At 65.6% G+C, this 57,671-nt stretch carries 49 protein-coding genes and 6 pseudogenes (1 of these 55 only partly in view); 36 read left to right on the forward strand and 19 right to left on the reverse strand.

All coding sequences use genetic code 11. The annotated features are described in order from the left end of the window. The 20 genes from KPL60_RS21270 to KPL60_RS21365 form a co-directional block, all read left to right on the forward strand. A protein-coding gene (locus KPL60_RS21270; RefSeq protein WP_226367075.1) for a DegT/DnrJ/EryC1/StrS aminotransferase family protein crosses the window boundary here: on the forward strand, nt 1-373 show its end. Its footprint begins 752 nt before the window's first position; the window shows 373 of its 1,125 coding nt (coding positions 753-1,125); the start codon falls outside the window, past its left edge; its stop codon occupies nt 371-373. Then, nucleotides 373-1,734, forward strand: coding sequence for an NDP-hexose 2,3-dehydratase family protein (locus KPL60_RS35170; protein ID WP_226367076.1), 1,362 nt, complete (start codon nt 373-375; stop codon nt 1,732-1,734). The genes KPL60_RS21270 and KPL60_RS35170 overlap by 1 nt, the downstream gene beginning before the upstream one ends. Further along, nucleotides 1,731-2,717, forward strand: a complete 987-nt coding sequence (locus tag KPL60_RS21280) for a Gfo/Idh/MocA family protein (RefSeq protein ID WP_226366955.1) — start codon at nt 1,731-1,733, stop codon at nt 2,715-2,717. Before KPL60_RS35170 ends, KPL60_RS21280 begins: the two co-directional genes overlap by 4 nt. 40 nt (nt 2,718-2,757) lie before the next feature. Further along, a complete protein-coding gene (locus KPL60_RS21285; protein WP_226366956.1) occupies nt 2,758-3,537 on the forward strand; it encodes a sugar phosphate nucleotidyltransferase in 780 nt (259 codons plus the stop codon). Between the two features lie 27 nt (nt 3,538-3,564). After that, nucleotides 3,565-5,013, forward strand: coding sequence for a GNAT family N-acetyltransferase (locus KPL60_RS21290; protein WP_226366957.1), 1,449 nt, complete (start codon nt 3,565-3,567; stop codon nt 5,011-5,013). Next, the gene (locus tag KPL60_RS21295; protein ID WP_226366958.1) at nt 5,010-6,497 is read left to right on the forward strand and encodes a glycosyltransferase family 4 protein; all 1,488 of its coding nucleotides are present in this window, start codon (nt 5,010-5,012) and stop codon (nt 6,495-6,497) included. The genes KPL60_RS21290 and KPL60_RS21295 overlap by 4 nt, the downstream gene beginning before the upstream one ends. A 40-nt stretch (nt 6,498-6,537) precedes the next feature. Beyond that, nucleotides 6,538-7,254 carry a bifunctional 2-polyprenyl-6-hydroxyphenol methylase/3-demethylubiquinol 3-O-methyltransferase UbiG gene (locus tag KPL60_RS21300; protein WP_226366959.1) on the forward strand — a complete coding sequence of 239 codons (717 nt, stop codon included), beginning with the start codon at nt 6,538-6,540 and terminating at the stop codon, nt 7,252-7,254. Next, nucleotides 7,251-7,799 (forward strand): nucleoside 2-deoxyribosyltransferase, encoded by a 549-nt coding sequence (locus tag KPL60_RS21305; RefSeq protein ID WP_226366960.1) that lies wholly within the window; start codon nt 7,251-7,253, stop codon nt 7,797-7,799. The genes KPL60_RS21300 and KPL60_RS21305 overlap by 4 nt, the downstream gene beginning before the upstream one ends. After that, complete coding sequence (locus KPL60_RS21310; RefSeq protein ID WP_226366961.1) at nt 7,796-9,007, forward strand: hypothetical protein; 1,212 nt, start codon at nt 7,796-7,798, stop codon at nt 9,005-9,007. The genes KPL60_RS21305 and KPL60_RS21310 overlap by 4 nt, the downstream gene beginning before the upstream one ends. Nucleotides 9,008-9,016: 9 nt before the next feature. Then, nucleotides 9,017-9,997 carry an NAD(P)-dependent oxidoreductase gene (locus KPL60_RS21315; protein ID WP_226366962.1) on the forward strand — a complete coding sequence of 327 codons (981 nt, stop codon included), beginning with the start codon at nt 9,017-9,019 and terminating at the stop codon, nt 9,995-9,997. A gap of 27 nt (nt 9,998-10,024) precedes the next feature. After that, nucleotides 10,025-11,530, forward strand: coding sequence for a class I adenylate-forming enzyme family protein (locus KPL60_RS21320; RefSeq protein WP_226366963.1), 1,506 nt, complete (start codon nt 10,025-10,027; stop codon nt 11,528-11,530). Continuing rightward, the gene (gene pabB, locus KPL60_RS21325; RefSeq protein ID WP_226366964.1) at nt 11,527-13,560 is read left to right on the forward strand and encodes an aminodeoxychorismate synthase component I; all 2,034 of its coding nucleotides are present in this window, start codon (nt 11,527-11,529) and stop codon (nt 13,558-13,560) included. The genes KPL60_RS21320 and pabB overlap by 4 nt, the downstream gene beginning before the upstream one ends. A 43-nt stretch (nt 13,561-13,603) precedes the next feature. Continuing rightward, on the forward strand, nt 13,604-14,923 hold the full coding sequence (rfbH, locus tag KPL60_RS21330; RefSeq protein ID WP_226366965.1) for a lipopolysaccharide biosynthesis protein RfbH: 1,320 nt from the start codon (nt 13,604-13,606) through the stop codon (nt 14,921-14,923). 44 nt (nt 14,924-14,967) lie between these two features. Beyond that, nucleotides 14,968-16,638, forward strand: coding sequence for an ATP-binding cassette domain-containing protein (locus tag KPL60_RS21335; RefSeq protein ID WP_226366966.1), 1,671 nt, complete (start codon nt 14,968-14,970; stop codon nt 16,636-16,638). A 191-nt stretch (nt 16,639-16,829) separates the two neighbouring features. Beyond that, the gene (locus tag KPL60_RS21340; RefSeq protein ID WP_226366967.1) at nt 16,830-17,447 is read left to right on the forward strand and encodes a TetR/AcrR family transcriptional regulator; all 618 of its coding nucleotides are present in this window, start codon (nt 16,830-16,832) and stop codon (nt 17,445-17,447) included. A gap of 45 nt (nt 17,448-17,492) precedes the next feature. Next, nucleotides 17,493-18,686 (forward strand): MFS transporter, encoded by a 1,194-nt coding sequence (locus KPL60_RS21345; RefSeq protein ID WP_226366968.1) that lies wholly within the window; start codon nt 17,493-17,495, stop codon nt 18,684-18,686. 81 nt (nt 18,687-18,767) lie between these two features. Then, nucleotides 18,768-19,625, forward strand: a complete 858-nt coding sequence (locus tag KPL60_RS21350; RefSeq protein WP_226366969.1) for a hypothetical protein — start codon at nt 18,768-18,770, stop codon at nt 19,623-19,625. 119 nt (nt 19,626-19,744) lie between these two features. Then, a complete protein-coding gene (gene glyA / locus KPL60_RS21355; protein ID WP_226367077.1) occupies nt 19,745-21,040 on the forward strand; it encodes a serine hydroxymethyltransferase in 1,296 nt (431 codons plus the stop codon). A 29-nt stretch (nt 21,041-21,069) separates the two neighbouring features. Next, on the forward strand, nt 21,070-23,523 hold the full coding sequence (locus KPL60_RS21360; RefSeq protein WP_226366970.1) for an amino acid adenylation domain-containing protein: 2,454 nt from the start codon (nt 21,070-21,072) through the stop codon (nt 23,521-23,523). Nucleotides 23,524-23,567: 44 nt separating this feature from the next. Then, a complete protein-coding gene (locus tag KPL60_RS21365) occupies nt 23,568-24,638 on the forward strand; it encodes a dTDP-glucose 4,6-dehydratase (RefSeq protein WP_226366971.1) in 1,071 nt (356 codons plus the stop codon). 505 nt (nt 24,639-25,143) lie between these two features. Here the strand turns inward: KPL60_RS21365 and KPL60_RS21370 are convergent. From KPL60_RS21370 to KPL60_RS21390, 5 genes are all read right to left on the reverse strand, one after another. Then, nucleotides 25,144-25,437 (reverse strand): hypothetical protein, encoded by a 294-nt coding sequence (locus tag KPL60_RS21370; protein WP_226366972.1) that lies wholly within the window; start codon nt 25,435-25,437, stop codon nt 25,144-25,146. Nucleotides 25,438-25,793: 356 nt separating this feature from the next. Next, nucleotides 25,794-26,003 (reverse strand): hypothetical protein, encoded by a 210-nt coding sequence (locus KPL60_RS21375; RefSeq protein WP_226366973.1) that lies wholly within the window; start codon nt 26,001-26,003, stop codon nt 25,794-25,796. A 229-nt stretch (nt 26,004-26,232) separates the two neighbouring features. Beyond that, nucleotides 26,233-26,643: a type II toxin-antitoxin system VapC family toxin gene (locus KPL60_RS21380; protein WP_226366974.1), complete on the reverse strand. Its 411-nt coding sequence runs from the start codon at nt 26,641-26,643 to the stop codon at nt 26,233-26,235. After that, nucleotides 26,640-26,924: an AbrB/MazE/SpoVT family DNA-binding domain-containing protein gene (locus tag KPL60_RS21385; protein ID WP_226366975.1), complete on the reverse strand. Its 285-nt coding sequence runs from the start codon at nt 26,922-26,924 to the stop codon at nt 26,640-26,642. The genes KPL60_RS21380 and KPL60_RS21385 overlap by 4 nt, the downstream gene beginning before the upstream one ends. Nucleotides 26,925-27,296: 372 nt before the next feature. Continuing rightward, entirely contained in the window at nt 27,297-27,785 is a 489-nt protein-coding gene (locus KPL60_RS21390) for a hypothetical protein (RefSeq protein WP_226366976.1), read from the reverse strand. A 135-nt stretch (nt 27,786-27,920) separates the two neighbouring features. Between KPL60_RS21390 and KPL60_RS21395 the strand changes: the two genes are divergently transcribed. Next, nucleotides 27,921-28,205 (forward strand): hypothetical protein, encoded by a 285-nt coding sequence (locus KPL60_RS21395; RefSeq protein ID WP_226366977.1) that lies wholly within the window; start codon nt 27,921-27,923, stop codon nt 28,203-28,205. 181 nt (nt 28,206-28,386) lie between these two features. Beyond that, the gene (locus KPL60_RS34790; protein ID WP_226366978.1) at nt 28,387-29,196 is read left to right on the forward strand and encodes an abortive infection family protein; all 810 of its coding nucleotides are present in this window, start codon (nt 28,387-28,389) and stop codon (nt 29,194-29,196) included. 318 nt (nt 29,197-29,514) lie between these two features. Here KPL60_RS34790 and KPL60_RS21405 read toward each other — a convergent pair whose 3' ends face one another. Further along, nucleotides 29,515-30,873: a tetratricopeptide repeat protein gene (locus KPL60_RS21405; RefSeq protein WP_226366979.1), complete on the reverse strand. Its 1,359-nt coding sequence runs from the start codon at nt 30,871-30,873 to the stop codon at nt 29,515-29,517. Between the two features lie 134 nt (nt 30,874-31,007). Between KPL60_RS21405 and KPL60_RS21410 the strand changes: the two genes are divergently transcribed. Then, complete coding sequence (locus tag KPL60_RS21410) at nt 31,008-31,955, forward strand: hypothetical protein (RefSeq protein ID WP_226366980.1); 948 nt, start codon at nt 31,008-31,010, stop codon at nt 31,953-31,955. A gap of 131 nt (nt 31,956-32,086) precedes the next feature. Then, nucleotides 32,087-32,311, forward strand: coding sequence for a hypothetical protein (locus KPL60_RS21415; protein WP_226366981.1), 225 nt, complete (start codon nt 32,087-32,089; stop codon nt 32,309-32,311). 203 nt (nt 32,312-32,514) lie between these two features. Here KPL60_RS21415 and KPL60_RS21420 read toward each other — a convergent pair whose 3' ends face one another. Beyond that, nucleotides 32,515-33,651, reverse strand: coding sequence for a hypothetical protein (locus tag KPL60_RS21420; protein ID WP_226366982.1), 1,137 nt, complete (start codon nt 33,649-33,651; stop codon nt 32,515-32,517). Nucleotides 33,652-33,972: 321 nt separating this feature from the next. Beyond that, nucleotides 33,973-34,635 carry a haloacid dehalogenase type II gene (locus tag KPL60_RS21425; protein ID WP_226366983.1) on the reverse strand — a complete coding sequence of 221 codons (663 nt, stop codon included), beginning with the start codon at nt 34,633-34,635 and terminating at the stop codon, nt 33,973-33,975. A gap of 277 nt (nt 34,636-34,912) precedes the next feature. Here KPL60_RS21425 and KPL60_RS21430 point away from each other — a divergent pair, with 277 nt between their 5' ends. From KPL60_RS21430 to KPL60_RS21440, 3 genes are all read left to right on the forward strand, one after another. Beyond that, nucleotides 34,913-35,683, forward strand: coding sequence for a hypothetical protein (locus KPL60_RS21430; protein ID WP_226366984.1), 771 nt, complete (start codon nt 34,913-34,915; stop codon nt 35,681-35,683). A gap of 131 nt (nt 35,684-35,814) precedes the next feature. Beyond that, complete coding sequence (locus KPL60_RS21435; RefSeq protein ID WP_226366985.1) at nt 35,815-36,882, forward strand: ImmA/IrrE family metallo-endopeptidase; 1,068 nt, start codon at nt 35,815-35,817, stop codon at nt 36,880-36,882. A gap of 22 nt (nt 36,883-36,904) precedes the next feature. Next, complete coding sequence (locus tag KPL60_RS21440; RefSeq protein WP_226366986.1) at nt 36,905-38,680, forward strand: hypothetical protein; 1,776 nt, start codon at nt 36,905-36,907, stop codon at nt 38,678-38,680. A gap of 43 nt (nt 38,681-38,723) precedes the next feature. Here KPL60_RS21440 and KPL60_RS21445 read toward each other — a convergent pair whose 3' ends face one another. Beyond that, nucleotides 38,724-39,059: a hypothetical protein gene (locus KPL60_RS21445; protein ID WP_226366987.1), complete on the reverse strand. Its 336-nt coding sequence runs from the start codon at nt 39,057-39,059 to the stop codon at nt 38,724-38,726. A 232-nt stretch (nt 39,060-39,291) separates the two neighbouring features. Here KPL60_RS21445 and KPL60_RS21450 point away from each other — a divergent pair, with 232 nt between their 5' ends. Then, nucleotides 39,292-39,942 (forward strand): hypothetical protein, encoded by a 651-nt coding sequence (locus KPL60_RS21450; protein ID WP_226366988.1) that lies wholly within the window; start codon nt 39,292-39,294, stop codon nt 39,940-39,942. Nucleotides 39,943-40,275: 333 nt separating this feature from the next. Beyond that, nucleotides 40,276-40,881, forward strand: coding sequence for a cytochrome P450 (locus KPL60_RS21455; protein WP_308016809.1), 606 nt, complete (start codon nt 40,276-40,278; stop codon nt 40,879-40,881). Here the strand turns inward: KPL60_RS21455 and KPL60_RS21460 are convergent. Beyond that, nucleotides 40,835-41,425 carry a TetR/AcrR family transcriptional regulator gene (locus KPL60_RS21460; RefSeq protein ID WP_226366989.1) on the reverse strand — a complete coding sequence of 197 codons (591 nt, stop codon included), beginning with the start codon at nt 41,423-41,425 and terminating at the stop codon, nt 40,835-40,837. The genes KPL60_RS21455 and KPL60_RS21460 overlap by 47 nt on opposite strands. 87 nt (nt 41,426-41,512) lie before the next feature. Here KPL60_RS21460 and KPL60_RS21465 point away from each other — a divergent pair, with 87 nt between their 5' ends. Further along, entirely contained in the window at nt 41,513-42,535 is a 1,023-nt protein-coding gene (locus tag KPL60_RS21465) for a DMT family transporter (RefSeq protein WP_226366990.1), read from the forward strand. A 224-nt stretch (nt 42,536-42,759) separates the two neighbouring features. Next, entirely contained in the window at nt 42,760-43,770 is a 1,011-nt protein-coding gene (locus KPL60_RS21470; RefSeq protein WP_226365102.1) for an IS481 family transposase, read from the forward strand. 76 nt (nt 43,771-43,846) lie between these two features. Here KPL60_RS21470 and KPL60_RS21475 read toward each other — a convergent pair whose 3' ends face one another. Both KPL60_RS21475 and KPL60_RS35175 read right to left on the reverse strand, forming a co-directional pair. Continuing rightward, entirely contained in the window at nt 43,847-44,566 is a 720-nt protein-coding gene (locus tag KPL60_RS21475; protein ID WP_226366991.1) for an MgtC/SapB family protein, read from the reverse strand. 1,813 nt (nt 44,567-46,379) lie between these two features. Further along, nucleotides 46,380-47,325, reverse strand: a pseudogene (locus KPL60_RS35175) (IS5 family transposase). A gap of 112 nt (nt 47,326-47,437) precedes the next feature. On the opposite strand from KPL60_RS35175, the gene rfbB reads away from it, so the two are divergent. Both rfbB and KPL60_RS35180 read left to right on the forward strand, forming a co-directional pair. Further along, nucleotides 47,438-48,418 (forward strand): dTDP-glucose 4,6-dehydratase, encoded by a 981-nt coding sequence (rfbB, locus tag KPL60_RS21495; RefSeq protein WP_226366995.1) that lies wholly within the window; start codon nt 47,438-47,440, stop codon nt 48,416-48,418. Nucleotides 48,419-48,529: 111 nt separating this feature from the next. Then, nucleotides 48,530-48,880: pseudogene (locus KPL60_RS35180) on the forward strand (VOC family protein); the annotation flags it as partial. Nucleotides 48,881-48,961: 81 nt separating this feature from the next. Here the strand turns inward: KPL60_RS35180 and KPL60_RS35185 are convergent. Next, nucleotides 48,962-49,333 (reverse strand): annotated as a pseudogene (locus KPL60_RS35185) (thioesterase II family protein); the annotation flags it as partial. Nucleotides 49,334-49,655: 322 nt separating this feature from the next. On the opposite strand from KPL60_RS35185, the gene whiA reads away from it, so the two are divergent. Beyond that, the gene (gene whiA, locus KPL60_RS35190; RefSeq protein WP_226366996.1) at nt 49,656-50,579 is read left to right on the forward strand and encodes a DNA-binding protein WhiA; all 924 of its coding nucleotides are present in this window, start codon (nt 49,656-49,658) and stop codon (nt 50,577-50,579) included. 261 nt (nt 50,580-50,840) lie between these two features. Then, nucleotides 50,841-51,257 carry an Lsr2 family protein gene (locus tag KPL60_RS21515; RefSeq protein WP_305080713.1) on the forward strand — a complete coding sequence of 139 codons (417 nt, stop codon included), beginning with the start codon at nt 50,841-50,843 and terminating at the stop codon, nt 51,255-51,257. A 669-nt stretch (nt 51,258-51,926) separates the two neighbouring features. Here the strand turns inward: KPL60_RS21515 and KPL60_RS21520 are convergent. After that, on the reverse strand, nt 51,927-52,160 hold the full coding sequence (locus tag KPL60_RS21520) for a hypothetical protein (RefSeq protein WP_226367086.1): 234 nt from the start codon (nt 52,158-52,160) through the stop codon (nt 51,927-51,929). Here KPL60_RS21520 and KPL60_RS35195 point away from each other — a divergent pair. After that, a complete protein-coding gene (locus tag KPL60_RS35195) occupies nt 52,080-52,262 on the forward strand; it encodes a hypothetical protein (protein ID WP_374228735.1) in 183 nt (60 codons plus the stop codon). The genes KPL60_RS21520 and KPL60_RS35195 overlap by 81 nt on opposite strands. Here the strand turns inward: KPL60_RS35195 and KPL60_RS21530 are convergent. The 5 genes and pseudogenes from KPL60_RS21530 to KPL60_RS21550 all read right to left on the reverse strand — a co-directional run bounded on the left by KPL60_RS21530 (nt 52,211) and on the right by KPL60_RS21550 (nt 57,215). After that, nucleotides 52,211-53,444: pseudogene (locus KPL60_RS21530) on the reverse strand (IS110 family transposase). The gene KPL60_RS35195 and the pseudogene KPL60_RS21530 sit on opposite strands and share 52 nt — an antisense overlap. Before the next feature lie 183 nt (nt 53,445-53,627). After that, a pseudogene (locus KPL60_RS21535) lies at nt 53,628-53,918 on the reverse strand (integrase core domain-containing protein); the annotation flags it as partial. A 7-nt stretch (nt 53,919-53,925) separates the two neighbouring features. Further along, nucleotides 53,926-55,227 (reverse strand): IS30 family transposase, encoded by a 1,302-nt coding sequence (locus KPL60_RS21540; protein ID WP_226367080.1) that lies wholly within the window; start codon nt 55,225-55,227, stop codon nt 53,926-53,928. Between the two features lie 139 nt (nt 55,228-55,366). After that, nucleotides 55,367-56,357: pseudogene (locus KPL60_RS21545) on the reverse strand (IS3 family transposase); the annotation flags it as partial. Between the two features lie 60 nt (nt 56,358-56,417). After that, nucleotides 56,418-57,215 (reverse strand): transposase, encoded by a 798-nt coding sequence (locus tag KPL60_RS21550; protein WP_226366997.1) that lies wholly within the window; start codon nt 57,213-57,215, stop codon nt 56,418-56,420. Nucleotides 57,216-57,671 lie beyond the last annotated feature (456 nt).

Here is a 57,671-nt window from a genome sequence, read left to right on the forward strand (position 1 = left end):
TGGTCAGCTGGCGAGCCTGCCGGACAATTTGCACAAGCGCTGGTCGATCGTGCAGCGGTACCGTGAGCGACTGGCAGGGACTCCGGTGGAGCTCGTTCGGGAGGCCGGGGGATGTGACCGGACTGGGGGTTTTGCCGTCCCTGTCCTTGTGAAAGACCGGGAACGGGTCCGGAAAGATCTCGACGCCGCCGGAGTTGAGTCTGAGATATATTTCCGGCCGCTTGGCGAGTTTCCCTTGCGCGCTTCACGCGCGACTCCCGTAGCGGAATTATTCTCGCGTGATGTAATCTGCCTCCCTATCCACCCCCTCATTCGCCTTGACGAGGTCGATTACGTTTGCGATCGGCTAAGCGACTCAGTGATGTGTGCATGATGGCGACGAATGCAACGCGAGGCTTTAGAAAGCCCCGTGTGCAGATAATCGACAGCGTGCAAGAATTGCGCTCGGAGTGCCTGCTCCGGAGGAGTGCGCTCGCCGCGTACGTTCGCCCTGTCCCGCTGGACAGACTGCGCTCATGGTCGATGACGGATGACGGTGCCTTCGCGCATCGGACAGGCCGCTTCTTCCGGGTCATAGGTGCACGAGGCCTGTCTGACTCCGATGGACTGCATGAGCAGCCTCTTATCGAACAGGCCGAAGTCGGCATGCTATGTCTATTCGTCACACTCATCGATGGGGAACTGCATGGGCTGGTCACGTTTAAGTTCGAGCCTGGCACTCCGGATGGTATCGAGGTCGCCCCCACGGTCCAAGCGACCCGAAGCAATTATGAAGCGGCGCACGGCGGTACCCGAGTTCCCGCTGTGGAGATATCTCTCTCTGAGGAGGTCTGCACGCTCGCTGACGCAGTGCAGCGAGAGCAAGAATCCTGGTTCCTAGGAAAGGTCAACCGAAATCGCATCATCTTGATCGATGCGAAGATGGCCGATGAGATAAGTTTGACAGTGGCGCAAAGCGCCTGGGTCCCAATGCCTATTCTATTAGAATCGGTCCTGGAGAGTCGGCTTATCAACATGGATCTGCGATCGGTTCTATCGATGTGGCCAGTGGAGGCCATCGCGTCACCTGAATGTCTCAGTCCCCTACCGAGTGGCCCCAAAAACGGCTGGCAGGTCCCTTTGTCAACCGTGAAACGTCTCCCACTGAGGCGATTGTCGCAATGGCAAGTTGGCGATGGTATTGAGCATCGACAGCGCCGCTTCTTCTCCGTGGTGGGATATCGCATCGAAGGTCAGGGTCGCGAGGTCGCCTCATGGGACCAGCCGTTGTTAGCCCCGGTCGGCATGGGACAGGTCACCCTGCTAGTCCGAGAAGACGTCGATGGCCTTCGCCTTTGGGTCGCCGACCGCGGTCGCATCGGTTCCATCCGCGGGCCCAGCGTTGAGGCAAGCTTCCAGCGCGGTGACATCAGCGACTACACGACGGAGTCACGACGGCGGTCGATGGCCGCGGAGTCGGCGGCGCTTACGCGCTGTCGAGAGATTCACTCTGCGATCCACACCGAGGAGGGCGGCCGCTTCCGCGGCGCCCTCGTCCATTATCGGCTGGGTCTGCTCGCAGATGTCCACGCTGGGGTCGACCCAGACGAGTGGGGGGACGGGCCCCCCGGCCGCTGGATCCTTCTGGAGGCGCTGGAAGGTATGGGGCAGCGCGGAGACCGGCTTAGCATCGAGCTACGGACCTGCCTAACGATGCTGAAGAGCCTCATCGCGATCGGAACTCTCGTACCATGATCGCCGCCATCGGGAGTTCCTCTTACTTGACCCGACGGACCGCTCCGCTTCTTCGGGAACTCAACGAACGCGACTGCACGGACCACCCCCTGCTCGTGGGCACCGACCATGCCGCCGGTGTGCGCTCCCTGGCGCGGACCGGGAGAACCGTAATCACTGACCGCGACGCGGTGATGGCCGATCGGAACGTCGACTGTGTCTACATCTCGAGCGCCACAGGACGGCATTTCGCAGACTGCCGCGATGCGTTGGCCGCGGGGAAACATGTCCTGGTAGAGAAGCCGGCCTGTCTCAGAGCGGTGGATGCCAGAGAGCTGGACCGGTTGGCACAGGCCGCCGACCGCACGGTCTTCGAATGCCTCTCCTACCCGTACCACCCGGCTTGGCGGGAGTTTGTCGACCGCGCGCGAGCCATGGATCGTGCTGGGCCCACGACCGTAGCCGCGGTTTTCCGCATTCCGGACCAAGAGCCAACAAACTTCCGTCTCCACCCCCGGCACGGTGGCGCCGCCGCGGATCTGGGCACCTACTGCGTCGACGCACTGATGAAGCTCGGCGCGGTGGTCGAAGATCTTACGATCAGCGCGGTGCCACTCGTCGACTCGGACACTGACGCCGGCACCGCGATCGCAAGCCACCCGCTCGACGGTCGGATCTTCACTGGATCCTGGGCGATCGGTGATACCTACCGCAACAGCATCGTCGTTGCGGATCCTGGTTGCAGCCTGGAATTGTCCCGGGTGTTCTCCTTGCCGCCGGACATACCTGGCCATGTCGTTGAACGACTACGGGGCGAGCAGAAACCCACATCCGTCGTATCCATGGGTCCGGTCAACGCGACCCGCGTGTGCCTGGCGGACGGTATGCGCCGAGTCCGAGACTCCGGAACAGCGGGGCTGGTGCGGCATGAGGTTATCGCCCGCCGGATCGCCGTGCTCGAGAGCCTCACTAACACGCTTTCCGCGCACGTCCGTAACTCCTGACCGTAGACCGACCCGGCCCCATTACGGACCAGAAGGCGGTATGAACATGGATAAAACTAGCCCTGCAAAGGAACGAGTAGCCGGAATCATACTGGCGGGAGGCACCGGATCTCGCCTGTTCCCGGCCACCCGCGTCGTCAACAAGCACCTTCTGCCAGTTTATGACAGACCGGCAATCGCCTTTTCTCTGGACGTCATGAGAGAGTGCGGCGTCGACTTGCTGGTGCTTGTCTGTAACGCGGCCGATGAGGCGGTCTACCAGAGCATTCCAACTTGGCTCGGGTACTCTGATATCGAGATTCGTACGGCGGTCCAAACAGAATCGAACGGCATCGCGGGCGCGATTTCCTGCGCCCGCGACGACCTGGAACTCGAAGGGTTTCAGCGGATCGTTGTAGCTCTTGGCGACACGCTTTACGTCTCCAGTTTCACCTGGGCAAGAAACATCTTATCCCAGGCCGATGAAACCAAGTGTGGAGCTGCGGTCGCGGTGATCGACCACTCCGATCCCAGGGATTTTGGGGTTGTGGAGAGCGTCATGGGTGGCGCAGTCGTCAGTGTGAACGAGAAAAGCGACGTGCACCAACGGGGGCAGGTCTGCACAGGACTCTACTCCTTCGACGAATCGATGTGGAAGAGGTTGGAGTCGATTGTTCCGTCGCAGCGCGGCGAACTTGAGATTACCTCGTTACTTCAGACTTATATCGACGACGGAGGTCTGACCGCGGTAGTGGTTCCGGAAGAAGCCGGATGGTTCGACGTCGGCACGCCGGACCGTCTGGTGGACGCCGCAATCGCGCGTCGACGACAGCTTGCTTGAGATTCCGTTACACACAGGGAGATGCAGGTGACCGTGCAGCAGGACATCAAAGAATCGTCGTCCTTCGGGGCGGGGAACCTGATCATCAGAGACGCCACGGAAGGGGATCGCGCGGCCATTCGCGGGCTGCTTCATGGTTCACTTAGGAGAAACTACGACGGCGATCACGTCGCCCAGGCCGACCGTATCCTCGACGCTCACCTGGCCGGCGGCAAGGATCCCGTAGGCCACTTCTCCAAGACACAGCACGTCTACGTGGCCGAGTACGGTGGTGAGGTCGTCGGTGTCATGAACATCGCTGAGAAGCGCCAGCGCACGATGAAGATCAGTCCCCTCATTGTCAATCCCGACTTCCGCGGCTCTAACGGAGCCGGATCCGCGCTCTTGGAAAAGTCCGTCGAAGCGGCCAGAGAACGTGGTATCCGACAGCTCTACGGTACAGTCGCCGAGCCAAGTTCATGGATCGAGACCTTTTATCTGAATCGCGGCTGGACGTGCGGATCTCAGTCGAACAGCCAGTACCGGCCAGGTGTCGTCGAGCACGCTATCTACTACACAATTGATGAGGCCGAGGCTGCCGAGACGACGCCAAACCGGCTGAAGTTTGAAGAGTACACTTCGCCGAGATACGACGAGCTCGAAGCGTTCCTGACCTTTCGCATGGATGTGTTCGTGGATGGCATCGACGCCGGCTTCGTCCGCTCCTTGGTTGCAGGACATGAACGGCGAGCCTCTCGCTCTGTGGAGTCAAAATACAAGGAGCTATACCTCGGATTTGAGTCTGGAGTGCTCAGTTCAGTCGTCGCCTTCGGCCCGAAGAAGGGCGGCTCGGTCAAGTTGATGCCGCTCAGCGCTGTATCCGGGAGTGCATTGTCGGAGACCCTCGGGTTCGCTCAGCGCTGGGCTGCGGGGCGCACGCATAAGCTGTACACGCACCAGCATGTAGACCCAGCGGTGGTGTCTGCCTTCCAGAGTAAAATGTGGACCCTCGAAGGGCTCCTCCCGGAAGCGTACGGGAAGGGAAAGGTAGCGGTCCAGTGGGGCTGGCTCGTAGGTGAAAGCACCCATCTGGGACGGAATACAGATCGTCTCAAGGCCTACACCGAGCGATTCCTGACTTTTGTTCAGGACCGGGGCTGGGACCAGTTTGAGGAAGCGCGAAGCCTCGCTATGGCTGTCGGCGGGGAGGCTGGCGAACTCTTGGCCGAGCTTCAATGGCTGACCGAGCCCGAGGTCGTCGAAAGGCTGCAGTCGGACGGAGAGTTCAGGGCCAGACTGTCGTTCGAGGCAGCGGATATCCTCAACTATCTAATCCGTCTCGCGCGTTACTGCGACTTCGATCTGATCGAGGCGGCGGACAAGAAGCTGGCGGTGAATATCGACCGCTTCCCCGTTGAGGAGGTTTACGGCCTAAAAGGGAAAGAATATAGGGCCGAGGAGAGGGTGAAGGGCGGCGCAGATGGGCCGAGCCAATGAACATCCTCTACGTGTGTAGCGTCTACTACCCGATTACTGGCGGTGCGCAGGACCCCATCGACCAGATCGGGACCCAACTGGTCGCCCAGGGACATCATGTGGACGTCCTGACGAGACACGTACCCGACACCACTCCGACTGAAGAGGTGCGGAACGGGGTTCATATTCACCGAGTCCCTAACGCGGTGCTGCCCTCCGATTTCAGGGCTCTCACCGCGCGGCTGCGGGAATTTGTCCAAGTTGTCCGGAGGCCTGACATCATTCACGTCGTCGGTCTGCGGCGGCCGCTTCCGATGGTCGCCGAGCTGTTGGCCTGTTTGTGGCAGGTGCCGGTGATTCAGACCGTCGGCGGCTACGACATTCCCGACTTGGTCGACCCCGATCCACGTCTGGTCTGGATGACCGGACGGGATCTCGTCTTGCCTGCCATGCGACGCGCCGACCTGCTCAACGCAGCGTCGGACGATCTTGCCCGGCAGACTGAACTATTGGTGGGGGACAGGGCACCCGTGCCCACACTGTACGTCGGCATTGACCACGAGCTATTCAGCGGTGCGGGGCCTCATGGGTATGCAACGTCCCCGGGGCCGTACGTGCTTTCTCTGCGGCGGCTTGAACCCGCGAAGTCCGTAGACCGGACGATCGAGGCCATGAGTCTGCTGAGGGATGAAATCCCGGAGCTCCACCTTATCGTGGCCGGCGATGGCAGCCTGCGCTCGGAGCTAGTCGCGTATGCCGAGAAGCTCGGCCTGACCTCCCGGGTCCATTTCATCGGCGAAGTACCGATTGAAGAGGCAGCGTCCTTGCTGAAGAGTGCATTTGCCACCGTAGTAGCCTCGAAATCGGAAGGCGGTGGACTGGTCAACGTTGAGGCTCAAGCGGCAGGCTGTCCGGTGATCGCCACACGGGTGGGCGGGATCGGTGAGTATCTAGGCGGTGAGTCGGGCGCGCTGTACGTGGACGTTCCGGACGGCCAGATGATCGCGGACGCCATTCGGACCCTGTGGCGCGCCCCGGAGGCTCGGGAAAAGCTCGTCACCGACGCGCGGGCTCTCTCAGAGCGCTTCTCGACGCGGGTGCTGGCGACGGAATACACGGACACCTACGCCGAGCTGATCGAGACTTGGCAGGCACGCGAGTTCGTGCCCTGGGACATGATTACTTCCGCTCTGTGGGAAGACCTCGCGGTTCCCACCGGGAGGGCCCCTAGCCTGGACGGCCCGTGGCGGATACCACAGGCAGTCGAGGATCTGGTGCTGGGGACGGCGGACCCCGAGTTCCGTGCGCTCGGACATGGGGCTGATGCTTTCTACTACCTAGCCTGGGCGACCGGTGTGTCTGTCGAGCAGCTGTACGAGGTTTGCGCGTACGTGCTGCGGGCGACGAGTTTGCTACCGAAGGAGACCGTTGCCGCTGGCTTGGAGCACGCGGCGGACTGGGGCCGGTTCGACAGCGAGAGCTGCCTCGGCTACATCCGAAATTAGGAGTCGTATGTCGAGCAGTTCGAATCCGCAGGGGTCCTCGGTGTCCTCCCGCCAGTTTTACGATGCCTATGCGAGCGGTTACGAATCCTATGTGCGACGCCACGCCGGCTACCTCTTCGCCGTCGAGAAGGCAATAATCGAGGTATCCAATGGTCGGTCGGATATTGCCCTCCTCGACGTAGGTACGGGTACCGGAGAACGCCTGCAACGGCTGGTTCTGGAGCTTCTTCCTAATCGCGTTACTGCCATCGACAATAGCCGCGAGATGGTCGCACTCGCCCGACGGAACTGCCCTGTCGCCGACGTGCGGACATTGGCGCTTGGCGACCCGGAACTCTCATCTGCCATCCCGGGTGGGTTCGACCTTGTGACCTGCTTGTCAAACGTGCTGGGCCACGTACCTCGCGATCTACTGGTTCCCGGGCTCCGACAGATCAGGAGCCTGCTAAAGCCCGGCGGGACGTTCGTTCTCGACGTCAATAATCGTTACAACGCGGCTAGTTACGGTGGCGGCAGGGTGGCGCGGAATATAATAAGGGACTGCGTACTGCCGAGAGGGCGGAGCTTTACCGCCGCTTATCAGGCGGGCGACGAGGTTCTGCGGACCCAAGTCCATCTCTTTCGCCCCGCTGAAGTCATTGCACTGCTGAGGAAGTCCGGGTTCGCGTCCGTGCGCGTCGGATTCCGGGATTACGCGACGGGCGAGGAGTGCGGGAGATTTGCTGGCAGCATAGTAGCGAAAGCGGTCAGAATATGAACAGCCTCCGTGTCGCCGGTCCGAAGGTTTTTCTCGCGGCGACCTTCGGCCCCTTCGTCCGGGACGGCGTGTTTCTGCCAGCGAGGAAGGCGGAGATTCTTGAGTACTACACCCGTCTCACTGAGCTTGGCGCATCAGTGTTCAGCTCGCACGTGAACGAAGATTGGGGCGCAGCCGGGCTGCCGCCCGAGGACTGCATGCGTGACGACCTGCGCGCCCTGCATGCGGCAGACTCCCTGTGTGCGCTCCTCGGCGACCAGCCGTCAGCCGGGGTGGCCTTCGAACTGGGGTACGCCGCCTCGGTCCGACGACCCACTGTGCTAGTCACGTCGTCCTTCCGATCGCAATCCTCCATGATTCGTGGCATGGGGAGCCTGCTCGAACTAAAGGTGGTCGAGGGTGATCCGGGCAGCCGTACGGTCGTCGAGAAGGCCTGCGCGGCGTCGATCGACCTGGGTGTTGCGTACCGAAAGTCAGACCGCTTCTGGGAGAGCTCGGAGGTTGGGCACGCGTTGAAGTTCAGGACTTTTGGAGGCGCCAGATGAGCGTCCCGAGCCGGGCTCCGGACGAGATACGGATCGGCGTCCTCGGCGTGAACTTCGGCTGGGGGCCCCACGCAGCGCTAGAGACTGCGATCAGCGAGATCAAGCGGACGGTGTACGGCGACTGCCGGATCGTCGTCTTCGGCAGCGAGTACGGTCGATACCTCTTGGAAAACGTCGTCGACGAGTGGATCGACTTCGACGGGAAAGACTACGCTGCACTAACGCGCGCCGCTGCGGCTCAGCAACTTGACGTGGCTCTGGTTGCGTTGGAGGGATTCGCGGCCCGCGCGTTTGAGGAGGCGGGGGTCCGGACGGTCTTCGTCGATCTCATGCCGTTCCTGTGGCGTGGACCAGACCTCGCGGTGCCGCCGCTGAATGTGAGTCAGTACCTCGCACTGCGTCTCCCAGGGCTATCCCAGGAGACACTTGGGTGGATGCGGGGTATTCGCAATCTGCGGTGGATCGGTGCGGTGGTTCCATGGCGGTCGCCGGGTATAGAGAATGTCGTCCGAAAAAGAACCGAAGGGAACCGTCGGGCGATCGTCACGCTGGGCGGAATGCTTGGCCTAACGACGCGAGACGTCACCACTTACCCGTCCCTGGTACTGCCGGGGGTCGTCGAAGCCCTGATCGGCGCAGGTTTCGAGAGGATTGTCATCGTCGGAAACACGCCGCGGCCGACTTTAGAATCGATAGTCGCGTCGTACTTCGCACAAGCGGAGTTCCGCTTCGGCCCCCTCACTCGCGCGGAGTACCGGAGCTGGATCGCCGGAAGCGCGCTGTGCCTCAGCCAGCCGGGACTGATGAGTCTGCTGGAGGCGAGCTCCACAGGTACGCCATTGATCCGGCTTCCCCCGCAGAACGTGTCCGGGTTCCAGCAAGCCGAGATCCATCGGATCGCGACCGGGGCGGAAACCGGCCTGGACTGGCCGGCCAACGTCGTTGACGAAGTGGTCGTTGCTCGGAGGGCGGGGGAGTCCGAGGCGGCGGGCAACGACTATGTCTATGGGGCGATCGCGGACGGCCTGGCCCACCGGGCGGACTCGACGCGCCGGTTCTTCCGGGACCAGCTGGCTACGCAGATTCCGGAATGTCTGGCACTGCCCTCCGATGTGTGGACCGGCTTGGTGGAGAAGGTGGGGACAGACGGCGCGAGGGAGATTGCGGATGTCGTGTTGGACACCGCCCGATCCTCCGCCGAATGCTGACGGGGCGCCATGACGAGCACCGCAGTCGTCTTCGGCTACCGGGGATTCATCGGACGACAGGTGACCGCGGCTCTGATGTCGGCCGGCTGGCGATGTGTCGGAGTGGACCGGTATGGGCGCGCGACGGGCGGGTTCGGGGAGGTCGAAGGGCCCTACTACTACGGGGACGACTGGTCGCCCGTTGCACTCGGACGCTATCTGCGGCGCTGCGGACCCGCGGTGGTCGTCAACGCCGTGGGAGCCTCCTGGTCTATGGACCCCACGGAGGTGCGTCGGGACAACGTCGTCTGGCCCGCGCGGCTCGGGGAGGCGTGTGAAGCGGCGGGGACGCCGCTGTCAATCGTGCACATGGGGTCCTCGCACGAGTACGGCGACACCGGCGTCATCGGCCGTTCGATCGACGAACGGAATGCCCTTGCCCCCGTGACAGCGTACGGCAGGTCGAAGGTCGAGGGGGCTTCTCATCTTGTCCGCGCGGCGTTCCGTACCGGCCGGCCGCTGACGATCGTCCGCGCGTTCAACGTGATCGGTCCGGGTCACGGAGGACAGGGGATCTGGGCCACGGCGGTGGGGCTTTACCGAGCTGCGGCGCGCACGGCCGCACCGCGAGTGGTAGCCGGGGTCCCGCTGCCAGAGACGGCGCGGGATCTGATCGACGTGCGAGACGTTGCTGCGCTGGTGCGCCTGGCCGCGGGAACTCCCCGGCCGGCCGTGGCCGTCTACAACGCGGCGTCCGGCATCGGAACCACGATCGCCCAGCTCTTCGACGCTCTTACGGAACATACCGGAATTCCCTACCGGTTCAGGTGCAGTGCGGTCGGAGTACGCACGGGACCGACCTGGCAGCGCGCGGATATCGCACGGGCGCGGGCAAAGCTGGGCTGGACACCGCAGTTCACCTTGGCCGATTCCATCGCCGCGGCACTCGCTCTCGATGAAGACCGCGGGAGGCAGCGGCAAGCCCCACAGTCAATTGACACGGCCGAATGACGCCCCATCTATGAAGCGAGGAGAGCCATGACCAGCGACACCTTTACCTTGGCCCAGCAGCTCGCGGAGAAAGGCGGATGGACGGAGGTGGCTGCTGTCATCGACGAAACGACAGGAGAGACGTACATGCACTGCGAGGTGCATGCCGAGGCGCGGGCACTCGCGGAGGACTTCTCCCGACATGGGATCGGTGCGGGCGACCACGTCGGCCTCCTGGTGGGCGACCGACCGGCGTGGATGTCCGCCTTCCTCGCTCTGCAGGCGCTCAGTGCCGTTCCGCTGGTCGTGAACCCGGACCTGGACGAGCGATCGCGGTCCCGGATGCTCGGGATTCTGCCTACCAGACACGTCGTCTCGTGTCAGGGTGGGGAGCTGCTCGTGGAGAGGCGCGAACTCCCGGAGACGGGTGTCCACGAGTGGGACGAGAGGGACTGGGCAGCTTCCGGAGCGTCGCGCTACTACCTCTTCAGCTCTGGAACTACAGGAAATCCCAAGGCGGTCGCCCATGCGAGCACCGACTTGCCCTTCTTTCACGACGCCGTCTGCGGCGCGGACGGGCTGGACCTGCAGGCAACGGACATCATCGTGTCGCTGTCCCAGTACTACTTTACGTATGGGTTCAACAACCAATTCGTCTACCCGCTGTTCAGTGGAGCGTCGGTGGTGCTGAGCCGAGAGCGCAGGAACGAGGTGACGTTCGCCGACGCGCTGTGCCAGTACGGCGCGACCGTGGCCTTCTCCGTACCCTCGGCGCTTGCCAGACTCGCTGATCACATCGAAAGCTCGGCCATCGATACTCCGGCAAGCCTGCGGGCAGTCGTTTCTGCGGGCGAGCCCCTGCCTGACGCTGTGGCGGCGCGAATCGAAGACCGGTGGCAGGTACCAGTCTTGAACCAGATCGGCTCCACGGAGGTCGGCAACGCCTTCTGCGCGAACGGCCTGGCACGGCAGGCCGCGGGCACGGCGGGCCGGGTCTGCCCGGGATACGATGTTGCACTGCGCGCTGACCCTGATAGGCCGCTGCCGGCCGGGGGGTCCGAGCACAAGATTGGTTCGGTGTGGGTATCCGGCCCGACCATTCCAGCCACCGCAATCACAGCGAACGGACCAGAACCGCTTCTGTCCGACGGCTGGCTGGAGACGAAGGACTACGGGTACTGGGCCGATAACGGCGGCCTCGTCGTGGTCGGCCGCGCGGACGACTTCGTGCACGTCGGCGGAATCTCTGTGTCTGCGATAGAGATCGAGTCGGCCATCCGCGGCGACGCCGGCATCGAGGACTGCGCGGTGCTCGCACCCCTGGTCGAAGGGGTCTCCACCTTGACCGCACTCGTGGTGCTCACTTCCCCAGCCGACGGTGCGGACCTCCGGCCCACCAAGCTCCGGGAGCGGCTCCGTCGCGACCTCGACCCCTTCCGCGTACCGAAGCGTTGGACGCTAGTTCCAGAGATCCCCAGAACGGCCAGCGGAAAGATCATGAGGCATAAGCTGCCCGCGCTGCTTGGCGCAGGGGTTGTTGGGAGGAACCAATGACGCGCATTCTTCTCGTCGACAACTACGACTCCTTCACCCACAATATTTGGATGTATCTGAGTGAGATACCAGGTGTCGAATGCGTCGTGGTGAAGAACGACGACCCGCTCTCGCCGGAGGTCTTGGAGACGTTCGACGGGGTCGTGATATCGCCAGGTCCTGGTCACCCTGATGTGCCGGGCGACGTGGGCATCTCCCGCACGGTGGTGACATCGGTTGACAAGCCAATCCTTGGCGTCTGCCTCGGCCATCAGCTGATCGGCAGCGTCTATGGGGCGAAGGTCGGGCCCGCGCCCCGGATCATGCACGGGAGGACCTCCCGGGTGTATCACAACGGTGACCGCCTCTTCCGAGGGATGAACGAGGTGTTCTCTGCCGTTCGATACCACTCACTGGCTGTATCGGGCGTCGAGGCGCCGTTAGAGGTCATAGCTGAGGACGAGGACGGCGTCGCGATGGCGATCCGACACTGCGGCCGGGCGGTGTGGGGTGTGCAGTTCCACCCGGAGTCGATCCTTAGCGACGACGGGAGAGTGCTACTGCGAAACTTCGTGGAGATCGTCAGAGGCGACGAGCAGTCTCAAGACGAGCCTCTCGGAGCTAGCGGCGCGGTCGACTGCGCCTGGGTGCGCCTAGAAGGCGAAGTCGACGCGCAGGCCCTGTTCCACGCTTTCTGCGGCTCGTCGGCGGAGGCCTTCTGGCTGGACAGCTCCGATGTCGGCGAGGGGCGGTTCTCGGTGCTCGGGGGCTTCCCCAGCGCCACCACGACGACCGTCACTTACCGGCTGGCGGAGTGCCGCACCACGGTGACGGGCCACGACGGCACGGTTCGGCACGTCGATACCGATATCTTTACCTTCCTCAAGGATCAGCAGAGCGTCGTGCGGGTGGCCGAGGAAAACCTGTTGCCCTTCGAGTTCCGGCCCGGCTTCGTCGGCTACTTCGGATACGAGCTGCGCGCGGTCACCGAGGGCATGACTGTCTCCCAACACTCGCGGCTACCCGACGCTCGGTTCCTGCTCACCAACCGTTATGTAGTCGTTGACCACCGGGACGGCCATGTGTACCTGCTGGCCGCTTCCGGTCCCGGCCTGGGGACACAGGCGGCGGGGCAGGTGTGGTTCGAGAGCGCTGCCCGCATGGTGGAGGAGGTGCGGGCAGCGCCGCTCCGCGACAACGGATCCCCACCTCCTGTGAGATCGGGGCATGTCTCGTTTCGGGACAGCAAGGCGGCATATCTGTCCAAGATCGTAAGGTGCCAGGACTATCTTACCAGCGGTCAGTCCTATGAACTCTGTCTGACGAATACCGCGCGGATAGCCGGTGAGTTCGATGAATCGGCGACCTACGACCAGCTCCGGTCCGCCAGCCCGGTGCCGTACGGCGCCTTTCTGCGGAACCCCGAGTTCTCCGTCTTGTCCGCCTCGCCCGAGCGGTTCATGACCATCTCCGGGGACCGGCGTGTGCTGGTGAGTCCGATCAAGGGAACTAGACGACGGGGCGCCTCAGAGGCCGAGGACGTGGCGCTGGGGCGCGAACTCGCGATCGATGAGAAGGAGCTCGCAGAGAATCTCATGATCGTCGACTTGATGCGGAACGATCTCAGCCGCGTCTCCGAGATCGGGTCCGTACGGCCTGTCGAACTGTTCGGCGTGCATGCCTTCTCTACGGTCCATCAGATGGTGAGCACGATCGAGTCGCGGCTGCGGGAGGAGGTTACTGCCGTGGACTGCATCCGGATGGCATTTCCACCCGGGTCCATGACCGGCGCCCCGAAGTTGCGCAGCATGGAGATCCTGGCGGCGCTGGAGGAGGAGCCCCGAGGCATCTACTCAGGGATCCTGGGTTGGGTCTCACTCGACGGCCGTGCAGACCTGAGTGTCGTGATCAGGACGCTGGTCCTAGAGAGGAGCGCCGCGACATTCGGAGTCGGCGGCGCGATCACCCTCCTGTCGGATCCAGAGGCGGAGTACACCGAGACGCTGGTGAAGGCGGCCGTCCCCATGTCGGCGTTCGACGGCCTGGACTGACAGTCCGCGCCTGCCCACTCACAGCTGACCATCAGGAGACAGCATGCCAGCCGGAAACCACAAAGACTCAATTCTTGAGCTAACACGGATGTACGACCGGAGCGCTGTCACTGAACAGTTCGTTCCAGGCGTCACGCCGATCTGGCCGTCCGGCGCTGCCCTAGATGAGAACGACCGGGTGGCCCTCGTGGAGGCCGCACTGGAAATGCGGATCGCCGCTGGGTATACAGCGCGCAAGTTCGAGCGTGGCCTGACAGAGTTTTTCGGGGTGCGCAAAGCACATCTGACGAACTCGGGGTCGTCGGCCAATCTGCTGGCCCTGTCGGCCTTGTGCTCGCCGCAGCTTGGCGACCGGCGGTTACGTCCGGGCGATGAGGTCATCACCGTTGCGGCCGGCTTTCCGACGACGGTGAATCCGATTATCCAGAACGGCCTGATTCCCGTTTTCGTCGACGTCGATCTGGCTACCTACAACACCACAGCGGATCGCGTAGCGGCCGCGATTACGGTTCGTACCCGGGCGATTATGATTGCGCATACGCTAGGCAATCCATTCCCGGTCGCGGAGATTGCCCAACTGGCTGCCAATCACGACATGTTCCTGGTCGAGGACAACTGCGATGCCGTCGGATCAACGCACCAGGGTCAGCTCACCGGCACCTTTGGGCATTTCGCCACCGTCAGCTTCTACCCGGCCCACCACATCACCACCGGTGAGGGTGGATGTGTGCTGACCAATGATATGAAACTGGCCCGGCTGGTAGAGCAACTGCGCGACTGGGGTCGTGACTGCTGGTGCGAGCCCGGACAGGACAACACCTGTTTCAAGCGCTTCGGTTACCAGCTCGGAACGCTTCCGGAAGGCTACGATCACAAGTACATTTTTTCAGAGATTGGCTATAATCTGAAGACAACCGATCTGCAGGCGGCGCTCGGTTTGAGTCAGCTCGGGAGGCTGTCGGAATTTGGTGACAAGCGGCGCCGTAACTGGAACCATCTGAGGCATTCGCTGGACGGACTCCCGGGGCTGTTGTTGCCGGAGCCGACTTCGGGAAGCGACCCCAGCTGGTTCGGGTTCATTTTGACCGTACTGCCCGAAGCCGCCTTCAGCAGAAAAGATCTGGTGACATTCCTGGAGAGTCGCAAGATTGGCACTCGTCGACTCTTTGGTGGAAATCTCACCCGCCATCCCGCATATATTGGGCGCAACTTTCGAGTTTCTGGCGATCTGGCAAATGCCGACGTTATTACAGAGAGCACCTTTTGGGTCGGCGTGTATCCCGGTCTAAGTCTTGAAAAGATAGAATATGTGGCGAAGAGCATCCGGGAGTTCGCACTGTCCGGCGGCGTCGGGCGTGACTGAAAGTCCTTAGACCGTCTAGCACACCTGTGATAAGTTGCCAGGCTGTGGGCTATATCGACGTAAACTCTGTCTCCTACGGGCTGCCGAACGGTCGGGTGTTGCTGGACAAGGTCTCGTTCCGGGTGGGGGAGGGTGCCAAGGTCGCGCTGATCGGGGCCAACGGATCCGGCAAGACCACACTGTTTCGGATCATCGCTGGAGACCTGGTGCCGCACGGTGGAGCGGTGAGCCGGGGCGGGAGCCTGGGGGTCATGAGGCAGTTCGTTGCCCGTGAAGGCGACCAAGTGCGCGATCTGCTGCTGTCGGTGACAGACCCCCGGATCCGCCGGGCCGCCGCCGCCGTGAACGCGGCAGAGGCCGCCATGGAGGAGGATGGAGGCACTAAGGCGCAGATGGCCTACGCGGCCGCACTGGCCGACTGGGGCGACGCGGGCGGCTACGACGTCGAGGTCCTGTGGGACGTCTGCACCACTGAGGCGCTCGGCCTTCCGTTCGACCGGTGCGGGCAGCGGCAGGTGGACTCGCTGTCCGGCGGCGAGCAGAAGCGGCTCGTCCTGGAGATGCTTCTGCGGGGGCCCGATCAGGTCCTGATGCTTGACGAGCCCGACAACTACCTCGATGTCCCCAGTAAGCGATGGCTGGAAGAGCGTCTCGTGGAAACGCCGAAGACCGTCCTCTTCATCAGTCACGACCGTGAGCTGCTGGCGCGCACGGCGAGGAGCATCATCACGCTCGAGCTCGGGGCCGCGGGGAACACCGCCTGGGTGCACCCGGGCGGTTTCGAGAGCTACCAGCAGGCGCGGGCTGACCGGTTCGAGCGGTTCGATGAGATGCGCAACCGCTGGGACGAGGAGCGCGCCAAGCTGAAGTCCCTGGTGCAGATGTACAAACAGAAGGCCTCCTACAACTCGGACATGGCCTCGCGCTATCGCTCCGCCCAGACACGTCTCGCTAGATTCGAGAGCGCCGGTCCGCCGCCCGCGCAGCCGCGCGAGCAAAGTCTGGCGATGCGGCTGCGCGGCGGACGTACGGGGAAGCGTGCCGTGATCTGTTCCGGCCTGGAACTCACCGGGCTGATGGAGCCGTTCGACCTCGAGGTGCGGTTCGGCGACCGAGTAGCCGTGCTCGGTTCCAACGGCTCGGGCAAGTCGCACTTCCTGCGCCTTCTCGCAGCTGGCGGCAGTGCTCCTGAGCCCGAGCACGAGCCGGTGGGCGACCTTCCGATCGAGCCCGTTTCGCACGAGGGGGTGGCCCGGCTAGGTGCGCGGGTGCGGCCCGGCTGGTTCGCACAGGTCCATGGACGGCCTGATCTAGCCGGCCGAACGCTTGTTTCGATTCTGCACCGCGGCGACGAGCGCCGGGAGGGGCTGCCCCGCGATGCGGCCTCGCGGGTGCTGGCGCGTTACGAGTTGGCCGGCGCTGCGGAGCAGGAGTTCGACTTGCTGTCAGGAGGGCAGCAGGCGCGTTTCCAGATTCTCCTGCTCGAACTCGGCGGCACCACACTGCTCCTGCTGGACGAACCCACCGACAACCTCGACCTCGTCTCGGCCGAGGCGCTGCAGCACGCACTGCGCGGCTTCGAGGGCACGGTGCTCGCGGTCACGCACGACCGGTGGTTCGCTCGGGAGTTTGACCGGTTCCTGGTCTTCGGCTCCGACGGAACCGTCTACGAGTCGCCAAGTCCGGTGTGGGACGAGAAGCGCGTCGCGCGCTGATGCTGCTGAGCAGCACCGGGCCCGGTGTTGCGTCTCGGCGGAGCAGCTACGGTGGAGCTCCGTGATGGAGGCCGTCCGTCGAGCGCGAGGTCCGTTCTGCATCCGCTGTTCGGTCGGCCCCGCCAAGCCCTCCGCCGGGGCTGGCCAGTACTGGCGTCTACTAGTTGTCACACCTGTGATAGACTCAGCAAATGCCGACTCGCATCGACCTCGAACAGCGTCGCAGTGAAGTCATTGAGGCGGCGTTTCGGCTGTTGGCCGCCGAAGGAATCACGGGTCTCTCGCTACGTAAGGTTGCTGCCGAATCGGGACTGAACATTGGATCGGTTCGCCACTACTTCGATGATCACCGTAATCTTCTCGTTGCAGCGGTTACCGAAGTCGGCGATCGTATGGGAAAGAGACTCACGCGGTACTCGACCGACATGCTGGTTGGACTCGACAATGAAAGTGCGGCTGACGCTCTGCAGGACTTGGTGGAGGAGTTGCTCCCGCTCGACAACGAACGACGTGTTGAGTCAATCGTGCTGATCGAGTTCATTGTCGCGGCGCGGGTGAACCCGATCTTCCGCCCAGTGACCGAGAAAATGGCCGCCGACATGCGAGAAGTGATCACGCATGCGCTGGAGGTCCTCGACGTGCCTGAGCCAGCCGAAGAGGCGGAGCGGCTCATCGCGGTCGTGGGCGGACTAATCCTTGACGCGGTGACACCGCACGGATCGCTCGACGACGAACGTGTTCGCAGGACGTTGCGGGCGCATGTGCGCTCGGTCCTGGTGGCTGGACGCGACGGCTACCCGCCGGCCTGACTCTCCTGCAGTCGGGCTACATTTACTTCCACAAGGAGATTAGTGGTGCCCGCGTGGCTGTTCGCGCTGCTTGCCGCGGCGTTTGTCTTTTATACCGACGATTATGTCATCGCTGGAGTTTTGCCGGAGATCGCCCGAGATCTGGGGGTCAGCGAAGCGCAGGCCGGCCAGTTGGTGACAGTCTTCTCACTAACGGTGGCCCTGGCCGCGCCCATCGCCGGAGTGACGCTGGCACGGGTGCCCCGCAGGCACCTGTTCACCGCCGCCTTCGTGATCTTCGTTGCGGCGAATCTTATGGCGGCCACGGCCGACGGCTTCGGTTTCCTGGTGGCCGTGCGGATTTTGGCGGCACTCGCGGCCGCGGCTTCAACCCCGGCAGTGTTCGCCTTTGCCGCCGAACGGGCCCCGGAGGGCCATATTGGCAGGTACGTCGCCGTGGTGGCGCTGGGCGTCACGGGTTCGATCGCGGCAGGGGTCCCAATTGGAACATTCATCGGCGGCCACCTCGGCTGGCGGGCTACATTCCTCGCGATGGCGATGGCCGGTATCGTGGCGTTGCTCTTCCTGCTCGCGACTCTCGAGCGCGGGATCGCCCTGGCCGGTGAGACGCCGAGCATTCGCGAGCAGGTGCGCGCACTGGCCAGCGCTCCCGTATCGCTCGGGATTCTCGCCAACTGCGTCCTTATGACCGGTTCGATGATGATGCTCACCTACATGGCCACGTATCTCGACGCGGTGACCAGCGCCAGTGTGGAGCAGCGTGCGCTTGCGTTCAGTCTCTCTGGATTCGCCGGCATCGTCTGTATCTGGGCTGGGGGCAGAGCCACTGACCGGTGGGGACCGGATCGATGTCTGGTCGCCGGAATCAGTCTGTTCATCGGCATCATGGTGCTGCAGGGGGTGCTTTGGTTCGCCCGCCCCCTGCCGTTCTCCCTTCTCGTCGTTGTGGGCACGATCTGGGGAGGCGTGGCCTTCTGGAACTCTCCGGCCATCCAGGCTCGCCTCTATCTACTTGCCGGACCTTCCGCCGCCCAGGCGCTGGCGCTCAATACCTCAGGGACGTACCTCGGGGTCGCCCTAGGCGGGGCCGTCGGGGGTCTGACTGTGAGCGGCGTAGGAGCCGGACATCTGCCGACTGTCGCTGCGGCCCTGGGGATAACCGCCCTAGCGCTGCTGTCGCTAGCCATTAGGGCGTCTAAACGATCGCCGAGCAGCGAGCAAATTGTAGCGCAGCGCTGATGCCTACAGAGAGCGAACGGTGAGATCGAATTGCACAACTTTTTCTTGTTCGGGCCTGCTGATGCCACAGAAGACTTCCGCGTGTACGAACCCCTGCTTCAAGGTTCGACAGTCGCGCGGTTTATATATGAAGAGTTCGCCAATTCTGCTGACATACCCATGGATTGGCTCATAGGCGGCGAAGTCCCGCATCTTCACCCGGTGTTCCTCCGCTGGCTGAGACAATTGGCCGGAATGCTTGCCGTAGCACGAGCTCTTGAGGAGGATCACGGTGCGGCCGCCCTTTACGGGGGCATCTCCTTGGGGGAACTCGCAGCGCTGCGCGCGTCAGGCGCTATTACGACCGAATTAGTGGTGAAGTTCCTCTATGAGAGACACCTTCAGGATGTCGACAGAGAGGAGGCCATCGGGTTCGTGTTCGTTCCTGCGTCGGAGGACTGGCGGTACTACGAACAGCCGGACCGCATGACGGTCTCGTGCGACTACGGTCCGGTGCTCGGTGGTGCCGGGCGCATGATCATGGTGTCCGGTCTACGCGTAGCATTGGAATCCGCACGCACCCACGGCCCCGCGGACCTCCAGATCGTGGACCGCGCCCTTGCCCACCAGGCGTACCACTCACCGTTCCGGGAGTCGAGTCGGCTGCGGCTGGAGTCGCTACTGGAGCGAAGCACGCTTGGCCACCCCGTGATGCCCGTGGTCACATCAATCCCCGGCAGATACACCGTGTCATCCGGAGCGGAGGCAGCGGACGCGCTCGTTGTCAGTGAGACCCAGTGCCTGGATGTTCCGGGCCTGGTGGAGACCGCCCGGCGATATGCGCCCAGCCGAACCTACGTCATCAGTTCCTTTCTGCGTCAGCTGGAGATCGATTTTCACGTTCCGACTGAGTACGTGGACGACGTCTGGCTGGAACGGAGGTTTGGCTCGACCCCCTGAGAGCGTCGGTGCCCTCCCGGGCAGCCTTAGAGATCGTCGCATGTAAGGAACTCTCCGTGCTTAAAACTGGGCAATCAGTGATTCCTACAACCCGGTCCGTAGCCGAGACGGGCTGGCATGTGCTGACAAGGGATGATCCGGATCTCGGAGCGTTGCTGGATGCCGAAGCGCGTTACCAGTCCGGCTGCCTATCGATGGTCGCGTCCGCCAGTTTGGCCCCGCCATCCGTCCTCTGCGCGAACGGCACAGTTCTCTCGAGTGTTACGGCCGAGGGCTATCCCGGAGCCCGCTACCACCCGGGCGCCGTCCACTTTGACGCGATCGAGACACTCGCCGTCGAACGGGCAAAACGGGTCTTTGCAGCCCGGTACGCCAATGTGCAGCCGCATTCCTGCTCCTCGGCCAATCTGGCGGTCCTGGCTGCGCTGCTTCCCCGCGGAGGCCGACTGCTTGCGCTCGATCTCGATGCTGGCGGACACCTGACACACGGCGCCCGCGCCTCTGTCAGCGGCAAATACTACGATGTAGCCCGCTACGGGGTCGGGTCGGACGGCACGCTCGACTACGGGGCGATACGTGACCGGGCCTTGGAACACCGGCCGGATGTCATCATCGCGGGGGCCAGCGCTTACTGTCGGTACATCGACTTCAGCCGATTCCGGGACATCGCCGACGAGATCGGCGCACTCCTTCTCGCCGACATCTCGCACATCGCGGGCCTGGTGGCCACGGGGCTGCATCCGAGCCCGATCGATCGCGCCCACATCACGACAACCAGCACCTACAAGCAGCTTGCTGGCCCCCGGGGCGGGTTGATCCTGCTCGGTGAGGATTATCTCCGCACCTGCTCCGATGGACGGACCAAGCTGTGGCAGCTCATGCAGCGCGCCGTCTTCCCGGGCTTCCAGGGGACCCCGGACCCGTCCTCGATCGCGGCCAAGGCGCGAGCCCTGGCCATTGCGTCTAGCGGCGATTTCCACGCCACGATGAAACGCGTCGTCGACAACGCGAAGGCCCTGGCGGACGAGCTCCAAGCGCTGGGCTACAAGGTGTTAACCGACGGTACCGACAACCACATGGTCCTAGTCGACGCCCAGGCCGCCGGGCTCACCGGAATCGTGGCGGAGCAGGCGCTGGAGGAATGCGGAATCCTCGGCAACCGCAACAAGATCCCCGGCGACCTACTGCCACCGACCGTGACAGGTGGTCTGCGATTCGGCACCAACATTCTCGCGCAGCGCGGTATGCAACCCTCCGAGATCCGCATGTGTGCGGGGCTCGTGCACGAAGTGCTGTCGCAGGTGCGAATGCTAACGCCGACGCTCTATGAGTTGGACGCGACGCGACGGGACGCGGTTCGCGAACGCGTGACCGCCCTGTGCCTGCGGTTTCCGGTCCCAGTCGACCGCGTATAGACGGCCCGATCGGAAAGGTTGCTCAGGCCATGACGTTCGTTGACCCCCTGTCCAACACCTTACCCTCAACCGATTCGTTCCCGTTGTCCTCGGCATTGGGGCTACGCCCGCGACCAGGATCTAGACAGCTGGGCGAGCGGCTAACCCGTTCAGTCGACATCACATTCTCTGCAGCTGTCGGTGAGAGCTCTCGCCGGTCGTTCCTGATTGTGGCGACCGCGGTCCTCGTCCACCGCTACACGGGTCTGGACCGAGTCTCCATTGAGGTACTCGACGGCACTGGCAAGGTGTCCGTCGTCGTGTCCGGTGACGAAAGTACTAGTCGTCTGCTCGAGAATCTCACCCTCTCTCCGGCGGCAGGCCCTCCGCCGGATCTGACGCTTGGAGCCATCGCCGTCTCGTTCACCGGTAACCCGGAGGGGCCTGGCAGCGTTGGCAATTTCGAAGCCGGCTGTGAAATGGTCGTTCATGCAGACGTGGCGGCGTCGAGGGCGGAGATCAGCCTTGACGGTTCCCGTTTCGACAATGCGTTCGCCGACCGCATCTCGGGCCACCTCGAGGTCCTACTGGGCCGTATGGCCAAGGCTTTGTGCGATCCTGTCGGCCGGCTGGACATCCTCACGGACCGGGAAGCCGACACACTCCTACTGGAGTGGAACGGGACAGACCGACGTCTCACAGACGACGTCTGCATTCACCAGGCCTTCGAGGCAAGGGCCGCCGCTACCCCCGAGGCCGTGGCTGCCGTATTCGGCGAAGAGTCGTGGCTGTTTGGCCGGGTAAACAGTCAGGCGAACGAACTGGCCCACCGACTGATTGATCTGGGAGTGGGACCGGACGTTCGGGTGGCCGTCCACCTCGAGCGCACACCGGACCTCCTGGTGACCTTGTTAGCGGTGCTGAAGGCGGGCGGCGCATACGTTCCTCTGGACCCGAGATACCCCCGGGCCCGGCTGGAGAGCATGATCCTCGGTACTGACTGCTCGATCATGATTAGCAGCCGGTCGCTCGCCGAGGCCCTCCCCGTCCGCGTACGCCACCGTCTCCTGATCGACGAGCTGTCGGGCCAGCCAGGGATCCGTCAGGAGAACCCCGTCACCGAGGTCGGCCCGGAGAACCTGTGCTACGTAATCCACACCTCGGGGTCCACCGGGACGCCGAAGCCGATCGCGCTGCGCCACCGCGGGGTGCTCAACAACCTCGTCGACCTTAACACTAGATTCGACATTGGTCCCGACGACGCTGTCCTCGCGCTGTCCTCCCCGGGCTTCGACATGTCGGTGTACGAGTTCCTCGGTATCACGCTGGCCGGAGGAACGGTTGTGATCCCGGAGCCCGACGCGGGCCATCACCCAGCTTCCTGGCTGGAGCTCGTGCACCGCCACCGGGTCACCGTCTGGAACTCCGCGCCGCCGCTGATGGACCTGTTTCTCGACTTCGTCGAGGTCGCAGGTGACCGACGACCCCTCCCAGTCGAACTCTCGCTGACAGGCGGCGACTGGGTGGCCGCATCGATGCCTGCCCGCTTCCGGAAGGCAGCCCCCCGGCTGAAGTTCGTTGCGCTCGGAGGTGCCACCGAAGCGTCTATCCATTCGACGGCCTTTGAAGCCGATCCGTCGGCGCCGTGGGACGGAGGACATCTGCCCTACGGCCGGCCACTGGCCAATCAGCGGACCTTCATTCTCGACGACCGGATGATGCCCGTGCCTGTCGGGGTGGCCGGCGAACTGTGTCTCGGAGGGGCTGGCCTGGGCCGGGGCTACCTAGACCGCCCGGATGAGACAAGGGAGAAGTTCGTCTCGTGGTCCTACCGCGACCGTCCCGAGGAGCGGCTCTATCGCACGGGCGACATGGCGAGATTCTCTTGCGACGGTCTGATCGAGATCCTGGGTAGGAGGGACTTTCAGGTCAAGATCAATGGGATCAGAGTTGAACTGGGCGATGTCGAGTCGGCCCTCGCTGCTCACCCGGGAGTCAAGCGGGCGGTCGTGGTGCCGCGGGCTGCTCCGCACGGTCGGGCGGCTCTGGTGGGGTATGTAACAGCCCAGCACCTCGAAGTGCTGGACGGCACGTCGATCCTCCAAGAACTCCGGGAGCGGCTTCCGGAGCACATGGTCCCCGCTTCTGTCGAGATCATGGACGCGCTGCCACTGAACGGGAACGGCAAGATCGATCGCCGGGCGCTGGCGTCATTGCGGTCGCCGGGGGCGCCTCCGTCACGGGCGCGGGTGCGGCAATCCGCCCCGCCTGGGTCGTGGCAGCAACTGGTCGTTGAGGCGTGGCGGGACGTCTTGGGAGCCGATCAGCTGGATGACCACGACGACTTTTTCGCAAAGGGTGGAGACTCAATGAAGGCCATCCGGGCCATGGTGCGCATCGACCCCCGCCTCCGAGTCTCGGACATCTACCGGCACCGGACCGCGGTCGCTCTGGCAGACCACCTCACGGAGAGGTACGGGGAGCGGCCCGCGCCCTCGTCCTGAAGACCTCGCCTCGAACCCGCCCTTGAGCCTTCCCGGGAGCAGTTATGGCCGTGTACCTCGTGACCGGAGCCGCCGGATTTATCGGCGCGAACTACGTGCACCGTCTGCTGGAGTGGGAGTCCGCCGACGCCGAAGTGGTGGCCGTGGATTACTTGGGTTTCGCTGGGAATAGAGCGAATCTGAATCCGGTGTCCGATCGCGTGGTCTTTGAACAAGCCGACATTGCCGATCCTATCGTCATGGAGGCGATTTACCGCCGCTACCGGCCTGATTACGTTGTGAACTTCGCGGCAGAGTCGCACAACGACCGCGCGATCCTGGGGCCGAGCGTGTTCATGCGATCGAACGCGCTTGGCGCGCAGGTGATGGCCGAGTGTAGCCGTCTGGTGCCGGTGCGGTCGCACGTCCATGTGTCGACTATCGAGGTGTACGGCGAACTACCAGCGAGCAAGAAGTGGTTCACCGAAGGCTCCTCACTGAACGCGAAGACGCCGTACAGTGCGACCAAAGCTGCCGGGGATCAAGTGGTACGGGCGTACATGCAGACCTATCCGGAGCTGAACATCCGGATGACGCACTGCGCGAACAACTACGGTCCGTACCAGCTGCCCGAGAAACTTATCCCGCTGGCGGTGACAAACTGTCTGCGCGGCCGAAGGGTGCCGGTCTACGGAGATGGCCTCCAGAGCCGGGACTGGCTCCATGTGACCGACCACTGCGCCGCCGTACACCGCGTGCTGCACGCCGAACTGCCGCCGACACCAGCGCAGGCGGCGACAGACCCCGCTCTCCTGCCCGTTTTCGACATCTCCGCCCGCCACGAAGTCACCAACTTGGACATGGTGCATCGCGTAGTGACTGCGCTGGGGCTGGACCCGGCGGAGTGGATCGAACACATTCTGGACCGACCGAACCACGATCGTCGCTATCTGATCAACCCGATGAAGATCGAAACCCAGCTGGGCTGGCGTCCGGTGCACGACTTCGACTCTGGATTGGCCGAGACGGTCACCTGGTACGTGGAACACCGGTCGTGGTGGGAGCGGATCTTCAAGGAGAAGGGCGAACTCGGCGTCGACTGGGGGGCAGCGGGCCAGGCGATGCGTAGGCACTAACCGGTGCCTGTCGGGCCTGCGACGCGTGACTGATCGCGCGCGCCCTCCCCGCGGCCGGCAGCGCATCGATGCGGTGGTCCAGGACGGCGATGACATCGCTGACGGGCCGCTGAGAACTCGGACGGTCGCTCACCACTCGCCGGCCCGGGCCAGTCGTCCGAAGGTGTTCGCTGGGCGCTCCGACCGATCTATCGCCTTAGCCGCTAATCAATCTTATGACAGTCTGATTAGCGCAGTTGCACCCATCATCATCGGTGGTCTCCGCTTGTGGGCGGAGTAGTTAGTCCTGGCGACGCCGCCAGATGCCGTTCTTCGTCTGGACCAGCCCCAGCTCTCGAGGATCTAGGCACGTCCCGGCCGGCCGGTGCGTGTCCCAGAGCTTGGCGTCGTCGAAGACGGCCCCGCAGCCGCCGAAGCGGCGGCAGCAGTGGGCCCGGTCGGCTCCCACCCACTCCCAGCCGCAGCACCTGACCCGCACGATCTCGCTCACGATTGACTGATCCTGTCATCCCTGCCACCGGGCCATCAGGCTCAGCCGAGCGCTCTGCATACCGTGCAGGCGTGCGAGGCGTTCGATGGTGCCGCGGGGTGATGGCGGGTGGCCGTGGGCCGGGGTGGCGCCGACGGCGATGGCCTTGGCGAGTTCGGTGTCGGGACGGGCCGCGACGGTGGGCCCGAGCGCGGCGGCGGCGAGGACGTCGAGGGCGGCGCCGGCGATGGCCACCGCGCTTAGTGACATGTGCTCGTAGCGCCCGCCGGCCAGCAGCTGGGCGCCGACCTGCGTGCCACGGTCGAACATCTCTGAAGGGGTCTGGGTGGGGGCGAGGACGTCCGGATCCGGTACAGCGCGTCGAGGGCACAGCGCCCGGCCAGCGGGGCGGGCAGCGCGAACGGGCCCGGCCCGTCGCGATTCCCTTCCCACGCGGCCAGGGTCATCAGCAGCTCCTCGCCCTCACGCAGGACCTCGGTCAGCTCGTCAACCAGATCGGGCACCAACACTCGTCGAGCCCCGGAGTCGCTGCCGGCGTCGATCGACCTGTCGTCAGTTACGGCTTGCGTGGGTTGGCGTGGTCAGGGCGATGTCCGGCAGGGATCTGCTGGCGGAAAACACGCTGGTGCTGGCCGGGATCGAGTCGTAACGCGCGATGATCGGGTTCAGCCGGCATTGGTGTCGGGTCGACCGCGGCGGGCGAGCTCTCCATACCGTTCGACGACGGCGTTGTTCCGGGCCCGGTCATGGACGCTGAGCTGTCGTCGTTCGGCGGCGTAGCTAGTGCGTTCTTTGTCGAGCGCAGCCAGCCGTTCCTGGTTCGGAACTGGCGTGGCGCGCTCGGCGGCGTCGGCTGCAGTCGTCCTGGCGATCATGGCGCCGAGGATCCACTCGGCCGCCTCGAATGCCAGCCCGTCATCGGCCGACCAGGCTCCGAGGTCGAGGTCAGCAAGGCTGACGGCCCGGTCGGGCCCTTCCGGCGGGTCCGGTGTCGTTGTCCTGGTCAGAGCTCTCCCATCGCGGTGCCGACGCCAGCTGATCTAGTCGACCGCCCCGACGGGTCAGGGGCCACTGGTCTGTGCGCTCCGCGCTGGGGATCTGTGTCTACCGGATGGGCACGACGGTCACGCCCAGATCCAGTCCGGTCCACGCGATATCAGCGGTGATCGCGGGGCCCGACAGGCGGGTGGCCAGGGCCAGGCAGCAGCGGTCGCCCAGGGACAGTCCGGCCGTGCGGGTGGCCGGCCATAGCTTGGCCGCGATGATCGCGTCGGCCGCGTCGAGCGGCTCTATCCGGATCCCCAGGGTGCGCAGCCGAGTCACTGCACGGTCGGCGTCGACGCCGTGCTGGCCGAGCTTCTGATGAACCTCGGCGAGGTTGACCGCGGACAGCACCGCGGTGTCGAGGTACTCGTCGACGACCTCAGCACCGGGCTCGGAGCGGAGCCAGGCCAGAACCGCGGAGGCGTCCAGGACAGCGGGGCCGGAGCGACCAGCAGGAACGCTCGCGCTCATCGCGCGTCCTCGGTGGCCGCCTCGGCGCGCCGCTCGGCGAGCAGCTCATCGGTCACCGACTCCGTCGGGTCGCCTTGCCAGGATTCGGCAATCTCCCGACGCATCCGCGAGACCAGTTGGGCGCGGGACTCCATCACCACCCGGCCGTCCTCGACTGACAGCAGCAACGTCGATCCCGCAGCCAGACCCAGATCCCGACGGACCTGTGCAGGGATCAGGACCCGGCCGTCCCGGTTGACGACAACCTCAACCCGATCCGACCCACCAACCTGCTCTGTCATGAGCACATGATAACAGACTGAAGTACGTCACACTGACAAGACAAGCGACAATCCGTCAGAAGCGGACAGGTTCCGACAGTTGTCCGAATGCCGAACGAAACGAAACGAAACAAATGCAATGCTTGGTGGGATCATCCACGGAATCCCGGCTAGCAGCAGCTAGGCTCCGTCCGTGCCCGACACCCCGCCGACACCATTGCCCGCGGGCACCGTCGCGGTATCGGACGATGACGAGCCGAGATCGTCAGCTGTCACACGGTCGGGCGTCCGACCGGACGTCCCCGGGCTCGCGGTCGCGGCGGGGGAGCCAGAGCTGACCGCCGCGGAGGCCGGCTACGTCGCGGCGGCCCGGGCGGCGAACACCCGCCGCGGCTACCGCTCGGTGTGGACGGCGTTCACCGCGTTCTGCCGCCGCCACGACCTCGAGCCGATGCCCGCCGCCCCCGCGACGGTGTCCGGGTACCTGGTCGCGTGCGCCCAGGCCGGGATGCGCACCGGCACGATCGCCAAGCACCTCTCGGCGATCCGGGCCGCGCACCGCGCCGCCGACCAACCCGACCCCGCGGTCACCGCCCGGGTCACCGCGGTGTGGGAGGGCATCCGTCGCACCCACGGCGCCCCACCCGCCCAGGCCGCACCGCTGATGCCGCCGCTGCTCGACCACGCCGTCGCCGCCTGCCCCCGCACCCGCGGGTTCCGTACCCGCGACGACGAACCGGACCTCGCCGGCGCCCGCGACCGCGCCCTGCTGTTGGTCGGGTTCTCCGGGGCGCTGCGCCGCTCCGAGCTCGCCGCCCTGACCGTCGAGCACATCGGCTCCGAACAGCAGCTGCGCAGCGGCCGCCGCGGCCGCGTCCTCACCCTGCCACGATCGAACACCAACCAGACCGGCGAGGACGTCGAGCTCGTCGGGATCCCGCGCGCCGAGATCGCCGAGCACTGCCCGCTCACCGCCCTCGACGACTGGCTCACCCTCGCCGACATCACCACCGACCGGTGCTGCGCAAGGTCAGCACCGGCAACCGCGCCACCACCACCGGCCTGCGCCCGGAGTCGGTCAACGACCTGGTCCAGGCCGCGACCGCGCGGGCCGACCTGCCCGGCGGCCCGTACAGCGCGCACTCACTGCGGGCCGGGTTCGTCACCTTCGCCCACCTACGCGGCGCGACCGACCGGGCGATCGCCCACCAGACCCGACACCGCTCGATGGACACCATCACCACCTACATCCGCGTCGACGACGTTTTCGAGAACAACGCCGTCACCCAGCTCGGTCGGTAGCGCGGCAGCCGCCAGGTGGTTCAGGGGGAATGGGGTCAGAACATCTCGGGGACGGGCGCGCAGGCTTCAGACAGCGGCGGAGAGGACCACCCGACACACCGCAACAGAGCCACCCGGTGCCGTGAACGTCTGAGACGCTGTTCGGTTGCCCCCTCGGACACGGAAAGCAGGTGCTTGACCGGTGGATCTCATAGAGCTGGGCTCAGCGCTCGGCGGATTCTTCGACCCCGAGCTCGGCCAGGTCGGCCCATCGCACGACCAGATCCGTCATGCCGTCGCGCGCGCAGGCCTGACTCCGGGGGACCCGCGGGAAACATCGGAAACGGTCGGCAAAACCAAGCGAGTTAGAGAAGTCATGATCTACGCGACCGACCACGATCCGGCAGCCGGACTGAAGTTCGCAGGACACATCGTGTCTCTGCTGCGGGCGAGCAACCGGTTCCTCAGCACCAGCGGAGACTATGCCGGCGAGACGCGAATCACCGGCGCGCGCAGCGCCTTCGAGCGAATCGGTTATGACCTCGACGCGTCCGGGAGTCTCCGGTTACTGGTCATTGACAACCTGTCCGGAGTCGAACTCTCCGATGCGCTGGCCAGCTATGTGCGGCGGATCAACCTCAACCCGAACGACGGCGCGCTGCAGGTCGGATCGGGCAAGGAACTCGACGAGGCCACCGCCCGTCACGTCCTGAACGAGAAGGTCGGCGGATACTCCCAGTCGGGGCCGTCTGGGAACTTCCCGGTCACCCTCGCGGGAGCGTTCACCGCGCTGGGAATGAAGGTGCCACCGTCGGTTCCCGGTCTTGACAAGAACCCCCACCGACAGGTGGAGGAGTGCCTCTTCCTACTTGCGTGTGCGGTCAACCGACTCCGCAACGAGTCCGGAACCGGCCACGGTCGCCCCACCCCGCCGACGCTGACCGATGAGGAAGCCCGGCTCGCCGCGCGTGCGACGGCGCTGATTGCTGGAGCACTGCTCGACCGCCTGTGATCCAGCTCGATCGCACACAGCTTCGGGACGCCACGGCGGTACGGCACGATGTCGCCGCCGGTGGCTGCGATCAGGAACGGCGCCCGCGCCGTGCTCTCAAGGGCCCGACTCGCGCCGAACCCGAGGTCATTCCACCTCCTCACGGCGAGCCGGCCAATGGAGTCACATCAGACCGTCACGGTGGGCCCGAGCCAGGCTGACATCCTCGCGCGATCGCGCGCGGGATGCGTCCTGGTCCCGGCCGACTCCTTTACCTGGGTCTGGGCGTCCGGCGGGCGTAGTAGGACGACCGGAATGCCGCCGAAGCCGATCGCCCGACTAGCACTCGGTCAGACATCCCGAATCTCCCTCCACATGCACCCGGAAGTCCGACGATGAGATGGCTGCAACGTCGAATCCAGCCCCCGCCAGCGGAGTGGCCGAAGCCACGGATCCGAGAAGCAGGCACAGTTCTTTCTCAGCAAGAGCAGCCTCGTCATTCTGCCCTAGGCGACGGGCAGTCTGAGCGATTCCCGCCAAGGCAGCAGCAGTTCCGAAATCATCGACCGCAGCACGACTCACGTTGAGAGCGTCCCTGAAGCACCGGATAGCGTCACCCACACGGCCATCGCGAAGATGCGATCGACCTGCACTGTGCGCTCGATGAGCAATCATTGTCTGATGCCGCGGTCCGCAGCTCACGACAGGCGCCAACCGCGTCGGGCGACAGTCGACGAAATACAAGCCATACGCATAATGGACCGAACTCAACGCCGTGGTTGCCCATATCCAAACCTGCCCCGACGCGGCAGGCACAGCAAGTGAAGAGTCCAACGCCTCAGGATTCGAATCAATGAAGACTGGGATCCTGGGAACTACGGGTTCTTCAAGGTTTCCGACCAGGAGCCGTCGACTTGACTTGACACGAAAGGGCATCGGCTCCTCGACCGGCTGCGAACCCAAGAAACGCGACAGCTCGACGAATTGAGCGCGAACCTTTACTGAATCAGCGATGTGCGGCTCGGACTCTGGCTCCCACCATCGGCGTCGATCGCTGCGCGGAGGCGGTGAGGTATCCGACGGGTCCTCATCCAGCCAGGCAACGGTCGGTCGCCACCTCAGCCGAGGGGACATCTGGCACAGCCTGTCCGCTGACGGTGCTTCAGGGTCGACCGGATCTGGGGCAGCCGATGAGCCGGTAGCACTCACCTCGCCATCACCTGACAGCTCCCACGTGGTGAGAACCTCGTCAAGAGCGGCGACCGGGTTGTCCGCTTCGCTCGCGTAGAGGAATGCATCGGTAACGCACGCGCTCTCGTGGCGTGCGTGCGTGACGAGGTCGGTGATCCGAGAGGTCAGCCATACGACCTTCAGGGCGCGCTCGAGATCGTCGCCTTGACGGGCAAAGAATGCCGCGCAGCCGAGAAGAGTCTTACGTGTCGCGTCGCCGCTATCCACGGCGCCAACCGGCGCTCGCCGAGTTTGAACACTCGTCTCGACGATCGAGTACCACTGATCAGAAATGCGCGGGGCCGGCCGCGCAATCTGCAGGTCTGACATACTTAGGAGACGGCCCTGCGCGGCAAGGGCCGATTGCGCTCTGTCGACCGCTAGAATGGCGTGGAAGGCCACCGACTCCAGATCGTCGATCAGATCCGCCATGGCATGGTCACCACCGTACCGGTCGACGGAACTCACACCGACGATGCTGTGCCAGACTGACTCAGCCGTGCAAGCCAGATGCGGTGTTCACCATGATCTGCGCGAACCGTCATGATCCACAGCGCCGCCGGTCTTGCTCCCCGCGCGTGAGGACCGACACGCTCGTCAGTATGACCACCCACGGTCCTGACCGCGACGGGATCTTCCCCGGCGTCGGACCCTGGGGGGTCGTCCACGGACGCGGAGTGCACTCCGAGGATGCGGCCGGCGAGGCCGTCGAACAGGCGATCGCCCGCTCGATCGAGGTCATCCGGCTGCCCATCGACGACTGGACCGAGCTGGGGGAACTGGCCTTCTACCTCGGCCTGGTGCTCATCCTGCCGGACACCCTGCCGCGCGGTGCACGGCTGAGCAGAGATCTCGCGCCCTACCGGGAGCTGGTCACGAGCTACCGCGCCCGACGGCCCTGCTCAGCCAGCGATGCGCTGCTCCGCCGCAAACGCTGGTGGGAGATCGGCGTCGTCCAGATCGTCGGGTACAGCGCGGTGCTGGGTTCAGGACCGCTTCGTACGATCAAGGACCTGTGCTGCGCGCGCCACCCGCTCGACGGTGACCACGAGCTCGACTTCCTGTCCGTCTACAACCAGCCGGCGACCGCCCTACGCGAGCAGGTCACCACACCGTCGGGGATCGAGATCCCCGACGCGGACTACCTGGCGGCCGTGGACCGGCTTCGGCGGTGGTCGATCAGCACCACCGACGCCGCCGGCGTCCTGGCCGCGATCAACAACTACCGCCAGGTCATCGAATCCAATCCCCGGCGCGCGGGGCGACACCGCCCCATCGCGAACGTCCGGCGGAACCGGCTCGACCTGATCCTCGACGGCCCACCTGAACACCTGAAGAGTCCCGAGGCCTGGCAGACCGCGGTCGGTGCGAACCGCAAAGCGTGGCAGGAAGCCGACGCCGAGGTCTGGCGTGACGTCTACGGAGCGATCCGCAAACTGTACACGGGGGTGCAACATCCGAACAGGGGCCACACCGGCGCGGTACAAGGCCTGAGAGAGCTGTACAACGACTTGCGAATTGTGGCACCCTTTCATCCGACCGCGCCATGAGTGCAATCTGCAGAAGCGCGGAATAGGCGACGACCACCATGCTCGGCGCGATTTCCCATGAATCATGCTTGACACGTCTTTCTCATGGTCGGGATTTGCTGCCGACGGAGCACGGCCGGTACTCCGGAACCGTGAACACGAACACGCAGTTGATCGTCCGGGCCGCGACCGCGGTCGTGATCCTCGCGATGCTGTTGGCCGCGCTGCTGATCAACCCGTGGATCGCGGCCGGTCTCGCGCCCGTGCTGATCGGGGTCTCGGCGATCCTGCGGGAGGTCAGTGCTCGCGGCGGGAACGACCGGGACCCCGGCGAGGGCAGCAACACCGTCACGGACGACGACGCCGACGCGGCCTGAGCGGCGGCGTCGCGGCGGCGGCACCCCGGATCCAGACCGACAGCTCCGGCGAACCAGGACGGTCCTGATCGGCGCGCTGGTAGTGCTCTCTTCGGGGTCTCGCTCAACCGGAGTGCACGAAGCAGCGGAGCCGGCCCTCGTCGCGTGAGCGATCTGATCCTCTCGGCCGTCACCGACCGCACGGGGGCGCGCTTCACCGGCGGCTACTCCTGCGGCGGACCGATCACCCCGAGATGGTCCGGATCGATCGAGACCACCCCGTGCGCGGTGACCGTCACCATCCCGGCCGCGGTCAGCTCGCCCAGCACCATGTCGATCTCGGTTGTGCTGTCGGGTCCGTGCTCGTGGAGCTGGGTGACGGTGCGGTCGTCCTCGCAGCACCAGTAGAAGCTCACCAGCATCGCCCACAGCCCCTGGGCGCCCGCCGAAAGGCTCTGCTGGTCGAGCACCGGGCGGAGCAGGTCGATCGGCACACCGTCGTTGTCCGGTGCCGGAACCGGCACTGGATCACGATCCGCAGCGTCCGCGGTGGGATCCCTGTGCCACGGCGGCGGGCCGACCAGCGGAATCCACCCCGGCCAGTCGCTGGTCCCGACAGTGTCACCGTCGGGGCCGACGGTGCGGCCCAGGTGCTCGTCCTCCCACGCCGAGAGCTCGGCCATCGTCTCGGGGGAGAAGTTCCGCGCCGCCTCGACCAGCGCTCCCGTCCAGGAGTCGATCCGTTCGCGATGGGCGGAGCGCTCCGCAGCCCGCTGGCCGCAGGCGCCTCGCAGCGTGCAGTCCACCAACGGGCCGGGATCGGTCGCTCGGGCCGCGCGCTCCACCGCGGCGAGCAGCCGCGCCAGCCGAAGCGCGGCGGAACCGTCGAGGGGCACGGTATGGACGTCGGTTCGGTGCAGACCGCAGCCGCCCCAGTTGCCGGCGGTCCGGATCCGCGCCACCAGCCCGAGCTCCGGGGTCCACTGCACGCTGCACTCGGGATCGCACGGGTCGTCCTCGCGCAGGTCAGGCGGAAGCTGATCACGGACGGCGGGCGGCGCGGCGACGGCGGCCGGGTAGTCCCAGCACACGTCCACGGTGGTGGCGTGTCCGTCATCGTCGAAGTCCTCGAGCGCGTACGACGCCCTCACCCACCCGCGGCCCTCCACCACCTGCTGCAGGGCCCGGATCCGATAGAGGTCACGCTGCCATTCCGTGGCGTCGAGTTCCTCGGCCGGTCCGGTCGGCAGGTCCCCTGGTGCCCCGGCCAGGCTGCTGACGCGATGTGCGCGGGTGTAGCGCTCCCCGTGGCGGGCTGCGCGGCGACGCGTGTCCCTCTTGCGGCGGTGGTTGCTGGGCATAAGGCGTCCTCACCGGCGAACCCCACGCGCGCGCCGAGCGAAGTCCGACGACGGCTGCGGGCCCGGAGGACCTTGTCCCAGTTGAGTGCCGCGCGTCGCGTGGGTCAGTACGGCAGGGATTCAGGCGTCGCAGTGTCGCCGAGCCTGGACGCTAGCACCACGCTGGCCGGACTCCATCTCCACCTGCGGGCGCGTCGCCGATGTCCTCGGGAACAACGCCCGTCGCGCAGCTCGCCTGGAATCCGGGGGTCGACGACGCGGTGGGAAATCAGCAGCCGAGTTGCTGAACCAGGTCCGCGCCGTCGCTGGCGGCGAGGTCACTCAGGGTCGAGCCCGCCGTGTCGGTCGGTGCGGCCCCTTCTCTCCCGGGCGTGCGAGGAACGCGGTGCGCAGCCCCGCGGCACGGGCTCCGTCGATGTCCCATCCGTGGGCGGCGACCATCAGCACCTGATGCGGCGAAACGTCCATCAACTCCGCGGCGGTCCGGTACGGGCCCGGGGCCGGCTTGTAGGCGCGGGCCAGTTCGGCCGACAGGATCGCGTCGAACCGGAGCCCGGCCGCCTTGACCAACGCCACGAGCAGCGCGAACCCGCCGTTGGACAGGGCGACGACCCGGAACCTGGTGCGCAGCCGCTCGATGGTCTCGGCGCTGTCCGGCCAGGGCGGTAGGTGATGCCACGCCGCCACGAGCTCCTCACGGGCGGCGTCGCCGAGCTCATCTCCCACGTCGTGGGTCGCCAGTAGCTCGTCGAGCGACTCGCGGTGCAGCGTGTCGAGGTAGGCCCAGTCCCGGTCACCGTTGTTGACCTGCGCCATGCTCGGCAGGTACCGGTCGCGCCACACACCCCGGACCTCCTCGTCGGCGCGTGGACCGATCTGTGCGGCTCGGACCTGGATCTCGCCCTCGAGTGGTGGAACGCGGGCGCCGACCCGGCCCGCCCGGACGTCGTCGGTCGCCTGGTCGCCGTCGGGTTCCGGCCGCACGATCTGACCCGCCGCCTCGGCCGTCGCACCGTCATCGAAGAGCTCAGTCGAGGGTCGTCGGTCGAGTGGTGCTTGATGAAGCTGGGCTGGGAAGGCGCGGCCGCTAACCACCGTCAGCGGGGCGGCGGGTTAGCGGGGCGGCAGGACAATGCCGCCACCCAGCTCGTCCGATAGCCGTGCTGCGCGCACACCAAAGAGACATGAGTGTCGTCCGACGAGCTGACTAAAGCGATAGTGCTATGTTGAACCCGCCTGATGAACCGTGAGAGGTGGAGCCGTGGGCGATACTAAAGAGATCGCATGGTCGCTCGAGGTGCTTGGCGAGGTCGGCCCGTACGTCCGCGCGGTGGTGCCGCGGCTGTTGGCCGAAGCCCACGACGCCGCGGCCACCCACCACATCGGACTGGGTCTGCCGAGTGAGGACGCCTACGGGCCGATCTGGCTCAAGCTTCCCGAGCTGCTGGCCAGCGAGCTCGACGACGTCGAGGGCATCCGGCTGGTCAAGCTCTACCGGGCCCGGTATCGAGTTCCCGTGATCAACGGTATCCCGCTGATCGCGTGGCGGTACGGCAAGCGCAGTACCACCAACGTCGATAAGGTCGCGTTCGGCAGCCCGGTGTCGGACACTCGGCGGGCCGTGTTCACCCCCGGCGCCGATCGCGGGCAGCTGACCCTCGGTTTCGAGGAGCAGGGACTCGGGCAGCAGATCGTCGCGGAGCTGCCCACCGCCGAGCAGGACAGGATCAAGCAGTACTGCGCGGAGATCCGTGAGATCGCCGGCGCTGGGAACCGGGTCGCGGTCCTGGCCTATGCCAGCAACCCCAGCGCGCTGCTGCAGGCCTACTTCGGGTACGCCGAGCTCGCCGATGACGATCGCCTGGACTGGAAGTTCCGCCGTGAGCTCCCGCTGTCCGGCGCACCCACCTCGACGTCGCGCACAATCCCGTCGCAGCGACCGGCGGCTCTCGACGAGGACGCGTTCAACAGCGGGCCGGTGGCCCGGCACACCCTGCGTGCGCGCCCGAACCCGAAGTCCGACACGCCATGAGTGGACGTTCGGGGCGGGGCCCGCGAGGTCCTCGCTTCACCGGCGGATCCGGGCAGTCCTCCCTGTTCGAGACCTCCATCGCCGAAGGGGTCGCCGACGCCTTCGACCCGGCCCGGCTGACCCAGGCCCGCGTGCTGGCCGACATGAACAAGCAGACCCTCGCGCACGGTTTGAGCGTCTCGGCGGCCGCGGTCGGCCAGTATGAGGCCGGCATCATCACTCCCCGGCCGGATCTGCTCGACACGATGGCGCGACTGCTCGGCGTCCCCGTCACCTACTTCGCCGCCGGCCGCCCGAACACCCGCTTGGACGCGTCCACGGCGCACTTCCGCAGCCTGCGCAGCACCCGGGTCGGGCAGCGGACGCGGGCGATCGCGTTCGCCGAACAGCTCTGGGAGCTCGCGCATGCGCTGGAACTGCGCGTCGAACTGCCGGCGGTCGACCTCCCCGACCTCGAAGACCCGTCCGACGGGGAGATCTCACCGGAGGCCGCAGCGAGCCGGCTCCGCGACCACTGGGGGATCGGGCCGGGCCCGGTCCGCCATCTGGTCCGCACCATGGAGAGCCACGGCCTGCTGGTCACGCTGCTGCCCTTCGCCCGCACCGATGAGATCGCCCGCGTGGACGCGTTCTCCACCTCACGCACGCCCCGCCCGCTAGTCGTGCTGACCCCGGACCGCGCCGACGACGTCTACCGGCATCGCTTCACCGCCGCCCATGAACTCGGCCACCTCTTGCTGCACACCGAGGCAAGGCCCGGCGACATCGAGCAGGAGAAGCAGGCCGACCGCTTCGCCGCCGAGTTCCTGACCCCGGCCGCGGAGATCGACGCCGAGCTACCCGGCCGGCTGCGGGTCCCGCTGCTTGAACCGATCGCACGGCGATGGGGTGTGGGCGTCGACTCCCTCGTCCGACGCTCGCGGGAGCTCGGGGCCATCACCGAGGTCACCGCCCGTCGCGCGTACCAGCGGATTCAGCAGCTGAAGAATGTGGGCCTCCTCAGGCCCGAGCCCGTCACCGCTTACCCCGGCGAGGTCCCGACGCTGCTGCGCAGCGCGTTCGACCTGGCCGAGCAGCACGGGCTCACCGTGCCGGACCTCGCAGACGAACTGGCGTGGAAGCCGGAGCTGGTCCGGTCGCGTCTGGGGATGGCTGACAGCCGACCGACGCTGACCCTGGTCCAGGGCGACGACCAGTAGGTCACCGATAGAGGGGTGTGCGATGGCGCCGGTGGAGTGGTCGGTCTTGTCGGGCGAGGCGGTCGAGACGGTCGTCGGGTTCATGCTGTGCCGGGAGAACCCAGAGGCGATGCGGATCAAGCCCTCTCGCGGAGACGGCGGGATCGACATCCTCGTACCCGTCTCGGGTCACCCAGGAAAGGTCGAGATCTACCAGGTGAAGTCGTTCACCGGCAACGGACACACGCAGCTGTCGAACTCACAGAAGCGCCAGATCCGCGGCTCCCTGGAACGGCTGCGAACCTACTGTGCCGAGACCGGCCTTGAGGTCGTCGACTGGTACCTGGCCCTGCCGATGCTGCCCACCAACGAGACCCGGACGTGGTTCGAGGAGCTCGTCGCAACACAGCCGTTCACATGTCACTGGCGGGGCCGTGACCACCTCGACGTGCTCGCCGCCCGCTACCCGGAGGTGATCGACTACTACCTGCACGGCGGCCGGGAGCGGCTCAGCGGGGCGATGACGAGTATGGCCTCAGCGCTACTGCTCGCACAGCGAGCAGCACGACGTCCCACCGAGGCTGAGGCCGAGGCCACCGAGCCCGCACCGCTCGCGCCGGCAGACACCATCGACGGCCTCATCGGACTGCATGATCTGCTCAACCGCGACGACCCGCACTACCGCTACGACCTGGCGGTCAGCGGGTCACCGCCGCCGCTGGACCGCGACGAGCCCCTGCTCGTTGCGGCGGTGCAGCGCGGCACTCCGGGGCGGGGAGCCGATGACGGCACCGTCGTGACGATCAAGGTGTACGCCCGCTGCCGGATGTCGGTCTACGAGCGCCCGATCCCCGGTTCCTTCGTGGTCGATCCCACCGGCGACGACGACCTCGCCCGCGACCTTGAGCTGTTCCACCAGTACGGGCGCCCGTTCCAGATCCCGCAGGGGGCGCTCACCGTCGACGTCGACCTGCCGGGCGGTCTGGGCGGTGTCATGGAAGGCGCGTCAGGCCAGATCACCCCCGCATCAGAACCCGGCGCCGAGCAACAGCTCTACATCGCCGTCGCGGACCCCGATGGCCAAGTCTTGGCCGAGCCGCTCGTGGACATGCAGCCGCTCACCGGTGGCGTACTCGGGGTGTACCGCTCCGGCGAGGACCACGAAGGGGCATTCACGATCGAGATGCGCACGGACCTTTCGACCCGCATGAGCAAGGTCGAGATCCGGCCCGGTGACCTCGCCGGACGCCGACCGCACGACCTGCTGGAGGGCCTGCGCTTCGTCACCAGCTTCGTCCACCCGAACAGCTTCCGCTTCCGGCCGGCCTACGGCCCGGGAGCCAGCCCGTTCAGCGCGATCCCCAACCCGACCATGGTCGAACCGGGCGCGCTGCTGCTGCGCGCCCTGATCGAGGGCCTGGCCACGATCCAGGAATTCACCACCGAACAGATACTCGTCCCCGACCTCAGTACGGTCACCACGGACCAGCGCGTCTCGATCCTCGACACCGCCCGCCTGCTGCGCGGCGAGATCCTCACCATCACCTGGAACGACCTTGGTCCCGTGCACATGCACCCCGGTGTCGACGTCGCTCCTGATGAACGATTCGCTGTCCGCCTTCTCGACCCATTAACCATCGACCTCGCCGACAGGACGCTGGAGCTCCCAGGGTTTCGTCAGACCGACATCGCCTCCGCGCAACCGGACTTCGACACCCGCTGCAAGCACGATGATCACTACGACGTGCGACTCCGACCTGCCGGGTCTGACCTTGCGCAGTTCAGTTACGCCGCTGACCCGCCGCCGGAAGGCGCGTAAAGGTGTTCTGCCATCTCAGGTGACCGACCACTACTGGCGCGGTTCAACGGCTGGGACGAGCGAACGGCCCTACGAGGCACAACGCGGGACGATGCTCGGTCCCGACGAGCACGGTGCAGGGCTGCACCTCGGGCGGCTGCGCGAGCAGGGGGACCGCGATGGCGACGATCGCGATGACCACGGCCAGGATCGCGACCGCCGCGTTGATCCGCGCGAGCCGCTGCGCGGATTCGCCTGCGCGCGCGAACGCCCGTCGGTTCAACTCGTCGAGGTAGAACCCGGTCCCGACGACCGTGTTCTCGGCTGCGCCGTCGTACGTCCGGCGCAGTTCGTCATCGGTCATCGCGTGCAGCCGCTCGAACGGCGGGGAGTAACCCATCGTCGGACGGTAGTGCCCGCTTGGCGCGGCGGTTTGCGAGCATGAGGTGCCGCTTGGGTGATTCGTCGCCCTCTGCCCGCCATTTGCCGCGCTTCGGCGGGTCTGCCCCCCGCAACAGGGGGTGAGGCGCGGACCCTCGAACGGGTGGCGAGCCGTCCCGTCGCTGGTCACAGGCGAGTGCTCCCCTCGCCCCGGCGGCCGGGTCCGATCCGCTCGTCCGAGAGGAACCACCATGAGCACGAACGACGTCGTCAAGGGCTTCCTGCTGTGGCTGCTGCGCGAGGACTCCGGACCGAGGACGTTCTCGCACCCCCGGCGCTACCTCGACACCGCGCCAGAGGTCGACGGACAGCCCGTCACCGAGGACCAATTGATCCACGCGATCGAGCGGGCCGAGTCGCACGAGATGATCAAGATCGACGGTGGGTTCGCGGGCCCGCTCGATCAGACTGTTCGGCTGCTGCCGCCGGGGCGCGAGTGTGCCGAGGAAGGCGGCGACCTCGCAGCGTTCCTCGCAGCACGGCGTGGACCGGTCGGGACGACGACCACGGTGACCGTGCACGCACGCGACGGCGTGAACGTCGTTGGCACCGGCCGGGACGTCGCGCAGGCGAACCGGATCGAGATCACGAACGACCCCGAGCGGCTGCGCATCGCGGCGGACGCGATCGACGAGGTGCTGCCGCTCTACCCCCGGGTGCAGAACCGTGCCGAGATCGAGAGCGCGGTGCAGGTTGCTCGGGAATCGGCAGACAGCGACGACGAGCCCGCACGAGCGTCGGCCGGGGCACGGCTCGTTACCGCGATCACGACGCTGGCAGGCGTCTCGACGGTCGGCCGGGTCGTGGTCGATCTGCTGACCGCGAGCGGCGTCCTCGGCTGACCGGGATCTGTAGCTCGCGCCTGGGCGAGGCGGTCCACGTGCACCGCGCGTTCGCCTACATCGCCGAACTCCGCGACCGCGAGGCCGGCCGTCAGCTCCGCGCCGCGGTGCTGCGCAAGAGCACCCAGGAACGGCCCCCGGAGTTCGAGGAGATGCTGCGGCACTCGCTGAACAACGACCCCGCCCGGTTCGCCGCTCGCAACCAGCTGATGGCATCAATCGATGACCGCAGCTTCCGAGTAGCGAACACCACGATCACCGCGATCGGCAACGCCGTGCTCCTGTTCGCCACCCACCCCGACCAGTGGGACCGTCTGCGCCGATCCAGTCCTGATCCCCGGCGCGCTCAACGAGGTACTGCGCTACGACGCCCCCGTCCAGGTGTTCGGCCGCAAGACCACACGAGACGTCGAGCTCGAGGACGGAGTCACCATCGAGGCCGGGGCCCAGGTGCTCGTGCTCTACGGCTCCGGCAACCGCGACGAGAGGCACTACGCCGACCCCGACCGGTTCGACGTCGGCCGCAACCCCACCGACCACCTGAGCTTCGGCTACGGGACCCACGCCTGCGCCGGCCAGGCACTCGCCAAACTCGAGGCCCAATCGATCATCGCTGCCCTCGCCAAGAGGATCCACCGGTTCCACATCAGAACGCCGACACGACACCTCAACAACACAGCACGCGGACTGGAGTCTGTGCCGGTGACCGCAGTCGATCTGCACGCCGCACCGCGGCAGCTCAGAGCCGGTCGACGTCGACGAGCTCACGCGCCCGGCCGCGCCGACGATCCGGACGGCCGAGTGCCGCCCTCGACGACTGGCGGCCTCGCGATCAACTCCCGCGGATGTTCCGAACCACTACCGATCCACGAAAACGCGGTACCGGGGTCTGTCAGCGCTGCGAACCGGCGAGCAGAGCCGCTGCCCGCCTCGCGGTGATCACGGCAGCGGGGTCGGCGCCGACGGAGTAGAGCACCGTAGCCCCCTCGTGCAAGGTCAACAGCTCGGAGGCGATGTCAGCGGGCCGCGGATGCCCGGCAGCGACAGCTAAATCCCGCAGGTAGTCGCGGAACCAGCTCTTGTGTTCGCGGGCGATGCGGTGAGCGGGATGGTCGGGGTCGGGCAGCTCGCCGGCGGCCCGGACGAACGCGCAGCCGCGTGGTCCATGTTCGCGCATCCAGGCGGCCATGGCGTCGAAGGTTCCCAGCAGCGGCGGGTCTAGGGGATGTCCGGCGGCCCATTCCTGCTGCCACCGGCGGTAAAGGAGATCGCGTCGATGCAGATACACCGCGACCAACATGTCCTTGGACCGGAACCGATCGTAGATCGTTTTCTTGGTGACGCCGGACACCTCGGCGATGGTGTCGACACCAACGGCATGGATTCCCCGTTCGTAGAACAGCTTGGATGCCACCTCGAGGACCCGGGTCGCCGCCGGCGTCATCCCCGAACTAAACAGATCTGTATAGTCTGAGGTAACCATACAGGTCAGTCTAGTCTGAAGGTGGTCGTCGATGGTCTCCCCGCATTCACTCCCTTACTCGGCGACCAGCGGATCGTCGGGCGCCCGGTGACCACCGTGGGACGCACCGCCCCGGGCACGGTCCGGGCGACCGCTGCACTCTCGGCCGGGTTCGTGCTCATGTGGAGTTCCGGATTCATCGGCGGCCGTCTCAGCGGGCACAACGTTCCGGTGGTCACGGTGATGCTGTGGCGCTTCGCGGTGGTCTCGCTCGTGCTGGCGGCCGCGGTGTGGTTCGTGCGATCGGTACGACGTCGACGGCCGGACGGCCCTCCACCACGGCAGCTCGAATGGCGGGAGATCAGGGCTCAGGCGGTGGTTGGGCTGCTCGGCCAGGCAGTCTTCATCTGGGCCAACGTCGGAGCAGTCGTAGCCGGCGTCGGTGCGGGCACTGCAGCATTGGTCGCGGCGCTGCAACCCATCGTCGCCGGAGCGGCGGCCGGACTGGTCCTCGGAGAGCGCGTCGGACCGCGCCAGTGGCTCGGGCTGACACTCGGCTTGCTCGGAGTCATCATCGTGGTCGGCACCGAACTGGGATCTGGCACCACGCCGGGGTGGGCCTACGCGCTACCACTCGCCGGTATGCTCGCGCTGGTCGCGGCCAGTCTCGTCGAGCGCACCACCAGCGCGGGCGGCACGCCACTGCTCGAGGCGCTGACAATCCAGAGTGCCGCAAGCGCCGCCGTGTTCGCCGCCCCCGCCCTCATCGGAGCCGAACTCCTACCTCCGCCCGGATCGCTCGGCATCTTCACTGTGGTTCTCGCCTGGTTCATCGGCTTCGGCACCGTGGGCGCCTACGGGTTCTATTGGCTGCTCCTGCGCCGTTCTGGACTGACCCGGCTGAGCAGCCTGATCTACCTGACCCCGCCGACCACCGCACTCTGGGCGTGGCTAATGTTCGGCGACCCGATCGAATCGACCCTCATAGGGGGAATGACGGTGTGTGCCGTCGCCGTCGTACTTGTGCACACCACGAGGCACTCACTGCCGACGCATCGCCCTGCCAGGCGGGCTCGATGGGTACGACTCCGGTCGCAACGCTTTGCGCGCCGGCGATCACCGACGTCGTGAGAGCCGACCGGCTCGGCCACGCCGCTGGGCTGGTTCTCCGACACCGGCTCCGGCATGGTCCGCAAGTCCGCTCAGGACGGGGTGGACAAGCGGCCAGCTAGCTGTGATGCCCAGGCACGTTGGTCGAGATCGTGTGACGACACGGTCTGATCTGTAGATGGGCGAAGGCCTCCCGGGTGTGGAGTGGAGCTGTCGAGGAACCGCTCCGCACCCAGGAGGCCTTCGTGTCCCACGCTACCCACTCCAATGCCGCGCTCACCTGTCGTGCCCGACTCCGACTCGCTCGCTTGGTCGTCGATCTAGGCTGGTCTGTGGCCCGCGCCGCCGAGCGCTACGACGTCTCGTGGCGGACTGCGAACAAGTGGGCCCAGCGCTACCGCGATGAAGGCCCGGCCGGGATGCACGACCGGTCCTCGGCCCCCCGTCACCAGCCGAACCGCACGCCGGCGCCGGTGGTCCGCAAGATCGTGCACCTGCGCTGGAAGCAGCGCCTGGGACCGGTCGAGATCGGCGACCGGCTCGACATGGCGTCCTCGACCGTGCACGCCGTGCTCGTGCGCTGTCGCATCAACCGGCTCACCCACATCGACCGGGCTACTGGCGAGCCGATCCGCCGCTACGAGCACGAGGCGCCCGGCGACTTGATCCACGTCGATGTCAAGAAGCTCGGCAAGGTCCCCGACGGAGGCGGATGGCGCTACGTCGGTCGTCGACAAGGCGAGAAGAACCGTGCGGTGACCTCGACACGAACCGGTCTGCCCAGGAGTCGGTACCACCAGCCTCTGCTGGGCACCTGCTACCTGCACACCGTCATCGACGATCACTCTCGAGTCGCCTATGTCGAAGCACACGAGGACGAGACCAAGCAGACCGCGGCCGCGGTCCTGCGTAACGCGGTCGCCTGGTTCGCCTGCCGCGGTGTCACGGTCAAACGCGTGCTCAGCGACAACGGCGGCTGCTACAAGTCTCATCTCTGGCGCGACACCTGTGCCGAGCTGGGCATCACCCCGAAAAAGACACGGCCCTACCGGCCGCAGACGAACGGGAAGATCGAGCGCTTCCACAGGACCCTGGCCGAGGGCTGGGCCTTCAAGAAGCTCTACAACTCCGAGTCAGCCCGACTCGCGGCTCTGCCAGCATGGGTCCACGACTACAACCACCACAGGCCCCACTCGGCAATCGGAAAGGCCACACCCATCACCAGGTTGAACAACCTGGCTGGGCATCACAGCTAGGCAGGAGGTCGGCGTGCGAGCCCTCGACTGTCTTTGCGAGAGGGCTCGCCCTCTCGTGGCCGCTGCTCTGGGTTCTTCATTGGTCCTCTTCATCGTCGGGGCCGTATGTGTGGACCTGCCAGCGGACGCTGCTCACGGACGGCTCCAATGACAGGCGACTTACCGCAGATTCCATCTGTTTGTCGTCGCGATGTTCGGCAGAGAGCGCTGCCCGTACTTCCACCAGCCCGTCGGAGTGGGCGTTGGTGCTCTCGACCGACTGCAGTGCGAAGTCGGTGCGCGACAGTGATTGTACGAGCAGATTCCGGACGCGCGCCTCATCGTCGTCTCGTGTTACGGCAAGGAACGTGTAGGCTACGGGAGCTTCGTCGCTTGAGGTAGGATGCCGGTCCAGTGCCCGTCCTACGGGGCGTAGCACCAGGTGGATGGTAACGATGGTGAGGGAGCCGACGACTGCCATGAGGTGGAGGCCGGCTCCGGCAAGCGAACCGACTGCGGCAGAGCACCACAGGGTGGCAGCGGTGTTCAGACCACGGACGGTCAACCCTTCGCGAAGGATGACGCCACCACCGAGGAATCCGATCCCTGACACGATCTGCGCGGCGACCCTCGTGGGATCGGCGGTCTCCCCGGTGAAACCCTGCGCTGAGAGCACCACGAACAGTGTAGCGCCGGTGGATACCAAGGCATTGGTACGCAGTCCCGCCATACGGGCTCGGAACTGGCGTTCGATACCGATTAGCGCGCCGCAGCCGACGCCCAGTCCTAGGCGTAGCAGCATCTCGATGAGCGTCACGGTGGAGATCCTTCCTCTTCCTAATTGCCGTGGATTTTCTGGGCTGCCATGATACACCCGCTGCCTGCTTACAGGGTAAGTACCTACTCAGCCGATCGACCTGCTATGGATACTCCCCGCGAGGCCTCGATTCGACCTGTATCCTTCGACTCTCTTGATGCGGATTTTACCATATCGAATGCCGGGGATCTGCTCTCGGATCTCACTCCACGCCGCCCAGCCGGGTGAGCATTCGTGGAGTCAGTAGGGTTCAGATTGCGTTCAACCGTGCGTTCTGAGACTCCCTGCTTCGAGTCCACAGGAGACGAGCACGAGAGGGGTCAGTGGAATGCTCACTTGCATTCGCGCGTTGGAGCGCAGTGGCTTGCGTTTCGTTCATGAGCTGATGAATGACTCCAAAATCGTACGGCCGACGGGGCTGCGGCCATCCGACAGCGGCGACTGCAGCCGCCTTAAACTACGTATTCGCTGTTCTGAACCTACAGAGAGTCCACCTCGTTGCCGACGCTGCCAACAGTCCCGCCCGCCATCAAAATCTGTAAGAGGATCAGAGTTCTTCCCCGAAGGTACGTTGCATCAGAAATACATCGCCGGTGGTCGCTATTGCGCCGCGCTCTGCACGAGATTCCTACAGGAAGAGCACCTCGGTCAACACCTGCGCGCGGGTGGCGGAATCCGATCCGGTCCTTCCTCGACACAGCGGCGGGCTTGACGCTCAAGTAGACGAGATCGACAGCTCCCATGTGCCGTAGACCTTTCATTAAACTCTGGACACCGATGCTCATCAAGCTCACCCTCGTCGTGATTCTACTTGCCGTCGCTGGAATTCAGAGTATCCACACGTGGCACATAGGCGGCAATAGCCTAAGTAGTGAGCGATCACACCGGATTGAGCGCCGTCAACTGTTTGGCGCGTTTCATGGTTCGGGGGCGGAGGGGCCAATCTGGATGGGGAAGTTTGAGTTATGGCTGGGCACCCGAACCGAAGTTGCCCATACTTATCTACCTGGTGTAAGTTGGGAGACAATCGAGGGGGAGAGCTATATCCTTGACCCATGGGCGAGTTGGCAGCGGGAGCGCCCGAACGACCTGCTAGTATTGAACGTGCCGATGGCCGAACGAAACGAGGACCGGGTACCCGATTCGGAGGTGGTGACTCTCTTACGGGCAGGCGCGTCAGGAAAGTTCGATCGGCACTACGTGACACTCGCTCGGAAGTTGGTAGCTAAGGGATTGGGTTCAGTAGTGATCGTCCCAGGTTGGGAGATGAACGGAGATACCTACTCTCACCGTTGTGGGCCCGACCCGCGAGCCTGGCGCGGCTACTTCCGTAGTGTAGTGGCAGCAATGCGTTCAGTGCCTGGTCAGAACTTCCGTTTCGATTTCACAGTCAGTCGCGGGAATGACAACGTTAATTGGCCGGAGTGTTATCCTGGAGACGATGTCGTCGACATCATCGGTATGGACAGTTACGATCAAGCGCCCGGTGAGTCGTTCGTCGCTTACGTTGAGCAGCCGCTGGGGCTGCGCGCACATATAAACTTCGCACGCGCTCACGGTAAGCCTGTATCGTATCCTGAATGGGGACTATGGCGCCGTGGCGACAACCCACAGTTTGTTCGCGAGATGGTATACTGGATACGTCGACAGGACGCAGTCTATAGCACGCTCACTGACTATTGCCCGCACGGAGTATTTCAGTGCCCCGATAATCCGCAATCCGCGGGTGCTATCCGTGAGCTGTTTGGATAGGTGTGGGCGGTGATCGTCTCTGTCAGTTTCAGGGCGATTCGGTTGCCGTAGAACAATTACCTTACCTGACAGCGTGTTTGGGAAGGTCAAATTGAGGGTGTGAAGATGTGCTTCTGCTGGCGTCGGGTGGGTTCGCCGCGGGCGATGCGGCGGGTGATGGTGTTGATCGCGGCCCAGCGGATCATGGCCTCGGAGATGGCGGGGTGGCGTTCGTAGTCCCGGGCCAGTCGCCGGTGGGCGGTCAGCCAGGCCAGGGTCCGCTCGACCACCCATCGCCGCGGGAGGACGGCGAATCCACGCTGCTCAGGCGACTTACGCACGACCTCGACCGTCGTCTGCAGGATCGTGGTCGCCCAGTCGAGCAGGCGCCCGGCGAACCCGGCGTCGGCGTAGACGAACCGGACTCGGGTACGCAGATACAGGTCGAGCAGGATCGACTTGGCCGCCGTCGCGGTCCTGCCACCGATGCCGAGCACACCATCGAGGTCAGCAACAGGGGGCGAGGGTGTCGGTGACGATGAACCGTTCCCGGCCGTTGATCTTCTTCCCGGCGTCGGAGCTGCGCATGTCTCGTCCGACGGTGTCGGCGCCCTTCACCGACTGGGAGTCGATGATGCCCGCGCTGGGCTCAGGGTCGCGGCCTTCGTCGGCGCGTAGCTGGCGGCGCACGATCGGGAGGATCTGTTCGGTGACTTTCTGCTGTTCCATCGGTTGAAGTACCAGTACACCGTCTGTCACGGCGGGAAGTCCGCTGGTAGAGCCCGTCACGCGCACCCGGCGTGCACGACGTAGAGGATCGCATCGACCAGGTCACGACGTGGGTGCTTCTCTGGCCGTTCACCCGACTCCGACGCAGGGAGCAGCGGCTCGGTCAGCGCCCACTGGGCATCGCTGGTGTCCGAGGGATACCGCCGCTTACGCCGAACCACCCGTCCACCATGGACCACAGTCCGGCCAGGCGCAGCGCTGACACGCCGACAACTTCTGAAACGACGTCTTAGTAGCAAGATCAAGTGCTGCGACCGGCTGAACTCGCCGGCACCTGGGTCGCTGACCTCACCATCGGCGAGGTCATCTGGTTCGAGGTCGTCTGGTTGAGCGACTGCTAAGGTCCTCTACGTGCGGATTCTCGTTACCGGTGGTGCCGGGTTCATCGGCTCGAACTTCGTCCGGGCCGTCCTCGCCGACCGCTTCGCGGCGCTCGCCGGAGCCGAGGTCGTGGTCCTCGACCTGCTCACCTACGCGGGCACCCTCGCCAACCTGACCGAGGTGCGCGACTCGCCGCGCCTGCGGGTGGTGCCGGGTGACATCCGCGACGCCGGGACCGTCGCCGCGGCGATGAGCGGCGTCGACGTGGTGGTCCACTGCGCGGCCGAGTCGCACGTGGACCGGTCGATCGAGGGAGCCTCCGAGTTCGTCTCGACCAACGTCGTCGGGACCCAGGTGCTGCTCCAGACCGCGCTGGAGGTTCGCGTCGAGCGGTTCGTGCACGTCTCCACCGACGAGGTGTGCGGGTCGGTGGAGACGGGTGCGTCGGTCGAGACCGACCCGCTCGAGCCGAACTCGCCGTACTCGGCGTCGAAGGCCGCCTCGGACCTGTTGGCCCTGGCCTACCACCGGACGCACGGGCTGCCGGTCTGCGTCACCCGCTGCTCGAACAACTACGGGCCGCACCAGTACCCGGAGAAGCTCGTTCCGCTGTTCGTCTCCCACCTCCTCGACGGTCGCCCGGTGCCGCTCTACGGGGACGGCCGCAACGTGCGCGACTGGCTCCACGTCGACGACCACTGCCGGGCCATCGCCATGGTGGCGGTCGGTGGCCGCTCCGGGGAGGTCTACAACATCGGCGGCGGGACCGAGCTCAGCAACATCGAGCTCACACGCCGGCTGCTCGGACTGGTGGGTGTGTCGGAGGCGATGGTGGAACGGGTCGCCGACCGCAAGGGGCACGACCGCCGCTACTGCGTCGACTGGTCGAAGATCCGTGCCGAGTTCGGGTACCGGCCGCAGGTCGAGTTCGACGACGGGCTGCGGCGCACCGTCGAGTGGTACAGGCGCAACCGCGTCTGGTGGACGTCGACGAGCCCGGTCGCGGCCTGAGCGTGCGTCGGGAGCCGTACACGGTCCGGTGTCGAGATCGCCCGTACGGGACGCCACGGACATGTCGGTCGTCGCTATGATCGCCAGGTCTTCTGGGCGACGGGGAGAGTCATGCGGCCAGCCAGTGTGTACCCGGTCCTGTGCACGGACCGGATCGAACAGTCGAGGGACTTCTACGTCGACCGCCTGGGTTTCGAGACGACGTTCGAGGCCGACTGGTACGTCAGTCTCCGATCGCCCGGCTCCCGCCCGTTCGAGCTCGCGCTGATCGCCCACGACCACCCCACGCTGCCCAGCGCCTACCGCAGGCCGGTCCAGGGGCTCCTGGTGAACATCGAGGTCGACGACGTCGACGCCGAGTGGAAGCGAGTCGTCGTCGACGGTGGGATGACGCCGGAGCTGGAGCTGCGGGACGAGCCGTTCGGGCAGCGGCACTTCATCGTCGCCGATCCGAACGGCGTCCTCGTCGAGGTCATCCCCCACGTGGCGGACCAGGTCGTCGCTCAGCCGGTGCGAGTAGGGCGGCCGGCTGGGGAAGCACGGTGGCTGGCGCGCCGAGACGGCGACGAGCCGCGGTGGCATCCCGCGTCGTTCGAGCGCGCGGGTCAGCTCGTAGGCGAGCACGCTCCCGAAGCTGTGTCCGAGCACGACCGTCGGCAGCGGGTCGCGACCGGCGACCTCGTCCGCCAGCTGCGCCACGATGGGCCCGGTCCGGCGCAGCGGTGTCTCGGTCGAGCGTGTCCCGCGGCCCGGCAGGTGGGCGGCGAGGAGCTCCACGTCGGCCGGGAGGAGGCCGATCCACGACCGGAACGCCGACGGCCACCCGCCTGCGTGCGGCAGGACCACGATCCGACTGAGGGAGAGAGAGGGGGGGCAGTGTATTCGAGGCGTACCCTGTCTGGATCGGGCAGGCATTCGATATGCCTATCAGCGTGTCGGAGATCGAGAAAGCGCAACGGTACCGGGTCGCGGCCGAGTAGATCGTGGGTAGCCTAGCTGAAGCTAATAGACGTACAGACCAGCTATTCGACACTGGCGAGGTCGACACCATCAGCATCCTGGCTGTCGACGAGCTGGTCATTGACCTTGAATCCGGGATCGACCTTGAATAATTTTGAGAGAGCCGTGGGCCAGCTGGCAAGCTATTCAGACGGAGTATTCGATCTGAGAATGCGCCCGCTGGGTTTCAAACGTTGGCAAGCATTAGGAGGCAGAGGTAGTGTCTGATTCTAGACACATGACGAAAGAGCTGTGCCACGAGCTCGGCGCAATCCGGGAGAGGTGTTCAGTAGTTCGATGGGCGAGTGTCGTGACGCAGCTGCGGCTGGCCGGCGAGGTGTCGGTGAGAAACGGAGAATCCCTCCTCCGAGCCGAGTTCAGGGCACTTGATACTGCGATACGATGGAGAGACGATGTTACTCGGTTCTTTAGCGAGAGCAGATTGTGGTCCGATGTCACAGCTGTGCGTGGCAGTGTCGATCGTTACTCGGTGCAGATCCGGTCTCGAGGGGTAGACCTGGCCCGAGGCACTGGACTGTTGGACCGACTGACTCACCCGATCTCCAGCTTACCAACGAGGCTCCTCACGGCCGGGCCAGTTGGCGCAGCAGGAGTATGGCGGGGGGCGCTACTCGCCAGCGGTGACCTCGGAAAGCTTGCCGGTCGAATCCGACTTGGCGTCGTCTGTCCCAGCACCGCGACGGCGATGGCCCTGGTCGGCACAGCTCGCGATCTCGGAGCGCTCGCAACATCGCAGGAAACCATCAGAATGCATCGAGTTGTAGTACGTGATCCCGATAGCGTCAATTCACTGTTGCTCGGGGTTGGGGCATTCAGAACCGCTGAGAAGTTGAGCCACTACGAGGCCACTTCGTGGGTTCGTGTCGCTGCGCGTCAGAACCTGACGGCGCTGAACGCTCGTCGTGTCGCGGAGGCTTCCGACCGTGCCACACCGCGAGCCCACTGGGCGCTAGAGACTCTTGGGAAACAGGTGCCAGACAACCTATACGAGGCAGGGGCGCTCCGGATGAAGCACCCATCCCTGCCTCTGAGCGAGCTGAGCCGACTCGCTACCCCGCCGCTTACCAAGGACGCCCTAGCAGGACGGCTCCGCCGACTGATCCAACTCGCAGAGAAGCAGCATCGTGAGTTCAAAAACTGAGCGCCTGGAACACACCTTTTGGATCGCAGACTACCGCGAGGGCGCCCCCTGAGGTTCGGATCAACGATCTGCGCATATAGGAGACATTCTCTCATCTGGCGCACCTTCTTAAATCCCAACTCATAAAGGTCTGAAAGTTGTCACTCCAATCCACGAACTTGGCTCATCTCGCCTAAATATTGCGTGGCTCCTGGACCGCATGCTGTTAAGCTATAGTCTACTCAGGCTACGCTAGACCCCAAGTAGATCAAGAGGTGGATTATGGCTCGTATCGAGCGAACTACTTTGGTTGATGATTTCGATGGCAGTAGTGCTGACGAGACCATCGAGTTCATGATAGATAGTATCTTCTACGAGATCGATCTCAGCCAAGCTCATGCCGCCGCCTTTCGTGGTGCACTCGCATCGCACATCGCGGCCGCTCGGCGCGTTCTCGACATCGATCGGGGTCGTCGAGTCCGATCGGCCGCAGACTCGGTGATGACGGCCGAACGACGTCAGCGCAATAGCGCGATTCGTTCCTGGGCTCGTGAACGTGGATACCGAGTCGCCACCCGAGGTCGTATCCCCACGGAGATTGTCAAAGCATATGCGGATTGCGTAAATCCAGATCCGAATCCTATCCTTGCGTCCAACCCCTCGCTATTGCCTTCAGCTCCGCGCCCTAAAGAGGCTTAATACGCGTGCTTTCGTTGATTCTACGGCACCAAAGAATACGAGGTTAGATATGTTGTCACGATTTACCCGGTACGAGACGCGGGAAAGGGTCGCCCTGTTCGTGGCTGTGATTCGCTATTAGAGCAAGGCATAGTATCGGTCACTACTTGTCCCTCTTCGACGTCGTCGAGTTCGTCCACGCTCGGCAACGAACGCTAGGCACATCGAAGTACAGTGGGGTTGGCCAGGGCTCCCCGTGCTTCATCACCGCGCCGGTGCGGCAGCGACGACGGCGTAGATCTGGCTCGCGGCACAGATACCGATGCCGACGGTGTGCTCGGACCGAGATTCACTGAACTGACAGTGCCGGCCAGCCCCAGACCGGCTGCATTTAAGTGGCTCTTCCGAATCTGAAGCGTAGCTGAGGGCGTGATCGGCCGGGGAGGTGATGCCGTGTCGCTGCGGTGAAGCCGGCCCCGAGAAGTTGATGATGAAGGTTCCTACGCCAACCATCAGCAACGAGCCCGGGGACTCGATCTCGCAGCTACAGCCCAGGGCCTCGGCAAAGCCGCGGTGAGCGGGTGCTGAGCTGCGGTGACACGCGGCTACGGAGGCGAGTGCAGGCACGGCCCCGACGTGATCAGCAAGGTGTCGAAGCCTTGATCATCGCCAGGAAGCCGCGCCACGTTGTCATCCTCCCCGATGGTTGCTGCCCTGATCCAGCCGGACCCGCACCTCGATGAGGTGATGGCCGATGTTGGTGTCGACCGAGTGGCGCTGTCGCTGCTCGTTGCCTTGGCCGAGGTCCCCGACCCCCGCTGCGCGCGTGGGGTGCGCCATGGAGTGCTCGCGGTACTGCTGGTCAGCGCGTGCGCGGTCCTGTCCGGTGCGCGCTCGTTCGTCGTAATCGCCGAGTATGCCCACGACACCGGAGCCGTCGACGGGCGCTCCGGGGGGGTGTCTCTATGGGTTCGTCAAGCGGCTGCGAGTCCGGGATCGGGTTCGCGGACCGCTGGCCGGCTGTAGGGGCGTCGGTCGCGGAGCATGGCGAACAGGACGTCGGTGCGGCGGCGGGCCAGGCAGATCAGGGCGGCGTTGTGGCGTTTGCCTTGGGCTCGTTTGCGGTGTAGTAGGTGCGGCTGGCGGGGTCGGCCAGGGCGGCGAACGCGGAGAGGAACAACGCCGATTTCAGGGCGTGGTTGCCGCGTTGGGAGCGGGTCTCGCCCTTGATCGAGGATCCCGGAACGGCGAGTGCCCGGGGCCAGGCCGGCGTAGGCGGCCAGGTGCCCGGCGGTGGGGAACGCGGAGCCGTCGCCGACGATGGTGAGGATCTTGATGGCGGTCCTGACTCCGAGTCCGGGCATCGAGGTCAGGACCGGTCCAAGAGGGTGGGGCCTCCAGGCGGGCCTCGAGATCAGCAGCCAGCGCGTCGCGTTCGACGTGGACCTCACGCAGCTGCGCGGCGACTCCGGTGATGACGCGGGCGAACGCCGCGGCGCCGGGGACGACGAGTGTCTGAACGTCGAGTGTGGCCAGGATCTGGGTGGGCAGGGTGCGGGCCAGACGCGGCGATCGAGGCTGCATGATGTGGGCGATTCCGTCGGCGCCGAGCTCGCGCAGTGCGGCCGGGGTCGGCGCGGCGGTGAGCAGGTCGAGCACTCCGCCGCGTTCCAGCCGGGGCCCGAGTAGGCGTTCCAGCCCCGGATGGACGTGCAGCAGCGCGTCGGGTAGCCGGTTGGTCAGCTGGGTGGACTGTCCGGCCAGGTCGTCGTCGTAGCCGGCGAGCACGGACAGCTCGGCGAGGGTCTCGTCGTCGGTGCCGACCCGGCGCAGGGTGTGGGGCATCGTTCGGGCGGCTTCGGCGATGACGTGTGCGTCGCGGGCGTCGGTCTTGGCCTGGCCTGGGTGCAGGTCGGCGATCCGACGCATCGCCAAGCCGGGCAGATAAGCCACCGCGATCTTGAGATCGCGGGCGACCGCGATCGCCAGAGCGCCGATCGAGGCCGGCTGATCGACCACCACCAGCACCGGGCCGTGTTCGGTCAGCCCGGTGAATACCGTCCGCAGAGCGGCCTCGTCGTTGGGAAGCGCCTTGTCATGCACCCGCTTACCGCTGGTGTCGACCGCGCAGGCGTGATGTTCGGACTTGCCGACATCGAGCCCGCAGAACACCGCGAACCCGGTTGGGTTGGGGTCAGGATCGGACAATGGCCGCTCCCCTCTCGTCGGGGCAGGCCGACCATGAGCACCCGCGCTGGCAGCCACGTTACGAGCAGACCGAAGTGCGGTCAGGTCTCTATCAGCGGTCGTTGGCGCCCTCCGGCCGCGGCGACAACACCCCCCAGATCATCGAACGACGGGCTTGACCCCGGATAGTGGACACGAGGTGGATTACGCGGCAGTCAGGACCGTAGCCGCGTAGGCGCTCTCGTAGGTGTTCGGGGTCTGGTGGCCGCAGAAGCTGTGCCGGCGGCGGGTGTTGTAGCGGGTCAGCCAGCGGAACAACTGACGGCGGCAGGAGACTTCGTCGGGCCAGGAGTTGTTGTCCTGCAGCACTTCCCGCTTCACTGTGGCGTTGAACGACTCGGCCAGGGCGTTGTCCGCGGAGGACCCGACCGCGCCCATCGACCGAACGACCCCGAGACGGTCGCAGAGCTCGGCGTAGGCGCGGCTGGTGTAGACCCTGGGTTCAACCGGTCGTTGCAACACCGGGTTGTTGGAGTGAGCGTAGCTGTTCCTCGAACACCTCGGCGGGAGTCTTCCAGTCGAGCCTCTTTCGGGGCCTGTTGTTGAGCGTGAGAGCGACGGCTTCGAGGTCCTCGGCGGACCAGCGCGAGAGGTCCGTGCCCTTCGGGAAGTACTGTCGAAGAAGCCCGTTGGTGTTCTCGTTCGTCGGCCGCTGCCAGGGTGAGTGAGGGTCGGCGAAGAACACCTTCGTGCCCGTCTCGAGCGCGAACTGGGCGTGTCCGGAGAGCTCTTTGCCGCGATCCCAGGTGAGCGTCTTGCGGAGCTGTCTGGGCAGCGTCGTCATCGACACGGTCAGGGCGGCGTTCATCGCTGCGGCGCCGTATCCGCCCAGCGCGGGACCGTTCTTGACCGGCGGGATCTCACCCCAGCCCTCCAGCCGCGGCAAGTGCACCAGCAGGGTCGAGCGGCTCTTGCGTCCAACGATCGTGCCGATCGCGGAGCGACCGGTGCCGATGATCAAGTCACCCTCCCAGTGCCCGGGAACGGCACGGTCCGCCGCCTCGGCGGGGCGCTTCGAAAATACGACATCGTCGGTGACGTGGCCGTGCGGGCGATTCTGTGCTCGAGCCCGCGGCTGCCGAAGTGCACGGCCTGTTCGCAGGCAGGCGACGAGTTCGCGTTTGAGCGCGCCACGGCCCTGGATGAACAGCGACTGGTAGATCGCTTCGTGGCTGATGCGCATGGACTCATCATCCGGGAAATCGACCTTCAAACGGTGCGAAACCTGCTCCGGGCTCCACGCGGTCGCCCACCGTCGATCCTGCCGATGCGGCTTGTTCAGGCCCTTCCATGCCGGCGGCTGCGGGCCGACGACGACGCTGCCATCTGGCCGGCGCACGCTACCGGCGAGCCGCTGCTGCACGTACTCCCGCAGCCTCTCGTTGATCACGAGCTTCGCGGTCTTCGGTCGTTTCGCCGCCTGCTGGGCCTTCCACTGCGCCACCAGCGCTCGGTACTCCGGCTTCCCTCCCCGTGTGGCCGCGTTGCGGCGTAGCTCGCGAGAAACGGTCCCTGGATCACGCCTGATCGCCCGGCCGATCTCGCGCACTCCCTTGTTCTTGGCGTGCAGAATCGCGATCTCCTCGCGTTCCTCAAAGGACAAGTAGCGGCTGCTGGGCTCGGCCAGCGAGACGGACACGCCCACTTTCAGCGCCGCCTCGGCTGAGGTGATGCCCGTTGCGATCTGCCGCCAAAACTCCCGTTGCACCGCACGGGAGGGCTCAGGCCGCCCGGGCGAGCGCATCGGCGGTCGCAGGGCCCGATCAGCACGCCACTGCCGGCGAAGCCCCTCGGGCGCATCGCTGGTCCTCTTGCTCCAGTCGTCCGTCGCCACCCTGGACTCCTTCGGGATCAGGGTGTTGCGACGACCGGTTGAATCCGCCGACCGAGCCGTGGTCGGAGTGGAAGATCGCCCCGGCCAGGCTCCCGTGGGTCGCGGCGGCCCGTGCAGGGCGTCGGCGACGAGTTCGGTGCGCATGTGGTCGGCGATGGCCCATCCCGCGAGGCGGCGGGAGTGGCAGTCGATGACGGTGGCCAGGTAGAGGTTCTCGCCCGAGGTCAGGGGCAGGTAGGTGATGTCGCCGACGTAGACCCGGTTCGGCGCGTCGGCGGTGAAGTCGCGGCCGAGCAGGTCGGGCACGGCCGTGTCCGACGGTTCGGGGATCGTGGTGCGCACCCGCCGGCGTCGCCGGTAGCCGTGGATGCCGTGCTCGGCCATGACCCGGGCGACCCGTTTGTGGTTGACCCGCTCGGTTCCGGGCTAGTCGTTGAGCTCGGCGGTGATCCGCGGCCGCCCGCGCGTGCGGTCGTCGTCGTGCACGACCCGGATCCGGGCGGCCAGTGCGGCGTCCGCGGCGGCGCGGGCGGCCCGCCCGGGTGCCGCGGCGAGCCAGGCGTAGAAGGAGGACCGTCGCACGTCGAGCAGTGCGCACAACCGCTTCACCGTCCAGCCCGGACGTGGGCTGGGGGGCGTGTCGTGGTGGTCGGCGACGAACTGGAAGCGGGTCACCAGTTCGTCTCGCCGGCGAAATACTTGGCCGCCTGGCCCAGGATCTCGCGTTCGGTCTCGAGCTTGGTCTTCTCCGCCCGTAGGGCCTTGTTCTCCGCTTCGAGGCGGGTCAGGCGCTGCTCGGGTGTCTCATCCGTAGCCGGAGCCGCGCCGGGCTTCTCGCGCGGCGGACGGGCCGATCGCGGGCTGCGGGTGCAGGTGCCGTCGGGGGCGGTGCCGGTGCCGAGGTTATCCAGCCACAAGGCGAGGGTGGTGCGCTCGACGCCCAGGTCAGCGGCGATTCCCCTGACCGTCGTACCGGGTGTGGACTCGTACAGGTCGACGGCCTGCCGACGGAACTCGTCGGAGTAGTTCTTGCGGGCCATGGTCAGACATCATCTCGCTTCCCCCGACCGTGCGGGGATCAGCGTGTCCAAGGATCGGGGTCAAGGCCCGCGGCCGCCGTACGGTGGGGTCGCCGGCTCGGCGTCTGCCGGGTAGGCGCTGGTGGTGGCTTTGACCGCCACCACGTAGGAGGAGCCACGGTCTTCGAGTCCGAGCCGGAACTCGGTAGCGTCGCCGTAACCGGCGCCGGCGACCACCGGCAGCGGGGCCAACCCCCAACCACCGGCTGGCTCGCCGTTGATCTCCTGTGGGCCGGTGATCTCGTCGAGCATGTCCAGGGCCTGGCGCCACTTCTCCTCGTGTCGCACGTGCTCGGGGATGCGGCTGCGTGCCCGTCGAGCCCGGATCTGTGCGCGGGTCTCGGGATCGTCGGCGTGCCCGGTGTTGTGCTCGGCGGCGGTGTCGTTCCACGAGGTCGGCAGGAACAGTCGCCAGTCGATCGCCGCCGAGGCCCAGTCGGTGACCGCGTGCACGCTGACCCCGATCTGGCAGTCGGAGACCTTGCCCAGCGACCCGGAGTACATCCGGGCCACCCCGGGCGAGTCGAGGCCGTCCTTGGGGAAACCGGTGTCGTCGACGACGTAGGCACGTGGGTCGATGAACTCGGCCGCCCACCCCGCCAGTCGACCCCGCACCTGCGCGTAGTCCCAGGTCGAGGACGTCACGAACTGCTGCGGCGGCTGATGGTCGATCCCGAGCCGGGCCGCCATCGGCTGCATCGATTTGCGCTTGCCCTCCAGCAACAACCTGCGCAGATACAGCTCACCCTTGGCCCGCTGATCCGACCGGGCCAGCCCGCCCGGCATCTCGGCCGCGAACGCCACCAGCTGCGGCCGCACCTGTGTCATCTCCTCCGGAGTCACAACCCGAAGAAGATCACGAACAACGCTCGATCAGCGGGAACAACACACCTAACAAAGTACTACTAGAGACAGAACAGCTACGTAACCTACACAGGATCTGAACGTCAGGTAGAGTACAGGCGGGGGAGCCCCAGACGTTGGGTCACGATTGAGACGCCCCCGCCACGTAACAGGATGCACGGTCTGAGCCCTATCCCCCGAGAGAGCTCCACCCCCCAAGGTCCGTGCCCTGCATCACCTTCCGGTGATCTCAGAGGTGCCCGTGCAGCCACGCGACGACCCAGGCATCTCTGTACCCAAGAGTAGTCAGAGATGCCCGAGTGTCACGAGGGCACGTTAGTGTTTCCGGGCACATGGCGCATCAGATCCCTGTCCACGTTGAGCCTTTGCCAACCTGCTGAACAGGCAGGTCAGTGAGGTGTTCTCAGTAGG

Origin of the sequence: Pseudonocardia sp. ICBG162 (genome assembly GCF_020496225.1) — a bacterium.
Taxonomy (GTDB): domain Bacteria; phylum Actinomycetota; class Actinomycetes; order Mycobacteriales; family Pseudonocardiaceae; genus Pseudonocardia; species Pseudonocardia alni.

What these genes read in the sequence shown, in the direction of transcription:
- KPL60_RS35170 (WP_226367076.1), top strand. Translation starts at nt 373, where the DNA reads ATGGCGACGAATGCAACGCGAGGCTTTAGAAAGCCCCGTGTGCAGATA.
- KPL60_RS21280 (WP_226366955.1), top strand. Translation starts at nt 1,731, where the DNA reads ATGATCGCCGCCATCGGGAGTTCCTCTTACTTGACCCGACGGACCGCT.
- KPL60_RS21285 (WP_226366956.1), top strand. Translation starts at nt 2,758, where the DNA reads ATGAACATGGATAAAACTAGCCCTGCAAAGGAACGAGTAGCCGGAATC.
- KPL60_RS21295 (WP_226366958.1), top strand. Translation starts at nt 5,010, where the DNA reads ATGAACATCCTCTACGTGTGTAGCGTCTACTACCCGATTACTGGCGGT.
- KPL60_RS21305 (WP_226366960.1), top strand. Translation starts at nt 7,251, where the DNA reads ATGAACAGCCTCCGTGTCGCCGGTCCGAAGGTTTTTCTCGCGGCGACC.
- KPL60_RS21310 (WP_226366961.1), top strand. Translation starts at nt 7,796, where the DNA reads ATGAGCGTCCCGAGCCGGGCTCCGGACGAGATACGGATCGGCGTCCTC.
- KPL60_RS21315 (WP_226366962.1), top strand. Translation starts at nt 9,017, where the DNA reads ATGACGAGCACCGCAGTCGTCTTCGGCTACCGGGGATTCATCGGACGA.
- KPL60_RS21320 (WP_226366963.1), top strand. Translation starts at nt 10,025, where the DNA reads ATGACCAGCGACACCTTTACCTTGGCCCAGCAGCTCGCGGAGAAAGGC.
- pabB (WP_226366964.1), top strand. Translation starts at nt 11,527, where the DNA reads ATGACGCGCATTCTTCTCGTCGACAACTACGACTCCTTCACCCACAAT.
- rfbH (WP_226366965.1), top strand. Translation starts at nt 13,604, where the DNA reads ATGCCAGCCGGAAACCACAAAGACTCAATTCTTGAGCTAACACGGATG.
- KPL60_RS21340 (WP_226366967.1), top strand. Translation starts at nt 16,830, where the DNA reads ATGCCGACTCGCATCGACCTCGAACAGCGTCGCAGTGAAGTCATTGAG.
- KPL60_RS21360 (WP_226366970.1), top strand. Translation starts at nt 21,070, where the DNA reads ATGACGTTCGTTGACCCCCTGTCCAACACCTTACCCTCAACCGATTCG.
- KPL60_RS21365 (WP_226366971.1), top strand. Translation starts at nt 23,568, where the DNA reads ATGGCCGTGTACCTCGTGACCGGAGCCGCCGGATTTATCGGCGCGAAC.
- KPL60_RS21370 (WP_226366972.1), bottom strand. Translation starts at nt 25,437, where the DNA reads ATGTTCGACCGTGGCACGCAGGTCGGCGCCCAGCTGCTGGCCGGCGGG.
- KPL60_RS21375 (WP_226366973.1), bottom strand. Translation starts at nt 26,003, where the DNA reads ATGATCGCCAGGACGACTGCAGCCGACGCCGCCGAGCGCGCCACGCCA.
- KPL60_RS21380 (WP_226366974.1), bottom strand. Translation starts at nt 26,643, where the DNA reads ATGAGCGCGAGCGTTCCTGCTGGTCGCTCCGGCCCCGCTGTCCTGGAC.
- KPL60_RS21385 (WP_226366975.1), bottom strand. Translation starts at nt 26,924, where the DNA reads ATGACAGAGCAGGTTGGTGGGTCGGATCGGGTTGAGGTTGTCGTCAAC.
- KPL60_RS21410 (WP_226366980.1), top strand. Translation starts at nt 31,008, where the DNA reads ATGACCACCCACGGTCCTGACCGCGACGGGATCTTCCCCGGCGTCGGA.
- KPL60_RS21420 (WP_226366982.1), bottom strand. Translation starts at nt 33,651, where the DNA reads ATGCCCAGCAACCACCGCCGCAAGAGGGACACGCGTCGCCGCGCAGCC.
- KPL60_RS21440 (WP_226366986.1), top strand. Translation starts at nt 36,905, where the DNA reads ATGGCGCCGGTGGAGTGGTCGGTCTTGTCGGGCGAGGCGGTCGAGACG.
- KPL60_RS21445 (WP_226366987.1), bottom strand. Translation starts at nt 39,059, where the DNA reads ATGGGTTACTCCCCGCCGTTCGAGCGGCTGCACGCGATGACCGATGAC.
- KPL60_RS21450 (WP_226366988.1), top strand. Translation starts at nt 39,292, where the DNA reads ATGAGCACGAACGACGTCGTCAAGGGCTTCCTGCTGTGGCTGCTGCGC.
- KPL60_RS21460 (WP_226366989.1), bottom strand. Translation starts at nt 41,425, where the DNA reads ATGGTTACCTCAGACTATACAGATCTGTTTAGTTCGGGGATGACGCCG.
- whiA (WP_226366996.1), top strand. Translation starts at nt 49,656, where the DNA reads ATGACGAAAGAGCTGTGCCACGAGCTCGGCGCAATCCGGGAGAGGTGT.
- KPL60_RS21515 (WP_305080713.1), top strand. Translation starts at nt 50,841, where the DNA reads ATGGCTCGTATCGAGCGAACTACTTTGGTTGATGATTTCGATGGCAGT.
- KPL60_RS21540 (WP_226367080.1), bottom strand. Translation starts at nt 55,227, where the DNA reads ATGCGCTCGCCCGGGCGGCCTGAGCCCTCCCGTGCGGTGCAACGGGAG.